We start from the raw sequence: 40,377 nt of genomic DNA, 5'->3' as shown, positions 1-40,377 counted from the left end.
AATAATTATATTTTTTCTCGAAAATGAATAAATAATTTACTTCTTTGAATTAAGCTTTTTCTAGCATTAATATCCCAATGAATGCACTTGTTCATTCAATTTGCCCAATGTTGGGTATTGTACACTATACTGGGTCTATACACACAAATAGATAACCGAGGCACCGTGAAATTCCGGACAGTTAATACTTTAATTGATAGCACATTAGACCTTTATGGCAAACTCCTCTATCTGTTCACAGTCTTGGGAGAATAATCAAAATAAGATGAGATGTTCCTTTATACACTTAGTACAAGCTACTTTACGAAAGTCACCTAAAAGATAAATAAAAGGTGGGCGCAATACGGACGAAATTTTCAGTTGTGATATATTACTTAGTGTCCTACCTTGGACGTACGATCGCCTTTTAAAGGCGAGCGTAGGCCTATCGTGTAGAGGCGAAGATTGTCTCTGCTTTGTTCTTTTGCTCTGGAGAATGGTGAACTTTCCATGCTAACTTATAAGGAACAGTTAGGTGTTATTCCGAGAGAGCCAACTACAATAAGAACTTCTATATATACCGAGTCAGGTATACGCAAAGGTACGAGCACCGACTTCGCGAGTGGCAAGGGTATGCTTCGCCTGCTCGACAAAAAATCTTCCTTTCTATCGAAAGTGTATTTTTTCCCGGCAGCCCTTGCCTCTGGCTAACGGTCTCGGGTAGACAAGGCATAACCTGGCCACGGCGGTTGCCGAGTAATGGTCGAGGTTCACTTAAATCTTATATACTTATGAAATCTAATTTCGAAGAACGTCGTCAAAATCGCAAGGATCGCTACGAAGAGCTCGCTGATAAAAACCGGCAGCAGTCCCAGGAACGGTATCAAACCGCTCGAAATATCGGTAAGCATATTCCCATGGGACAACCGATCCTGGTAGGACATCACTCTGAGCGTGGTCACCGGGCGGATATCAAGCGCATTGACAACAACATGCGAAAGTCAATAGAGCACGATGGCAAAGCTCGCTACTATGAGCAAAAAGCGCAAACCATTGAGAACGATCGTACTATCTACAGTGATGATCCGGAAGCTATTCAGAAACTGAGGTGTCGTCTTAAAGATTTAGAAGAATATCAATCGTCTTTGAAGGCCATTAATAAGCTTTGTCGATCTAAGAAATTGAAGGACGAGGAGATTACAAAGCAACTAGCAGACGAATATGGATTAAACGCTTCTACGATCCACCAATTACTGAATCCAACCTACAGCTACGAAAAGCGGGGATTTCAGAGCTGGCGGCTGTCTAATAATAACGCTAACATCCGGCGTATCCGCGAACGTATCGCTCAGCTGGAGAAAGCCGAAAGCGAAGAGACTACTGAACAGATAGTAGGTGATGTGAAAATCGTAGACAGTGTAGAGCACAACCGACTACAGATCTTCTTTCCGGACAAGCCTTCCGTTGAAGTAAGAGCCGAACTCAAACAGCATGGCTTTCGCTGGTCAAGGCAACAGGGATGCTGGCAGCGCCATCGGAGCAACACGGCGACCTATCAATCTGAAAGGATCATCCGTCTATACAACGAAGGGCTACAATAGCCTTAGGGAGCTTAGGCTCCCTTTTTTTTACTTAGCAACCTGTTAAAAACCCACCCTGTAGCGGAGAAACATGATAAGCTATTAAACAAATGTGCATGTTTAGTGACTAACCCACCCATGTAAATAAGCAATGATCCGCTGCTTGGTTGATGCAAATTTACGAAGATCGGCTGCGCGAGCAGCAAGGGTACGCTTCGCCTGCTCGGAAAAAAATCTTCCTTTCTACCGAAAGCGTATTTTTTTCCGGCAGCCCTTGCCACTGGCTAGCGATTTCGAGATGGGAAAGCATAACCCAGCTGCGGTAGCCGGGTGCCATCTAAATTTTATTATCATGTTTGGAAAAGAATTCTATCCCACCCCCCAGGAAGTTATTGAGAAAATGCTCGCACCATATCGTCCCTCCGATGAGCGTTTTGCCCGAGCAAGGTACAAGCGGTATACCGGGCTTCAGGGAAAGACGATCCTTGATCCCAGTGCAGGTAAGGGGGACTTACTGGACTTTATTACGGAAAACACAGATCGGTACGATGATGTAGAGTGCTTTTGCTGCGAAGTTCATCCGGAACTACAGAACATCCTCCGCCAGAAAGACTATCAACTAATCCAAGAGGACTTTCTAAGCTACCAAGGGGATTACTTCTTTGATCTTATTGTCATGAACCCTCCCTTCAGTAATGGCGATGAACATTTATTGAAGGCCTGGCAGATCCTCAAAGAGGGTGATATCGTATGCCTATTCAACAGTGAGACAATTAACAACCCATATACCCAGCGTCGTCAACATCTAAAAGAGATTATTGAGATGCACGGTGAAGTAGAAGACTTAGGGCAAGTATTTTTAGATGCTGAGCGGAAAACCGCTGTTCGGTGTAGCATCGTGCGGCTGCATAAGGACGCTGAAGAAAGTGTGTTTGATTTCAGTTTTGATACAGTAACTCGTAATCAAGATGTTCAATTCACCGAGGAAACAATGGAATCAACTGTGGCCACCCGCGACGTGGTAGAGAATATGGCTACGCAACAGAGAAAGCTTCAGGAAAGCTACCTGAATCTGCTAAGAGCCTATCAGCAGATGAAATTCTACAGTCAGGGAATTTTTAAAGGACGTAAAAGTGCAGAAGAAGTCGCTGAGAAAGCCAGAAAGAAGGGAGGCAGAAAAGGATACAACTACTTTCTAGCCGCAACCAAACAAGAAATGTGGCAGTGCGTGCTTAATGCGATCAACATGGATCAATTCATGACTCACCAAGTCAGACAAGATTTTGAAAGCTTCAGCCGTAATCAAGGCCATATGGATTTTACCAAGGAAAACGTAGCCTCCCTGGTGGCCATGCTCTTTGAGAATCGCTACACCATCCTGGACCGGGCCGTGGTGAATGTGTTTGACATTTTTACTTCGTATCATCAAGAAAACCGCCTTCATGTGGAAGGATGGAAAACGAACGATCGATGGAAAGTAAACCGTAAGATCATTCTACCCTACTGGATCAAATTTGGCGAATATGATAGTGCTGATCACTACCAACGATACGGAAGTACATTCAGCACCAGTTACTCCCATCACTCGGAGTACAGTGATGTTGACAAGGTGATGTGCTACCTGAAAGGGATACCTTACGAGCGATGCCAAAACGTGTACGACACCCTGGATAAAACATTCAAGCAGATCGGTAAAATTCGACCCGGTGATAAAGTTGATAACACCTGCGAGAGCGAATTCTTCCATATCAAATTCTTTAAAAAAGGGACTATTCACCTAGGGTTCAAAGATACTTGGCTTTGGGATGAATTCAACCTACGAGCTTGCGCAGGGAAGCAATGGCTACCGGAAGCAGAGAAACAATCAGCCCGACGTACCACTTGGAACGAAACCAAACAACAGGATCAATTATCCCTACCGTTAGCTGAGGAATTGAGTCTCGGAGAGCAATTAAGCTTACTATAGTAACTATTGCGGGTACATCGTGAGGTGTACCCGTATTTATACACTCCCAGCTCAGATGAAAGCTATCATTAGCGGATACCGAATAAGCCACGACTCCCTCCCTCCAGTGGTGGCAACGTAGCGTTGCTGGTGTTAACCCACCCTCCTAACCTAGTAGAGTGGCGACACAAGAAGGAGGAAAAGTCGGGTCGTACACCTGCTGAATAAACTCTTCTCAACTGGGAATGTGAGCAAAAATCGGTCAATTCTGAAAACCAAAATATACTTAAAAAAATAGTACTTTTTTGCCTATTTTATACTTGTTTTTGAGTACTTTTTTACCTATCTTCATAGAGTAATCAATTCATCATTCACCTAAATCTTTAATGTATGGACACCGCAATGAACCCTTTGCAAAACCCTACAACGACTCGTCCCGAAACAATTGTACAGGAACTCAACAAGAGTAAGTATATTCCAGGACAACCCCTTGATTATCGCTTCAACTGCAAGGATGGAACCATCTATCGCAATGGTAGGAACATCGGACAAAATGCTACGCTGCACATCCTTGCTTGCCGAGTGATGGAAGGTCAGTTGTTCGGTAAAGATAGCCTCTGGATAGAAGCATTCTTCAAAGACGATAGCGGGAATATTGGAAGCACGTTATTCAATAGTCACTCCGCCGAAGAATTTAAACGCTTCCTTTCGCAACTCTTTTACGAAGAGATTAAATTATCCCAAGCGGTCATTGACGTAAACTTTCAGCAAAAAACAGGTAGTAATGATGGAACGTCGTATACCTACCATATTCTGTCCTTCTCACTCAAAGAACGTCTGGATGCTTCCGTAGAAAAAGAGGTTGCCGAATTTACAAAAGAGAAACGTCACCTATACCGTAGCAGCACATTGGTCGATTCAGTAAAGGTGATCGCTTCGCTGAACTTCTATACCCCTGAGCCTAATTCAGAAAAAGCATCTTCCAAAACGGTTGTTACGCATCCTGCTTCTGAGAAGTCTACTGTCAATATTTCCACCGCAGTCTCTGCCTAGTGGCTCACTCATATTCATTATTCACATAAATCCTACTTAGATGAACACCAATTTTTTTACAGGTTGGCAGCAACTCGGCTGCTTACCTGCCACCACGCTAACCATCACCCTGACCGAAGTAAACGGTCAGGTAGTGGTGACCTTGCTGCCCAAGATGAAGGTAGACGATGCTACTAAAGACCAAATTGCCCCTATCTGCTTGAAAGGCACCTACGAAGAACTGAACGAAGGCTTTTTCACCGCACTCACCAAGCCCCTTGCTCAAGTGAGCGGACTGGCAGTAGAACTCGCTCAATTTGAAGCCTCCCAAAAGAAAGCACAAACCGATAACGCTAAAGCCAAGAAAGAAAAGGAAGCCAAAGAGAAGAACAAGAAAAAGGCGGATGAACTGCTCAAATCTGCCCAAGACCTCGCCGATCAAAAGAAAGGCAATGATGCCATTAGTACGTGTCAGCAAGCCGTTGATTTGGTACCAGATTACCCCAAAGCGAACAAGCTTTTAGATACCCTGAAAAAGCAGTTCGGCATCTATCCCCAAGCGGATTTGTTTTCTAAGAAGGAGCCTTCGGGAAACCCACCAAAGGCAGAGCAACCCCAGGATGATAGTGAGCAGCACCAGCAAGCGAACCCGAAGCCCACCGGGATGCCGGCCACCGAGGTGCCGATCATAGAGGAAAGTCCAGCACCAGCAGTAACGGTGCCTCCTATTGAGAACCCTCCAAGTGAACAGGAATCGGAGGAACAGGCATCAGAACCGTCCACCCAAAGTCCGCTGAACACCCCCAATAGTTATTTTCACTTTTAAGTACTGACGAATGGAAACCATACAAATCACCCGCGAATTTAAGTTCAACGGCATCGTCTTACCCGATATTTCGGAAGTCATGAGTCCTGAGCAGGTCATGGACTTTTATAGTAGCCAATACCCCGAACTTACGAATGCTCAGGTTCAACGCCTGGGCATTCAGGACGACAAGCAGAAGTTTGAGTTCAAAACCAAAGTGGGAATAAAAGGATGAATAAGCCTACCACCTCATTAACTTCTAAACAGTTATGGAAACGTTATCAATCCCTTTCCGAGATACTACTACGTCATGGTCAAAACCGTTGGTCGAGTACACAACGCTACCTGGCAAGGGCAGATTTAAGCACCCCCTCCACCGGGAGGAAATTACTTCCCTCCGAAGGACAGGACTTCATCGTTTGACCTTTCGCCCAATAGCCCTGGCAGCCATCACGGAGAAAATGGGCTACCGAGATACGGCGATAGCGGTGCTTGCCCCTGAAAACAAATCTAAAGCCAAGCATCAGGGGGTGAAGGAAATCATCGCATTGATTCAGCAGCAGTATCCGCAGTTTGATTTTACGCTGTACGCTGATCGGTTGGTATTAACCCATGATTACCCCATCCACTGCTTTTATTTCATTGAAGTGCCTTATCAAAAGTTGCGAAAGAGTTACCCCCAACTAACAAAACTATTGGTCACATTTCTGTCACTATCCCAAAAGATAGGGCTTTCCCTATGGGATGAGCACTACTATACTGGCAGTGCGGTGGACAGTCTGGATGAGCAGATTCAAGCGGGAGAATGGGAGGAAGAAGAGGAAGCCCCACTACAAGCGATGATTGATGATGCCAAAGCGTTATCCCAAGCCATCGGCAAGTGTTCCGTCAAACGAGTTAGCACCTTGAAACGGCACTTGCGAAATTTTGTGCCTACTCCCCAAGAGCAACCCATGATACAGGCACTGCAAACGTGGACAAGCCTGTTAGAAGAGTCTGATTCACTGACTAATTACGATGGTGAGTACGCCGAGTGTGGGGATGGAACCGAAGTGATTCCCCCTTCCCATCGGTTTGTTATCTCACCTGTACTAAGCCAAACCATTACGGACATCATCGACTGCTGCGTTCAGGAAGCCTATATGCCAGAAATTATGTTTTCCCAAGCGATTACGCACTTTTGTGAGGGGCTGGCAATACCCCTGTTTCCCTTTCGAGTCTGTCAGATGGTAATAGGGATTAACGAAGCCATTGAACAACTTAGCCCCACGACTCCCCATGATTAGTAATACCAATCAGCACTCCGTTTATCAGCCCGTTTCCTGCCTGATGGTCTATCAGTTAGTTCCTCAGCAGGAGGTTTGGGGCTATCCCTATACCGAAGATACACCTCAGTATTATCTGGAGCAGCATCAGCTTTACGAGCGTAAGGGGAAGTTTCATTTGCGAGAAGGCGTACCCATGCGCCCCGAAACCCTCAGCGAGATCGTGACGACACTAGCGCAGGAGCAGCAAACCGAAAGAACCTTTGCCGGACGGGTGCCCCAACGACTGATTTACTTCTCTCACTCTCCGGAAGTATTGGTCTGGCAAGTTCCTGCTAAATTTCGTTCTCTTGCCTTTCGAATGCACGGGGTAGGGGAGGGGCACTACCCTTGTCCACACCTTGTTTTTCGGGTAGTGAATAACGAGCAATTGCAGGTGTTTGCCACTAAAAGTAAGCAGGTAACCGAGCGAACCCCCTTATTTCAAGCCCCCTTTCCCAACATCAGTTCTAACGGACAGGTATGCCTCGGCTCAGCCCGTAGCTGGATAGAAGAGCCAGCCACCTACGAAGCGTTCATGCAACAGTGGGAGCGTATCTTTTTTGATTCGCTCTTTAATACCGATAGCTACCACAATCGGGCAAAAATCCCCTTAGCTGACCTGTGGAAACCGCTACGTGGAAATGATGGCGTATTTCCTAAGAAGCACTTATTACCCACGACCTACCGAGTCAATCAATTACGACCATGATACACTTTTTGCCCCAGTGCCTACAAGAAAACAGAGAGCCTATTTCCGTTGCCCTCATTGGGGCAGGAGGGACGGGTTCCCAACTACTTACCCACCTTGCCCGGATTCACCTGAGCCTCCAGGCATTGGGGCGACAGGGACTACGGGTGATTGTCTATGACCCGGATACAGTGACCGAAGCCAATATTGCACGGCAACTGTTCTCCTTTCAAGATGAGGGAGGGAATAAAGCCGTTACCTTAGTAAGCCGGATTAATCGTTTTTTTGGATCGGATTGGCTAGCTGTTCCGGCGAAATTCCATCGTGGGAATGCTGAACGGTGTAACGTGTATTTAACGTGCGTAGATTCGGTAAAAGCCCGTAAGCAGTGCTATTCAGTGATGAAAAAGCTGGTGACGAACTACGAGTCAAGCCACCAATCATTTTATTGGCTAGACACCGGAAATATGCGTGATTTTGGTCAGGTGGTGCTATCTTCATTGACGAAGATCACTCAGCCCGATTCTCAGTACGAAACCCTGAGTAGGTTACCGAATGTGTTGCAATTGTTTCCGGGGATGGTTGAAGAGGCTGACTTAGATAATGAGCCTTCCTGTTCGTTAGCGGAAGCCATTGGTAAGCAGGATTTGTTTATCAATACCGCGATTGCTATGCAAGCGGGGCAACTACTATGGCAGTTACTCAAAGAAGGCTATACAACCTCTCAGGGTAGCTTTGTAAACCTGAAAACGGGAAAAACCAATGCCCTTCCGCTCCGATCAGCGAAGCTCAGACCCACAAAGACACTGCTGGCAAAGGCTTCGTGACAATTCAAGGGGATAATAGAAGTCACCTTCCAGCAGACAAGCTTTCAAACGTTCGCTGCGGGGTAGCCCTTGCTTTTTTCCCCTTCTTGTGACCTTGAATAAGTAAACGTTCGCGCGTAAATTGTCTATCTTTACCCGAGTAGATGATGAATACCCATGACTGATATTAATACCATATCGAAGCTCACGGAGGAGGAATTATTGTATACGCTGGAACAAATCGTTCGTCAGTTGACCTACCGAAAGACCACGCAGGATAGTGCGTTAACCCAGGTAGATAATCTTTTTGAGCTGCTTGAGAAAAAGAATATCAAAACCAAAGATATTCTTCAGCACTGGTACGGGAATAAACGCTACGATGGATGGTATCGGATACGGAAGGAGTTAAAAAAACTAAGTGTGGAGCGGATTGCTATTCTAGCCCAGGTATTGGCTGTGACACCGGCGTATCTTTTTCAACTAATCTTAGATAGCTATCCCACCACGGAGGACGGCTATGATTTTTCAGCTTATCGGCCGCAGGTTCAGCGAAGTATGGAAAAAAATGTTGGTGATAGCAATAGTTAATGTGTGCTGGTAGGAGTCCTTTTTTACTACATCGCATACCTGAAGGTGGCGGCCGCTAAATCGGTCAATAGTTACTCCATAGAGTAGAGCCTTTCACAAGCCAATCTCAGCCTGATTGCTTTTGACTGGGGACTGGCTAGCTCGTTGTTTTAATATGCCCTGGTATCGATTAACATCTTCACTCGATAGCTGAGGGTAGTTTTTTTTTAAGCTATCCCTCGAAGTCTCCACTGCTGACTCAGTTTGTACCTGTTGATTGGGATTAGTGCGAAGATGGCTTACGCCTAGGGAATGAAGCTGTCGCTGATATGTTTTATATTGTTTCTCAGTCACAGGCTTCCATTGGGTCTTTTCTAGATCAATAGTAATATCATCCTTGAGCTGCTTGAATTCTAAGTTATGGGTAACATATCGGTTCTTTTTCGAGTCGGTACCGACGTATAGTTTCGTGAATTCGCCACTGATTTCGCCCTTAAACTTTTCAAACGAGGTAATTTGTACGGAGGCTTCCTTTCCCTTGTTTTGGTACTCATTTACCAGGTTTGTTACTTGATTCTGCTTCAGTACTTTCTGATCCTCACTGATCTTATCTACTAAGCGTTGATAGGTAGCAGGGAGTGGAACGGATGATCGGGTAGGGGGGGAGAGCTGTTCAGTGGATGAAAAAGCACGATCTAACCGTTTGTCTCGGGATGTGATGAACTGTTGTAACCCTTTTGGGTAGTCGACCGATTGATGGATTTTTTCTATCGTCTGTAATTGATTGTTTACTGATTCAAGATTCGACTTACTCAACTCGTAGTGGTCATTTTTTCCAACCACGAGTTCACGGTAATAATCTGGTTGCGTGGTGATGCTGACTTTTTTGGTAATGTGATCCGCAACTTTGTTCAAAGCCACTTCGTGATTCTCTCCTGCCTTGCGCTCCCGATAATACCCTTCCGTTAGTTCGTGAGGTTGTAGTTTGTGATAGTTCATGTTCTCTATACGCCCTTTCTTTTCGTGAAGCTCCCTCGTATCAAGTCCCGAGTAAGACGGCTTTAGGGTAGGATCTTGCTGTAAGTCTTTAAGCAGTGCCTGTATTTTTTCCGGAGCAACATAAGTACGCTCCCGCCACATGCGCTGGTAGGCCGATTCAATTACCTTCTCACGCTTTGAACGCTGGTCCTTTATTGGCAGTTGGTCAGGGTTATTCTCTGCCAACGCTGAGTAAACCTGTTCAATACGCTTAATATTGTGTGATGCAAAATTTCCATCTGGCATCTTGAATTCATTTCGTTCGTGGTAGGATAGGTGATATTGACGACCAGCCTCAGAAAGATTCGAGGTTTTTTGTACATACTGCTCATTCGCCTTTTTTTCATGATCCATAGCCTTTAAGTAATCCTGTTGCATAATGCGGTGCCCCTGACGAAGGGCTTGCGTCATAACTGGCTGAACCGGATTACTTATTTCATCAGTATGGAGGGCGAGTGGCTTAGTTAATTCCCGGTGAAGGGTTTGCTGAATTACCAGGGATTCTTTGGTTGGCTCCGAGAACCGGTTTCGGTTTCTTAAGTAGAGCTCAGTTTCATACGCTGCCTTTAATACCGGATGATTACTCTTACCAATGGATTGATATTGATTACTTGACTGCTGTTCATAAATCGATGAATGAGAAGGTAACTGCTTTCGAACCTGCTCATACTGCGTACTCGAGATGGCTGACCAAGATGTTTTCTCTGCATTTAGGTGCAATTCCTTGGTAGCATAATGCTGTCCCTGCACATCAGTAGCAATGAAGAGGGAAACCGGCTTATCGTCAGAAGTGCCCGAGCGTTGTTGAATAGTAGCAACTTTATTCATAAGACATAACAGTTATCAGGGTAATCATATTGGGGTGAGCGATGGTAACATTAAGACAATTATAAAACAATTATAAAAATATTTATTGTTGTTAGGAAATTATACACTATAAATTTATGTTTGTGATAACAGAAAAAGAGTACTTAGCAGATATGAAAAATTGGTCTAATGGATTAATGGTCAATATTTTTCGACTTACTACCGCATATATCCAAAAAAGAGGAAAAAATTTATATTGCTTTAAGGTTATCTATACGCTAACGCACATAAGTATCAACTGGCTAGTACCAGGATCGAGCGAAGGCTGCGGAACAAAGGGGTGAGTAGAGTTTCCGTGCGGCTGATAGACAGTGAGCTACTGACCAGTAGCTGTAGTCAGTAACAGTAAGTTTTAGGGTTGAAGTAGTTGAACGAATAACCCTCTTTGACTGAGAGAGGGTTATTTTTCCGGTACTCCGCCTACGATGTTTCCCTAGCTAATTTTCCAATTCACTCATAGACGTATCATCAACATGAAAAATTACTCATTGTCTTCGATTACCCTGCTAGGCTTCTACGCTGTTCTTTGTTGTGTTTTTGGCTGTGAAAGCGATCATGAAGATATTATTCAGCCGATTACCTCAGCAGTAACAGAACAGCTACCTACTGACAAAACACGCTCTCAGAATATTGCTGCGCGCACCGATGAAGAGTGCAGCGGCCGAGACTGCTACCAGCCTCCTGAGCCTAGATGTCAGGTTCGGTATTTACGTGGAAAGCCTCGGAAAAATACGGATCTACGTGATTTCAGTGTGTACATTCAAATCGGGAATCGCGGCCTGTTGACGGGAATACCCTGGTACACAAGGGTAGAACAAATCGGTAACCGCTACGAGATCTCTTATACTGACCTCACCTATACAAATACGCACGTCCGGGCGACCTTATCCGATGCTGGACACATTCTGGAGGCTCGAGTTACGATCTATCCCAGCAAAAAACGTGGTTCTTCTCAACAGGCATTAGGATTCCGAGCACCAGCAACGTATACCTTTAGTTGCCCGGTTTCCGGACAGCAGCGAAGCGATCTAATTGGCCATGTTTCTGCCCGAAACTCAATTCGGGAAGCGGCCAAGAAAAACACCAGCGACTATATCGTTATCAGTTTCAACTCTTCTCTTAACTTTTTCTCTATTTTTTGATCCTTCCTCAGAAAAAGCACCAAATCGTCCAGTTGAAGACTTACCGGATCATGCACAAACTTTGACGGAACTAGTGAAAGCAATCTCCCCATTAGCTGATTTTTTAGCGGTCTCCACCATAGTCATTGGAATCTGTGCACTACTTTTCCGGAGTGCTACCACTGGTGCATCAAATCGTAGGGGATATGTTTATATTGTGATGGGAATATTCGTATGGCTAATGGGCTTCGTGATGCGTTCTCTGTTGGGTTTTTAGGAAAAGTTACTCGCTATGAAAAGTAAGAACAACGGTTTTCGGGCAGCTGAGACTCTAACGGAGCTTTTACAAGCACCGTGGGTGATTATCTACGATGAGCTAAACCCTCAGAAGATCCGCAAGGAAGGTATTGGCAAAGAACTAAAACAAGCAGCGGTTCAACAATTGTTGAAAAAGCATTCTTATCAGCAGGCTGAACGGCGCGTAGAGCAACGATTAATATACCTGATTAGAAATCAATTAATTTGGATTAAAAGTCAAGCATAAGAAAATTGAGTATTGATCCTGCCTACCTTCATGTAATCGCTAGTGATTCTGCTGCATTTGAGTGGACATCAAGTTAAGCCTGAATCCTTAACTTAGCTGACATGAATACGAAAAAGTGCTTAGTAGTCGATGATATGCCTAGTCTGGTTAATCTGATAAAAGCCTATATAGAAAATCACCCTCAGCTGGAGGTCATCCTAGCAACAGTTAAGTCTGAAGAAGCGGTGAATTTTATTGAGCAGTATCCCGACAAGATTGATCTGATTTTCACGGATTTGGATATGCCGGGCTACTCGGGCTTAGATATTCTACAGAGAATAGAAGGCTCATCAATCAAAGCGTTCCTAATTACCGGATCAACTATCACTGAAGACGATATTACGTCTTCAGCTCTTATCCAACTAATATACAAGCCAATCTCACCTACGGCTTTTAACAAGGCGATAGACAATTATCTTACCTCTCATCCTAACTAGCTGTAGGTTACCTGCCTACCAGGCAAGGGCAATATTATTACAACGACAACCTGAAGCTCTCTGCACTTCCCACGAATGCTACGTTGTGATCCACCCATATACTACAAATAGCTCAATATTATTACATAATCTACTTATTATAAGTATATAATACTTGAAAAAAGAAAACAATTTGTTACTATTGCTCCTTTTACTTTCAAAAGTGCAATAAAGTAAACTATGCGTGTTCAGCCGATCATTTATCTCCCCAGAATTATCACTGAGTGCCCAGTACCCATGTACGGTGGTCAGATACCCGCAGGATTTCCTTCTCCAGCTGCGGATCATCAGGAACAGCCGATCGATCTAAACCGGGAATTGATCCCACATCCTGACAGCACATTTTTAGTCCGTGCGTCCGGCCATAGCATGACCGGGGCAGGGATCTTTGATGGGGATTTGCTCGTCGTCGATCGTAGTCTCACTGCTAAGGACGGGTACATTATCATTGCTTCAGTGTATGGCGAGCTAACTGTTAAGCGGTTAAGCATTCGAACGGAGCGAGGAAATAAGCAGTATGTGCTTTGCGCCGAACATCCGGATTATCCTGAAATATATATGCCTTTAGAAGATAGTGTCATCTGGGGAGTTGTTCGGCATACGGTACGCGACCTTCTAAACAGTAAATAGTATGATCGGTTTGCTAGATTCCAACAACTTTTACGTTTCCTGCGAGCGGGTCTTCAATCCGAAGCTTGAGCGACAACCAGTGGTTGTACTCTCTAATGGAGATGGCTGCGTAGTGGCTAGAAGTAATGAAGCTAAAGCCCTCGGAATTCCGATGGGGGTGCCGGTATTTCAAATTAAGCACTTGTTGAGGCATGAAAAAGTGAAAGTGTTTTCTTCAAATTATGCGCTTTATGGTGACCTTTCGGCTCGAATTACTAATGTCGTCCGACAGGATATTGCCGATGTGGAGGTTTACTCTATCGATGAACAGTTCCTAGATTTTTCCACAACCCGGCACCCTCAGTCGGCCGATCAGTTAGGGGTTAATATTCGGAAAAAGGTCAAACAGTGTACGGGCGTTCCTACGAGCCTAGGCATTGCCAAAACTAAAACATTAGCAAAAGTAGCTAACCACATTGCTAAAAAAAGCTTGGTGCACGAAGGGGTATACGTATTGGACCGAGAGCAGATCATTGAGGAATTTCTTTCCCTTACGCCGGTAGCAGACCTTTGGGGGATCGGACGCCGGTATGCCAAGAAGCTTAGCTCCTTTGGCATTCATACGGCGTTAGATCTCTATGATTGTAAAGAGGCTTTCGTAAAGAAGCATATGACCATTGTAGGCCTCCGATTATGGTACGAGCTGCACGGGGTATCCTGCTTGCCCCTGGAGATGGTCAGCAAACCCAAGAAAAACATTTGTACCAGTCGTACCTTCGGGAAGGCGCAGATGAACCTATCAGCGATCAAAGAAGCGGTAGCCAACCATGCTTCCTCATGTGCAGAAAAACTCCGAGGGGAAGGGAGTGTAGCCAATTACATTCAAGTATTTTTAGCCACCAGTAGGCATCGGCCAGGTGAGCAGTACAGTAATAGTTTCACTTGGACACTACCGGTGGCCAGCAGTGATAGCCGTGAACTTGTCCACTATGCTTCCCAGGCGCTGGATCGGATTTTCCGGAAGGGGTACCAGTACAGCAAGTGCGGGGTAATCGTCAGTGGGCTAGTCCCGAGGGATGCCCGCCAGCTAGGACTGTTTAGTGATGGCAATTCATCAGGTTATCATGATATTTCTCAACCTATTCGTAGTGGCCAGTCTGGCCAGGTCCAACGGGATTCATTGCAAGAGGACGTCAGACTTATGGAGGTAGTCGATATGATCAATCATCGGTACGGACGAGGAAAGATACAACTTGGGGCGTCAATGACAACCGTAGAGACGAGGGGGTGGCAGATGCAACAGAATCGTTTGTCACCTCGCTATACAACCTGTTTTAGCGAAATTCCTATTGCCAAGTGCTCGTGATAACTGTGGGTAAAGGAAGTACTGACAATGAGTTTCAGTATCGTAGAAAGAAGGTTCCGTATCAGAAAATAGAAGGTGGATCGCCACCCGAAAGAAATTAAATCTAAAAATGTATAATTTAACCATTCATGGCACAGAAACCATCTATAGAATGGACTGAGACTACCTGGAATCCTATTACGGGATGCACCAAATCAGTCCGGGTTGTCAAAATTGCTACGCCGAGCGCATCTCGGAACGGTTTAGGGATATTGAGGGTCATTCTTTTGAGTAGCTACGTATACATAGCTTAAAACAACCACTTGAATTTCCACCAAGGTGCTTTTTCCTTCTTGGATATTGACTCACTATCTTGCCCTGCTTTTGAGGTATAATAATCCTTTTTCCGAGTTCTATTGTTGGCTCTCCCAGCTTCAATTTCATCATCACTCCATTTAGTTGACCAACGAACTTCATTTTCAGTGACCCAATAGTGAGATTGGCACGGAAAACTCCAATTACCAATCGACGGATAAAGTGACACTGATTTACCGTTGAACGTCAATTTCCAATCTGTAGGTGATAGTGGGGTTACCGTTTTATTCCCACACCCGCAGGCACACTTATGTAGAACTGTCTTGAATCGAGTTGATATATACAATACTTCATCGTCTAACTCTTTTGGGATATATTCTACAAACCTATGTTCTAGTTTCATCGTTCAGGATTCTGTTGGCATTGATACGATAGAACATATTGTGCTCATCCGTTAAATCGTGATAAAAACCAAGTAATTTTTTCCACTTCATCACGGCAAAACCGGCGTTTAAGAGATTAAGCTCGGCAATCTGAATATTTTTATCATATTCGTTATCAGGATTTTCCGTATAAGAAATATAACGACTATCCCACAAATGATCGCTTTTTGCGTCCGAACTAGTCGTATTTCTTATCAGACCCGTTAGCGCGCCATTCTTAATTTCTACCCCGATACCTGAATCAACGAATGGTATTTTTTGTGACTGAAGAAATTTTACGATTTTTTTCTTGATTTCACCCTTATCAATATTGATGAAGACAAACGTTAATTGCTGAAGCTTATCAAGTTCTGTTTCAGTTAAATAATCTCCGTGAGTGATGATGTTTTTGTGCATCCTAGAATAGATCGATTGAAAGTATACCACCTTTTTCTCAGGAATCATCAAATCATCCATCGAAGCGGCTCCAGGAGATCGGAAAGCATTATTATTATAGTACCAGTCTCCATCAAACAAATGAATCTCAGCAACAGGTGTTTTGGTCACAAGATCGAGAATGTAGGACCCGGTACCCCCAACTCCAATGATGCCAATTTTTTGACCGTGGAATTTTTTTGTCAGCTCAATTAGCTCAGGCTTGTTAGAGTTGGTATCGGCGTAATTGAATACCGAATCCTCATTGGTTAAATCCATTTTTTTACCTCGCTCAGTAACCTTATCATCAATGGCTTTAGCCGGAGCAGAAAGCATATTGATATACGTCATCATCTTATGATAGTAATCCGTATATCCGTTTGGTTTCGGTTTACTTGAAAAGTATATATTAACCTGAAAGCCATCAGCAATAACCTGCTTATTGGTATTATTGATGATATTGAGGGGCTGACCATTTAGTTTGCAAGGAGTGTCTCCCGCAAAGTAAGCTGTATGTTCTGGATGTGGCTGGGTTCTAAGACCAGCTAATTGAAGCCTAGAAACTAGGGTGCCATACTTAATTTTTTTGGAAGAAGTCAAGTAGGGCACCCGGTGGATAAATAAAAAATTGTTTCTAATATCCATCACTAAGCCGTGATCCAAAAGCTTTTGAAGGTCCGCGCTATGATTTATCAGTTGCTGTGACATCGAATTGTGTTCCTTCTTTAATTTTTACTTCTTGACCTTCTGCAAGTGTTCCTTCCTTATTACCCTGCGCTTCAGCATAAACTACCTGATACTCAACATTGCTGTAAGGGGGCTTTGGAAAAGCAAGTTGCACTACTTCATTAAATGAAATCGTTTTGCTTTTCCATTCCTCGGGAGTACCGTTCACATAAATGGTAATTTCTTGTTTAAGGCGATAGGAATAGAACTTTTGCCCATTCCTGATACTTACTTTGTGATTAGGGTCGTTTCGATAGCCAATCTCGCGATCTTCAATCATTTGATTCAAGAAATAGCTTTCCGAGTTTTTACCGACCTTCTCCAATAGTTTTCTAGGAGTAGAAAAGCATTCTTCAATTTCTACAGGCTGATCATCTATCGATATGGTCAATTTTTTGTATGGCTTAGCTAAAAAACCTTCAACCCCTGCTTCTCTTAGATCAATCTGTTCATTGAGTTGCACTGGCTCAAACCCCTTTTCATTAAGTTTTATTAGCAGTTCGTAATCTGTCGGGGGTTCAAGCCCACCCCTTTTCAAGACCTCTTCACCAGATATTTTGTAGTGAGTGGTCTCAAACTTTTCTTGGTTCAGTCTAAAATGAAATGTTTCCATTTTTGTGGTTTTTTAAGATTCAACAATTATTAATAGGATATTAAATTTGCTGTGGTTTTCTTCCCTAAGACTATTTCTGCGCTCAGACAACAGTGAGATATTCACCTTAGAGGATATAATCGTTTACTGCATTTCTTTAAATTTTGAGTAATTTGAGCCATTATATTCTCTTAAATGATGTTCACTTAAATAATGATCGAAGCGTGACATCATGAAATGTCACACAATTGCGATTATTCAAATAGATGCAACCAAACCCACTCGAGCAAAGGCAACAGGAGTTTCCTATGAGGAATCTGTTTGCTGAAATGGCTCTTCGAGGAAAAGATGAGAAGAGGTCAACCAGGGCATTTAATCAGTTCTATAAACTGTTCAAAAACTATGTCTATACCGTATGTAAGGATTTTTTTACGGGCAGAGGTATTCAAGATGATGAACACTTAAAAAGCTTCTTCCATAACGTATTTGTAACCATTCATGAAAAATCTGATTCGCTAGAGATAGCGGACTCCGTTCCTGATGCCGAAGTAAGGTTTGTGATTTGTGCTATTATTGGAAAATTCATCCGGTATGAAGGCCTCCAATACCTACGCGAACTCAGTCCGGATAAATCGGTAGATATAGCATTTATTGATGCCTACCAGGAAGATATAAAAGCGGAAGAATTCACTATGGCCGAATCGATCCCGCTAATGAAACTCAACCAAGCTTTAGATACACTCAGTGAGGAACAGCGATTAATCCTACTGGAGTGTTTCCGCTACCATGATGAGAATAGCAACACTCCTTCTAAAGTGCTCAATGAACTTGAAATGTATTTTGGTAAGAATAGAGCCGCTTTACGAAAAATTAAATCAAGAGCGTTGAAACACGTTAAGGAAATTATTCTCCGTTCTTAGAGCACAAAAACACCTAACACTTGACAGCATGAACGAATTTGAAAAAAAGCTAGCCAAATCATTGGCCGAAAATGGATACTTAATTCCTGAAAACGTCAGAGAGGTTAAACAATATTTAAAAAATCGAGAATTAGAAGATGTGCCTCCTGAAATTGAGTTGGACTCAGCATCCGAGAAAAAAAGAGAATCTTACAAAGTTAAAAAGAAGGATAGCCCTGACTCTAAACTTGTTGTTATGACCAGCTCTTCCTCAGATGATTTGGCTTCTTTGAGTAAGCAGCAAATCTATTTCAGAAGAGTCGTATTAGCTGGGGAAATTGTTAAAAAGCTTTATTCTGAGAATACGTTCGGTCATGTGAAATTCCAGAAATTAATGTATTTGTCAGAAAAAATATGTCAATATAACCTTAGTATACGATACTCGAAACAGGCAGCAGGCCCGATGGATACTAGATTTATCCACTCTATTGATCGCGAGTTTAAAAAGCAAAATTGGTTTGATGTTAAGCAAGAAGGTCCGTATAAGAAATATGTATATACTCCTCTTCCTGGATTAAGTAAACAAGGACGGTACTACGAAAAATATTATGCTGAGTACGACGAAAAGATCCGGTGGCTTCTAGAGACATTCCGCTCATCTAAAACCGACCAAGTTGAATTGATTGCTACAATTTTTGCTGGCTGGGAGGAATTATTAAATGAACATGCAACCATTAGTGATGATGCTATTATTGAAAAAGTATACCGATGGTCGAAGGAAAAGAAGAAGTTCTCTCGGGACAGAATTATAGAAGGAATCAGATGGATGGAGGAAAATAACCTTTATCCAAACTGATTCCTTTGGATATGTTTCGCATGATTTGAGTGGATTGAAGGAAAAAGGTATCAGCAAAGTACAGTTGTAATTGTTCATTTAAAAGTGAAACAACCCTACCTCTGAGCCCTTCACCATCGTGTAGCCCATCTGACTAGCCGTAGCTAACTGCTGGGCGTAGCGAGCCTTTGCCTGCACTACTTGATCGTCTACCATATTGTCCCCCTTCACTTCAATCATCAGGTAACTGCTGTCTTCTTTTTGCACCAAAAAGTCTGGGTAGTATGAGCGCACAGTGGACGACTCAGGATCTACGTAGTGAATCCTAAAATCTGACTGGCCGTGGGTAAGCATACCCGTAAACCACACGTTGCGTACCTGCTGCTCGGAGAGAAGCCGCCAGAATAGATCATTTTCAGGACGGGAATCAAAACAGTAATGATCTAGGTGGAAAGATTTTGATGACCACGGTTGGGCTTCTTCTTGCTGCTGGCTTACCAGTAAGTCTGGATTCGCTCTCATTCTAAAGTACCCCGACGCTGGCTCATTTACGAGGGCTACTTCGTGCTCTTCGGGATGGTCAAACTCCATGATTTCAAAGTATGCATCAAATAGGCGAGGGATAACCCAATCATGAAGTAGTTCGTTATGTTCGTTGACTGCTTCTACTAAAGCTTCTATGCCAGGGGTAGAGGCTAGCACCGCTTGCTCAACTTCTAAACACTTCATATTGAGATAGCGGGCTACTTCGGCCACCAGTGAATACGATGAATAGTTTCGCCTCTTTTTAATATGGGTTACATCCTCTTGGGGCCCTAATCGCTGCGTAATGTTGGCTAAGTCCCGTTCCGAGCGAGTAATTCGGTACTGCTCTAGGGGGGCATCCCCCAGCCGGAAGTCCACGGATGCTGATGAAGGACGGCGCCGACGGTCATAGCGCTTTTCTAAGCGTTTCAGTTTGATTTTTACGGGGGGCGGAACCACGCGCACATCTACTTCTACTTTATTATCAGGCTGTCCTGCCGAAGTCAAATCAGCTAGGCTCATCCGGAAGTTGTCTTCTAGTTCCTTTTCTAGGATCGCCCGGGCATCCTGGGAAAGAAAAACCCTTGCCTGCTCCTGGTAATCCCCGATCGCCCGAAGGCAGCGCATGGTGGCTTGTAAGACAAAGACCTTACTTTTGGGAGTGCGGTGCAACGCAACACTAAATAAAGAGCGGCAATTCCAACCCTCCTTCCCTTTGTTAACCAGCAGGATAAACTGCTTATCTGACTGCGGGGTATCTAGGTTACGGAATTCCCGCAGATCGTCGTTGGTTGTAATCGATGAATCACCCACATTGATCAGCATACGATTGGTATCGATGTTTCTCTCAATCAAGGCCGCCTCGACCGCTGGGCGAAGCTCCTGCTGAAGTTCTTGCACCGTGGAAGCAAAGAAAGCCATCTTGGGTAGCATGCCCTCGTAGCGGTTTTCGCCGTATCGCTGCCAAAACTGCCCAACCGATTCGCCCACAAAGGCTTCCGTTTGTTCTTTGATGTTACTGTACCCCTCTAGGGTCACTTTCTTTAGGTAACCCGCGTCAATGGCGGGTTTTAACCCGAATGCGTAGACTACTTCCGGCAGCAGGCGCTTGCCCACGTAAGGGGTTCCCGTGAAGTTATAACAGCCCACCAGTTGGCTGCCCGATTCTTTTAAGTGCTCCGAAAGCTCGTTGATTGTAAGCCGCAGTGATGTGGCCGGCAATCCCTTACCGGATTTAGTGATACCCAGGTCTTTGGCTAAAGAATTTCCAAAGACATGATGGGCCTCATCTACGTACACTCCCAACCCAGTAAGGCGGGTGAGTTTGGCAAACCGTTGGTTGGTAATCAATTCCTGCTCGCTGTCAATAGCAAAGTTATACAGATCGTCAAAGTCCTTGTTGAGGGATTTGGCCTGATAAATTGCCGGGGAGTCTTTGAATAATTGCTCTGACGCGGTAGGGACACTTTTTTTCTTCAGAATGATTTTTTGCGTATTGGAAATAATGATGTTAAACCGGGAATTTTCAATGGCATTTAGGGAAATACCCGTGTCATCTAAGAAGTGAAACTTCAGGTAGGTATCAAGCTTTTGCGCGTAGGGGGGAGGAACAACCAGGCTTTTATCAAAGGTTTGAATTTCCTTCAGCGACTGGAGTACCGTTTTATCCGGGGCGAATACTAGCGCATTGTGACAATAACGCTCATCTTTGGGATACTTGTTAGAGAGTAGAAACTCGTAAAAGATGCAGGTAGCCATGAGCACGGTTTTTCCCAGTCCCATCGTGAGGGCAAAAATATAGTTGGGGTAGGTCTGCTGAAGCACTTTGATCTGGGCGTACACCTGCTCAAAAATTTCTGGGCTATCCGAATCAAACTCCTGCGTTCCAAACATCGTTGTTTGGCCTTTTTCGCTTACCCCGGTAGTAGAGCGGCCTTCAAAGCGGCCGCGCCGGTGGTACCAGTCGGCAAACACCTCGTAGAGTGGCTGATTATTCAGAAACTCTTTCAAAAACACATACATTTCCAACGCCTCAAACTGCGGGGTACGCAGGTAGGCCGTCATATTTTTGCCGCTGGGATCGTTGAAACGTAAGAATTTCCGGGTGAGTGTATCGTAGGCAGCGTAGATTGCTTTGCGCTCCTGCTCGTGGAAAATTCTCAAATAGGCATAGAAGGGAAACTCTACTTGGGCGTTGCTCTTTTTTTTCTTAGCCATTGAGTTCCTGTTCTAGTGATTCGGATAGCAGATCGGTAATTTTAACCCGGATGGTGCCGGCACTCTCGGGCACGGGATAGGTTCCTTTGACCAGCTCATCTTTGCCCGGTATGTCTACAATAGAGGGCTCGAACACCCCGCCGTCGTAGTTAAAATCCACCATGACGGATTCGGTCAGCTCTCGCCAATCTTCAACGTTCTCTTTCATTAGCGAGAGCTTTTGAAGCAAATTCATGGGGTAGAAGGCGCGGATCGTCAGTTGACCATCTTCTACGGTTATATCAGCCTCGGCATCCCGCTTGAACTCTAGGTTGGCTTTGTCACGCAAAATATCGACTACCTCGATGTCTAGCTTAAAGCCCACTTCTTTTTGAAGGTAGGCGGCCAGGTCCGGTTCGTGGCCCATACAAACCAGCAATAGGTGCTCTACTGCGCTACCGGGGCTTTGCTGTTCTTGCTTTTCCAATTTCCGGTAATTAAGTCCGGAAATAAGCGGATTCAGGTCCGCCCGCGTAGCAATCCGGTCAAAGGGCATGATCTTCACCATACGCCCGTCTTTCTCACCGTCGTAAATAGTATTACCCGGTAATGGCTGGATTTCTAAGGCTTGAATCAGGAGTTCTTTAGCCTCCAGCGGATTGCGGAACACATCGTAGTGATTGACATTATGCACCGAAAAACCCGTATAGAAGGTTGCGGGAGTATCTTCTTTGCCTTCGGTAGATAAATTGAGTTCTGGCGGTTTTTGCCGGATTTCCTGGGCTACATGAATCAAACGTTTCGTCGTCGTTTGAATGGCCCCCATGTTAATATCAGCCCCAATAAATCGACGGCCTAGCTTCATCGCTACCGCCTGCGTGGTACCCGAACCCATAAAGCAATCAAAAACTAGATCACCAGGGCTTGAACAAGTTCTAAGTACTCTATCAAGCAGTGCTTCTGGTTTTTGTGTTGGATAATCTAATCTTTCATTTGACGTTGGACTTACCCTGTTTAAGTCGTTCCACAACTCTGTAACTGGTGTTCCTTTGGCATCCTTAAGGTACCTTTTTCTATGAAGAGTTTTTCCAGTAGAGGATAATACGATTTCACCTTTATCGTATAATTCTTTCATTCTTTGTTGAGAGTAGCGAAAGAAATTCTTTACTCCTAAAAACTCATAATATGGATTTCCTTTTGCCGCACCACCAGGTCCGTCGACAGGCATGAGGCGATATCTCTCACCAGTTTCTTCTTCCACGTACTTATAGTCCCTGCTGATAATCTTATCAGAATATGGCTTGTATTGTGGATTAAACTCAAAGTCGGATGATTTTGCGTATATGTAAATTGAATCTAGTACTCGTCCGAAGTGCTTAGCCCCCTGTCCAGTATCGCCATGAGCATGGGACCTTTGCCAAACCAATGAGTTTATAAAGCTATTGGTGCCAAATATTTCATCTAAAATGCACCTTAGGTAATGACCCCGACTTGAATCGCAGTGAAAAAATATCACCCCATTGCTAGAAAGTAATTCTTTCAATAAGATGAGACGCTCGTAGATAAATTGAAGATAATCATCATTGCTCCATATATCCGTATATTGTTTCTCTTCAAACGCCCCTAAATCATTCGAAATACTACTTCCCCTAGATTTAATGACTTTCTTATAATCTGCCTTACTATCAAAAGGTGGATCAATGTAGATGAGGTCTACTTTTCCCCTAAACTCTTTCAATAGGTGGCTCATCACCTGAAGATTATCCCCCCAGTAAATACGGTTTATCCAGCCATCCACCTCTTCTCCGTGGCTTTCTTTATGCTGGGCGGGGTAATACTGGGTAGAAGTAAACGGACGTTTACCCTTCCAGCGGAGCATTGGATAGCCTTTGATCGGCTCAAACTCATAGGCCTCTACGGTAGCTAGTTTCTTAGCAGCTTGAACATTTAAGGAAGTTTGTTCGCTCATAGGGCTGAATTACGAATACTGTTTGGGATTGCAATGATAACGCATATCACAGCTTCCGCAAAGTTTTTCGCTCTTGGTAATATGTTTCATGGAGTAATCCTGGTGCTCTATCCGGCGTACCACCTCATCAAACGTAGTGATTGTTTGGTCAATCGTATCCTTCTGCTTGGCAAAGCTCACGTAGGGATTACCGCTCTCTTCTTTAGGATAGTACAAATGCATTCGGCTCACCCGATGGCCCGTGCGCTCTTCTACCAGGTGGGCGTAGATTTCTAGTTGCCTGCGGTACTGGTTCAATTGCTTACGGGTCAGCTCGTCGGTGGCATTCACATCCGGTTTATCACCCGATTTAAAATCTACAATTTCTACCGTATCATTTTCCCCCCGAATCAGATCAATTGCCCCCTTCAGGATATAGTTTTCTTTCACTAGCGAAACGTCCACTTCCGCTTCCACAATTTGGTCCCACCGGTGGGCGTTGCGGTCGCGGTAATTGAGTACTTGCCGTAGTAAAGCGATCTGCTGCCCTTGGTGTAAGTAGGTACGCTGCTGTTTTACCAAAAGCTGGTAGTTAGTGTTGTACCAGGAGGTAATCTTCTCATCCGTCAAGCTAGCTACTTCTCCCCGCAGTACCGCCTTGTGAATATCCTCAATGGTTTGGTGAAGCAATGTTCCCCCAAGTACTCCCCCGGTACGTACCTCAGTAAACTCTAGCTCTTTGTAGAACTTATACTGCAAAGGGCAATTCTCGTAGAGCAAAATGTGCGAAGTAAACGAGTACTCGTGCTTCAGATGAATCGGCTTAACCGAAGCTAGTTCAATTTGAGAAGGGTCAAAGCGCTCATCCCGCCAGGAGGGAAGTTTATCGTACTGAGGAAAGAAATACTTGGATGGGGCTCGAAAGGAGCCATTCTGATTGAATTGTTCGTGGGCTGTTAGCAGCAGAAGGTTTTGAGGCCGGGAGAAGGCCGTGTAGTAGAGCCGCCAAAAGTCAAACAGTTTGGTAGCGTCCAGTGGCTCAAAGGGCGGCTTATGGTAGTAGTGGTTTTGCAGTAGGGCATCCAGCGAAGTGTGCTGCTTTCGCGGGTACGAACCGAGCGAATCTACCACAACAACCGGAAACTCCAGGCCTTTAGACTGGTGGATTGTCATAAACGAAACACAACCCGAGGGGGCATACTCATCAAAGTCTTCGTATTCTTCAATACCCCCATCAATGATGAACCGAAGATAGCGGTTAAATAAGTTTTGCAGAATGGCTTCTAGGTTCTCAGGGGTGAAAACCGTTACATTATGCAGGTATTCAAATTTGTAGAGTAGTTTGGTCAATAGGGCAATATTGTACGATGCCCTTAGCTGGGTTTTATTGGCCGATAGCTCGGTAGAGAGCAACTCGCTGAACATCGGATACTCCAGTAGCTGATAGAGAAGGGCAGCAAAGGCGTAAGAAGTTTTTCCAGTCAGGGTTAGGTGCGCCCGGGCCCGCTGCTGCGCCCATGTTAGTAAGGCTTGGTGTTTTTCGGGATCAGCCCGGATTGCTTCGGCAAAACGTTGTTTACACTGCTGATAGTACTTCCAAACGTCCAATTGGGCTTCGTTTGACCACTTGAGCTGCTCAAAGAGGTTGGGAAAGATAAATACCAGCGCCCCCAATAGAAGCTGTATTTCATCACGCTCAAAAAAGAGCTTAGATCGGGGGGAAAAAACCGGAATACCCCGCTCCTCCAGGTAGTGGGAGAGGGAGATTACCTGCGGATGGCGAACCGAGCGGAACAGAAAAGCCAGTTGGTTAAAGTCCGTCAGCGTACCTTGCTGCTGTAAAGTTCGGATGAACTGATAGACCTCCTCAAAATAGTCTTCCTCGCTACTACGACTGGATAGTTTTAAAACCGTTGGCACCTTAGGAAAGGTATCATTTCGGGGAACAATCTGTTTAGGGTAGCGAAATGATTGGCTCCCTCGTTGCCAGTTAATTTGTTGCATCCACTCATTATAAAAGCGGATAATATCCGGGTGGGAGCGGTAATTAGTAGAAAGCGTTACCTGCTGGCAGGTGCCTTTTGGAAAGTTCTGTTTAAACTCCAAGATATTGCGAATGCTCGCCCCTCGAAAACGGTAGAGTCCCTGATCATCATCACCCACCACACACAGGTTTTGGGAAGCTGCCGAAAGCAGTAGTAAAATATTCTCCTGGATCGTATTGGTATCCTGGTACTCATCTACCATAAAGTAGCGCAGCCGCTCTTGAAGCTCAGAAAGCACCTTCGGTTGGTCTTCCAGTAAGCGCAGAATTTCAACTTGAATGAAAGAGAAGTCTAAGGCATTTTCTTCTTCTAGCTGCTGGCAGTAGCGCTGGTAGAATTGCGCTAAGATTCGCACCTCGAGATCCTCAGCCTGAAGTAAGCTCTCCACGGCCAAACACTCCTCACTAATCTTATTGATGAGCTGAATTACTTCCGCCGATTTGTACCAAGAAGAGCGTTGGTGCCCGCCCAGTAACTGATCCGCGCCCTCGATAGTCAAAAACTCATTGATGCGTTGGTAGACAAAGTAATGCTGGTCAAAAGCGTCCAGTAACCGATAACTGCGCTTCAACCGGGTATGCTCCCGATAGTCTTCTAGGATTCGTAAGAAGATGCTATGTAGGGTCCCGATGTACATCTCATTAAGATTGATCCGAACGTTAAGATCCCAAAGACGGCTGGAAACCCGTGTGATAAGTTCCTTGGCCGCTTTCTCAGTGAAAGTGGCTACGAGCATTTGTTCGGGGGTTACCCCCCGTGAAAGTAAGTGCACGATGCGCTCTACTAAGGTCTTGGTTTTGCCTGCCCCAGGACCTGCGATGATGAGTAGGGGGCCATCCGTATGGCTGATGGCTTTTTTCTTGGCCTGATCAACTTCCAGTTGGGTAATATCGTAGGGGAAGTGGGACATCTACCGAAAATTGCCAAAAAAGTATCAAAGAAAAAAATGAAAATATTGCTGAGACGAGAAGATGATTATAGGTTGATTATAATAGAACAGTCTCTAGCTGAACAATGTCATTTGTTCAGTTGAAGTAAAGAGACCTTTTAATTTAACGCTTAATCCTGCGGAGTTTGTCACCGTATGAAAGTTTTCGTAAGGGGAGGATTCTTGTTTGGCGATAAGTGTCTGAATTCCTTCGTACTGTGGTAAATACTGATTTTGTTCGAAGGGCTGAACGACAATGACGTGCTTACCCTGTTTCTTGGCAAAATTGACGGTATGCATAGTACCGGACTTAGCTCCGAGCTCGACAGGTATAACCAGCTCCGATAAAGCTGTCTGAAGCCGATTGCGTTCTACGAAGCTTTTCTTTCCTCGATTAATTTCTGGTGGCAGCTCGCTAATCAAGGCTCCTCCTTTCTCAAGAATTTCTACTGCCAAGGGAAAGTTTGACTTCGGATACACTGTATCAAGTGAGTTGGGCAGAATAGCTATGGTGTATACATCCTTATCTAAGGCCGCCCGGTGGGCTATTGTATCAATTCCCAGCGCCAATCCGCTTAAGATACCTAGACCGCTCTCCTGAACAACATCCACAATCTTACGCGTCATTTTATCAGCAAACTTAGAGGCCTGGCGAGTACCGACAATGGCCGCCATTCTTTGGTTAGACTTGTAGTTTCCTTTCACAAAAAGTAAGGGTGGTGGTTGTTTAATACCCTTCAACTGGTTGGGGTAATGATCTTCGTCCATATACGAAATGATATTTACTCGGTGATACCGTAGTTTGGCCAGCGCAATAGTGGTTTGTTGTAATGCTTTATCAATGTCGCTTGCTCTTTTATGATGGTCAGACGATTGTTGACTTTTTCCATTTCTCGAGGAGGGACTTTGTTGTAAGAATGCTTGGTAAAAATCGGTGAGGGTACTAGGGGAATGATCATTCACTGCCTGGTAGATGGCATTGATGTTATAATTGGTCAAATAACATAGGAACAACAACCCTTCTTTGGACGTAAATGAGTAATCAATCATGCGAGTAGGGGGCCAATAGCTTGACGGATATCGGTAGTAGCACCTTGATTAAAGATACCATTATTTCCAATTTCTTCATAATCACCAGTTCGGGCATACTCAAACTGACCGAATACATTCCCTTGAATCTGATAAGAGTATCGATAGTATTCCCTCCCGTATTTTCCCATGGTAACAAATATGATTTTTTCCGCTCCTGCTTCCGTTAGTAGAATACGAGTGGTCTCACAACTGGTTCCATATGTGGTAAAGTCATCAATGATGCATACCGTTTTTCCATTTACTTTAGCTTTTGCTTTCGGATTGACGATGATCGTTTCTAATTGGTTGTCGCAGCCAATTGCCACCCGAGTATCCTTCTTTTGCCGATGGCGGGGCAACGTGTCTGATTTCCTCAGTAAGATAGGTTGCTTAAAGCGGGACCCATAGTTGATACGGAAAAGCTCCTTAAACTGCTCTAGAATAGGATTGGGGCCAGTTGACGAAGAAGGGTATACTCCCCAAGCATCAACTCCGCGAAAGATATCAATGGTCTGTTCCGACTGCATACTCATCAATGCATAGACCATGAAAGTATTGTGATAGTCTTCAGCCCCTTCCTTCAAGCATTCACGAAAGGCTTCGTTAAGTTTCACTACATCGCTGCCTCTCCCGAAAGTATTTGCATTGGTAAGTGTATATAACGTAGCCTGTTCGTCTATCTCGATTTGATAATACCAGGGATCCGTAATCTGAAGAAAGTACCGGAAAAACTCCTCCACTTTTTCCGGCGAGCTAATTTTAATGCCGTAACCCGGAGAATGTATGCGACTATCAGTAGGAGCATAGGCAGCAGTTAGAAGCAGGACTCTACCGTTAAATGCAGTAACCATGTCAGCATCGTTAGCTCCTAAAATGAAAATATCTCGTTCTGATAAGTTAGGAAACTGCTTAAGTAAAGCATCAATTACTTTACCAGATCCTCTTACCTTACCAGGAAGTTGTACGGGGTTATATGTATCAGGAACATCTTTGAGTTTCTCGTTACTTCGAGATAAGACAATCACAAGGTTGTCCGGATTCTGGCTTTGAAAGAATTTAAGCGCTTGTTCCAGACCATCGTACCAACGATCCGTGCGAGGATCTATCAGCGCATCTGGAGACGTGATCAATACATGGGCCATTCGTGCTTACTAGGATTGAGCGTGATGGGTTAAAGTAGCGAGATTATGTAAAATTTACAACCGTTAGACCGATCGTAAAGCTAGCCTTCTAACGGGGTCCCATCTTCCGAGCATAGGGTATCTACTGGTACCCCTAAAGCCACAGCTAGCTTCCAGGCTACGTATAAACTGGGAGCATTTGTTCCGGCTTCTAAAGCCTGGATATATCGCTCGTCGGTATCCGCTTTAGCAGCTAGAACCGTTTGCGTTAGCTTCTGTACTTTTCGAAATTTTCGAAGGTTAGTAGCAAATACCCGTTTGAACTGTTCTTTTTCCACCTAACAAAGACCCACAAAAATTCTCAGACAAAACCCGCAGAGTACAGCGTGTTTTTTTTACTGTCTTAGCGTTATTCGTCGCGTAAGAGCTCGATGGTACCATCGCACTCTATATCGGGAGGCATAATTATAGGTGGCTAAATAATAGAAGATACCATGCGTACATTAGGTGATATTCAGAAGAAGTTATTTGAGATTGAGAAGAAGCTTACAGACTTAAGGGCTATTCAAACAGACTTATCACCACAAGACTATCGGTATCGGACGTTACTATATCAGGAACAAATTAAATTGCTAATATGGATGATGGAGAGTTAACACTGAAATGCCGAATTTATCCGGATACTGAAGACATAAGAGAAGGCGAAGCACGATGGTTGATACGGTCAAACGAACCTATCGTTAGTTCAAGATATTACCTGTTACAGAACCCAGCAGAGTTAGAAGAGTTACCATCAATTATGCAGACCCCACGGATATTGTACTTAGAAGCTGGTTTACTTCTATATAGGTAACTCCCATATTCGTGTGTTTTTTCACGCTAAGGATTTAATGACGATGCAACTGCTACGCCCTAATCCGATGCGGATCAATAATGTACTCACCGTAGAGAATAATATTCTCCCATCCAATTGGGCTGATATGTGTGATTAGTTCGTTATTTACTGTCAAACCGTCTTGCTGTTTAATGTCGATCAGAATACGGTTTATCTCTTTGGCCTGCCAGTAGATAATACTAGCCAATATGAGCGTCAAGCAGTTGGACGCGATACGCTGACCATCCCAGTCCCGGGGACCTAATCTACCGCGTTTGCCGTAGTTCACTTCCCGTGCCAGCGCGTGCATTTGCTCTCCCTTCAGTAGTCCCCGACGATTGCGTTGCCGAAGCACCGGATCGGATAGATAGTTGAGAATGTACTCCGTCTTAAAAATACGACCTAGTTCTCGGTTAGCGCGGTAAAAGTGGTTCTTGGGTGAAAAGCCTACTAAACGTTTCAACGCTGTAGATGCCGTTACATGTCCACTTTCCAGCGAAGCGTAGAACTGTCCCATCCGGTCCCATTCCTGAGCAACCCAGTCGGTATGAATCGCTCGATCGGATGGGCTGACTAACGGAGTAAGCTGCCGATAGTCTTTCTCTTTGCTAATCCGGTAGATATGTTGATCCTGAATATTGCGGATACGGGGGGCGAACTGTTTGCCCAGCATGGCAAAAGCAGCGAAATTAATCTCGGTATAGCCATGTGTATCCGTGTAGTGTTCCTCCAACGCCAGATCAGTTTCATTGTATAACAAGCCATCCAATACGTAGGCCGCATCTCGATCATTACACTCAATAGGCAAGCTGTAGAAGGGAGCGTAATTATCCGCTACAAAGGAATAGAACTCCAGGGCAAACTCATGAAAACGAGTACTGAAGGTTTGCTGAAGTACCTTTTTTGGCAAAGCAAAGCGTTGTCCGTCGCTACTGGAAGTACGCCCCTCCCCCCAGGCCTGGGTGACATCCAGTTGACTGATAGCCTGAACGATCTTAGCTAAACTACTACGCTGGGCTTCTTCGGTCAGTTGCCAATCGGTAACTTGTTTGATCTGCCGGTACGTGATGTCGTTGGTGAGCCGGGCCATAGTGGAAGGACCGATATTACAGCCGTGAGCCATGATCGTGGCCAGGAGAATACGCTTATCCTCTACTGTTTGAAAACTTTGACTCGGAGTACAGAAGTCGGTCAGGTGCTGCAAGTCGTTGTTCACATCGATGAGCAATTCCGGTAGTTTGATTACCAGCAGCCGTTTGGAAAGCGTCTTCTTCAGTTCGTCTAGCTGCTCCTGTTTTTTGGTGCCAAGTTTTTCTACTCAGTCTACCGGCTATGGAAAGCACTCACTTTTCCAAGCAAACCCTAGTTGAACAAGCGCAATTCTCCCGGGAGGACTTTGCACAGATTCGTAGTTGCCGTCGCTTGCACAATCAGTTGGGCTTCGCCTACCAATTGGCGTTTGTCAAACTGTTAAATCGTTTTCCGGAAACAAACCCCTTTGAGCAATACATTGATTCGCTGCTTACATATGTCTCATACCAAGTAAGTATCTCAGCTTCTCAGATCAATCGCTACCAAGACCGACTGCAAACGGTCTACGAACATCAGCAGCGGATTGGCGACTATCTCAACCTGACTCGGTGGAGTGAAGATCATACTGAGCAACTAGCTTCTTACCTGTTTGAACAATCCCTCCGAACCGATCAAACCACTGCCCTCAAAGCTTTGGCTCGAACCTTTCTGCACCAACAACGCATCTTGGAACCCGCAGACTATACGCTCACCCGGTTGACTCAGCGAGAACGGGAACGCGCCCGTCATCATATTTACGGCCGTATTGCCGAAATGCTCAGTGATACCGCCCGGCAGCACTTAGATACTCTGTTGGTTTCCGGCGATCAGTACTTCACTCCTTTTCAGTTTATTAAGCAACCACCTGGTCATCCTTCGGCTGCTTCAGTATTGAAGCTTACTCGGAAGATAGAAGTCATGGATCAGACCGGAGCGTTGGCCCTTGATCTTACTTGGCTCAACAATAATTATCAGCGTTCTTTAACCAAGTACGCCGAACGCTGCTCAGCGGACCGATTGCGCCAACTCCAACCGGCGCATCGCTACTCGGTGTTAGTTTGCTTTCTCCATCAGATGCATCGGGAAACCGTCGACTACTTGGTCGACATGCTTTATAAGATTGTTACCCGAGTTTACAATCGCGCACAACACGACGTGGAAGATCACGTGAAAAAGCAACGCAAGCTCCTGCGGCGAACGCTTTCTACCTTTCGTATGCTGGGACAAACAATTCTTAATGATGAGATCACCGATGTTGAATTGAGGAACAGTCTGTTCAATCAGGTAGATAGAGAGAAACTTCATGAACAAGTGGTGGAAGTTGATCTGTATCTGGACGGTAAGTACAGCAACACTTTCCAGCGGGTAGTGAGCCGCTATCACTACCTGCGTCAGTTCACGCCAACACTTTTACATCACATTGAAATAGAGGCAGCCAGTCCCCAGGCTACGGCAACCACCGAAGCACTGGACTTGCTGCAACACTTAAATGAAACCGGAAAACGCAAGCTTCCTGAAGATTCTCCGTTAGACTTCATTCCTAAAAAGCATCGTGCCAAAGCCCTTAAAGAAGGAAGTCCGGATCGTGCCGCTTGGGAATGCCTACTACTTACCCAATTACGCGATGACATCAAACAGGGCAATCTCTCGGTCAAAGGCAGTAAGCGCTTCAGTAAGTTGGAAAGCTTTTTCATTGCATCCAATATCTGGCAACCCGCACGAAAAGACTTCTTCCAACGAGCCGGACTACCCGTTCATCCGCAAGCGGCCGTCGAGTACCTGACCGAGCGACTCAATGCAGCCTATGATCGTTTCTTACAGACGTCCGACGATAATCACTACGCTCAGGTGACGCAGGGGCGGTGGCAACTGTCGGTAGACAAAGTAGAAAAACTTGGCACCAAAAAACAGGAGCAGCTAGACGAACTGAAGAAGACGCTTTCCAAACGGCTGCTGGTAATCAAACTACCGGAATTGCTCATCGATGTGAACAACGACTTGCAGCACCTGACCGACTTCTGTACTCCGAGTCAAAGTTTTCAAACAGTAGAGGATAAGCGTATTCTCCTGGCCACGATCATGGCTCACGGCTGTAATATCGGTCCTTCCACTATGGCCCGGCTCACCAACGACATCACGTACCGGCAGATCAAACAAGTTACCGATTGGCAACTGACCGAAGAAGCCCAGCGTAGTAGTTTAGCTAAGATCGTTCAGGCTATCAGTCAACTGGATGTCACCCAGGCCTGGGGGGAGGGGCGTACTTCCAGTAGCGACGGACAACGCTTTGCTTTGCCAAAAAAGGTACTTCAGCAAACCTTCAGTACTCGTTTTCATGAGTTTGCCCTGGAGTTCTATTCCTTTGTAGCGGATAATTACGCTCCCTTCTACAGCTTGCCTATTGAGTGTAATGATCGAGATGCGGCCTACGTATTGGATGGCTTGTTATACAATGAAACTGATCTGGCGTTGGAGGAACACTACACGGATACACATGGCTATACCGAGATTAATTTCGCTGCTTTTGCCATGCTGGGCAAACAGTTCGCCCCCCGTATCCGCAATATTCAGGATCAACATATCTACCGGATTAGCAAAGAGAAAGACTATCGGCAGCTTACTCCGTTAGTCAGCCCATCCGATCGAGCGATTCATACCGACTGGGTTGCTCAGGAATGGGACCGGATGGGACAGTTCTACGCTTCGCTGGAAAGTGGACATGTAACGGCATCTACAGCGTTGAAACGTTTAGTAGGCTTTTCACCCAAGAACCACTTTTACCGCGCTAACCGAGAACTAGGTCGTATTTTTAAGACGGAGTACATTCTCAACTATCTATCCGATCCGGTGCTTCGGCAACGCAATCGTCGGGGACTACTGAAGGGAGAGCAAATGCACGCGCTGGCACGGGAAGTGAACTACGGCAAACGCGGTAGATTAGGTCCCCGGGACTGGGATGGTCAGCGTATCGCGTCCAACTGCTTGACGCTCATATTGGCTAGTATTATCTACTGGCAGGCCAAAGAGATAAACCGTATTCTGATCGACATTAAACAGCAAGACGGTTTGACAGTAAATAACGAACTAATCACACATATCAGCCCAATTGGATGGGAGAATATTATTCTCTACGGTGAGTACATTATTGATCCGCATCGGATTAGGGCGTAGCAGTTGCATCGTCATTAAATCCTTAGCGTGAAAAAACACACGAATATGGGAGTTACCTATATGAAGTTTTTAGAGCAGTTCACAACCCAAACCGGACTCTCGGTTTTTTAAAAGTCAAACCAGACTCTGCGCGGAAGAGCCTTGTTCAAACATACTGATCGTCAATTAGGTACAGATCATTTCTTTTCAACAACTATACTTATCGCATTTAAATGGTTTTGGTACTTGCTGAATACTTTCCGCATCGCTAAAATGCGTTTCCTTTCCTGAGGATGGGTAAGAATATTGAATGCTATTTTTACTGTTCTGAAAAAACCTTCATCATCAATCATCCTTTGGGGTTCAAGCAGGTGCATGGGACTGGTTTCGGTTTTGATAACGTTGAAGCCTTCTTTTTCCAGAAGATTACGCCATTCGGTTACAGTCAACGGTCTAGCATTTACTTTAATTACTTGGGCCAATGCTCGCTGTATTTCCGCTTTCTTTTCTTCCGAAATATCATCAGGCTGTAGTCCTAGTTCGTGTACACCGTACAAACCTTCTGTTTTAAGAATTCGATAGGCTTCTTTAATAATCTCCGATTTCCTATGGTCAGCTTGCATGGTGAGCATCGCCTCGCCATATACTTTGTTGTACGTACTGTCGCTCAAGGTAGAATTTGCCGCATTGCCTATGATTATCTTTCGGTTTTTCCCCTTTATGGTCTTGCGAAGAATACTGGCGGCTTCTTCATTGAGTTCAATACCCGTATAGGTTTTAGGGTTGGACTCTAGGGCAATGGAAGCCGTAAATCCCAGCCCTGGGGCAAACTCTACAATGTCGTCTTCTGGATTTATTTTCAGGTTCTGAACGAGTTTTTGGGTAAGTTCTTTTCCTCCGGGACGCAGTACCTTTTTGCCCATCTTAGCCAGTATCCAATGTCCCTGTTTGGTATCAATTGTTTTGTTTCCCATTTTCTGGAATATTTAGCTCTCAGTAACTTGCTTTACCCGTTTAGCATTGTCGTACTTGGTCAAAGTAAGCCGAATAATACTGTTTTCAGTGGCTTGTAAATCGTGGGGTACGTTGCCTTCCAACGCAATTAGGTCTCCTTTTACTAAGTGTTTGGTCTGTTGCTGCATGCCAAAATCAATACTACCTTCCAGCACTTCTACCACTATGGGAAAAGAAGTTTTATGTTCTTTCATTACAGTTCCGTGTTGCATAGCAATTCGGATTTCCTTGGTAAAATCGGTTTCAAACAAGACAGAAGCAATAGGTTTGCTTTCGTCGTATCGGATGTCTTGATACAGGTTAGCTGTTTTCATTTTTCTTGATTTATATGTTCTAATTTACTCTGAAAGATATGAGCGATTGACCTTGCTCTTAATTTGGTTTGTTCCGCTACATCACCTGCAAAAAGCTCATCCATATTTTCTTCAAAAAGCTGCACCCAACGATCAAAATGCGTTTTGTCTACCAGCAGAGGCACGTGAGCCGCAAAGGGATTGCCTTTGTACGATTGTTTATTAAGAATTAGCGTATTCCAAAATCGGTACATCTTGGGTAGGTGCTTGTTCCAATCTACTTTTGAAAAATCATTGAATACAAAGGATAGTAGCTGATCATGGTTCACTTTGGCATAAAATGAATCCACCATCAGTTCAATATCCTTTTCGGTGCTTATGTCCTGTTTGCTATTTTGCATAGATTTTCAAGTCGGTTACCGGGTTATATGACCCTTTCAAGCGAATGGATTAGTTTGTAAACATTTGAACAGAACCTTTCACATTCAAACCACTTCAGTCGTGGTACTGCATTAGGGCTGGTACATGTTAGTCGATAGCCTCATGAGGGACATTATTTAGAATAATTCAAAATTACGGCTGTTAAGTTAATCAGAGGATGATAAATATCATCTTTTAATATTACTTTAATCAGCTTATTTCAACTACCGGACAAGAATACCTGAGTATCTAGGGACTTAATCTTTCTTGGAATAGTTTGCCTGGGCGGCCCTGCCCACCCCGTTAAAAAGGTGGAAGACGCCCGGTAAAATAAGGGCTAAGTAGTTGTCTATTAAAAGTCGGTCACTGCCTATGTTCTGTGAACTAAGCTTGCGTTACAGGACGATCCCGAAATCCATTTACTCATCTCCCTCGGCTAAAAACTTCTCTAGCTCCCTTATGAAGTCAAATGAGGCATATGCAAGATCGGCAAGGTTAATTGACAGATCGTTGATAAAGTAGGTTATAAAGTCGATCTTATTTCTTGCTACTAGACCCAATGGATTTACACCCGTGGTCAACATATCATCTTTTAATGAGCATGGTATCATGACATGTATTTGAATACGCTTACCTTCATCTAAAATTTTAGCCCAAGATATATGACCCAGAACAGGTAGATTGTTATTGTAAAGTGTATCTGTTTCATTATCTATATGCTGATGAAAATTTCGTATAGCCTCAACATCCGCTAGTTTTCTAACGAATTTTTGAACAAAAGGGGCTTTTTTCTTTATTCTAGGGGCTTTAGTAAGTAGCTTATAAAGACGATAATAGCTGTCAATTAAGCTCCATACTCTGCTCATTGCAACCTCGGATACATTCGGCGTATTAGAATCCAAAGCCTTCACCAATTCAAGATTAGTAAATTCAATAGTATTAAATACATGTGCGATTATTTCAAAGAAGTCCCTTTCTCTATCGGACAACCCTTGATTATTTAAATCATCGAAATAAGATCCTTCGGGTATAAGCTCCATATACTGTACAAAGAAGTAATTTACTAAAAAAAATAATTTCGGATTAATTTGTCTTTAATTATTCCTCTACTAAATTTGATGTGATATGTTTTCCCGAGCTGGTGAAATAGCGTTAAAAATTATGATCTATCTGGCGACCGATCAACAGCAGGGGCGCTGGATTGGACTCCGCGAGATCGTACAAGAAATTGATGGTCCGGAAGCATTTACTGCTAAGGTATTGCAGCGACTAACTCGCCAAGGGTTGATCCGGTCACTACGAGGCCCTAGCGGCGGATTTCAGCTACCTAACCACCGGGCTATTACCTTGCATGAAATCATCATTGCTATTGATGGTGAAGGAATTTTCACTAAATGCGTATTAGGATTAGCTGAGTGCTCGGAGAGCTGCCCCTGCCCCGTACACGATAAGTTTAAGGCGGTTCGTGATCACCTGGCGGGAGTGCTTATTTCAACCACGATTGATGAAGTGAAAGAGGGCTTATTGCTTGGGCACTACTATTTAAAAGTGTAAAATTTTAAGCAATTGAAGATATAAAGGTCTTTAAATCTTTAATTATGGAATCGCTATTGCAAACCAACGTAGGAGACATCGTTGCCAAAAACTACCGTACTGCTCAGGTGCTCACTGCGTATGGTATCGATTTCTGTTGCCGAGGGAGAGTTACCTTGGAAGAAGCTTGCCAAAGCCAGCAACTGGCTCCTGAAATATTGGTAAGCGAATTAGAAGAAGCCCTGCAATTGCCCAACGCTCATCAGGATCATCTGCTCGGACTGCCCCAGTTGATTGATACTATTGTGGATGAGCACCATGCTTACTTGCGAGCCACAGTACCCGCCCTAAAAGCCTACCTGGAAAAGTTGGTAAAGAGGCATGGACAGCAACACCCCGAGCTACACGAGATAAAGACCCTATTTTTTGAGGGCAGCGAGCATTTATTAGCGCATTTGAAGAAAGAGGAGCTTATTCTGTTCCCTTACATCCGGGCGATGGTGGAGTCACAAGAAAAAAACTACCCACTAGCCCGGCCGCACTTTGGAGAAATTGACAATCCAATCCGGATGATGGAAGCGGAGCATCAAACGGAAGGAGAACGATTCAGCAAGATTGCCCAGTTGAGCAATCATTATACTCCCCCGGAAGATGGTTGTCAGACCTACCAAGTGACGTTCGCACTATTGCAGGAATTTGAGGCTGATCTACACCGACATATTCATCTGGAAAATAATATTCTTTTCCCCCAAGCTCAGCGACTCTTTGCTGATTTCACCTTTAAATGATTAAGACCGTCCAACCATATCGCTCTACACCTACCCAGCCACGCTTTTCTGCTCGCTTTATACGCCACTGGATGGGATCAGCCGTCTTCTTTTTCTGGCTGGCTGCGATATTTGGAACCCTGATGCGCTACTACTTTGTCAATGAAGTACCGTTTTTGGAATACAAGCATCTGTTACACGCCCATTCGCACGTGGCATTATTGGGCTGGGCGTATCCACTAGTAAGCGGTGCTTTACTGTTTTTGCTACTCCAGCATTCCCGGTGGCTGACCAAGTATCGCTACTTGTTGGGGTTGAATATGATTTCGGCGGTTGGAATGGCCGTTTTCTTTCTTTACCAAGGCTATGGTCTCTACAGCATCTCCTTTTCAGCCGTTCATCTGCTATCGGCCTACGCATTTGCTTATTATTTTCTACAAGACTTAGCCGCTCAGCCTCCTGGAGTGCACAGGCGCTTTGTCCGGTGGAGTATCTACTGGCTGTTGGTATCCACGCTAGGACTCTGGGCTATTGGGCCAGTAAGTGCGCTACTGGGAAAACTGCATCCCCTGTACTTTGCTAGTATCCAGTTTTTTCTACATTTCCAGTTCAACGGTTGGCTTACTTACGCGATCGTAGGATTGTGGCTATTTCATATTAAACGGAGTGGTAAATCTGTGGCTGTTTCCACTACCGGGTTCTGGCTACTACAGGCCTCATTGTTATTAACATATGCCTTGAGTGTCACCTGGAGCACTCCACTCTCGGTTATTTTCTACCTAAATACGCTGGGAGTGTTACTTCAAGTAGTGGCTTTTTATCTGATTTTGCGACCCGTGTTTATCGCCGCTAATCCGTTCAAACGCCCCGACGACTGGACGGACATGCTATTCTTATTTGGAGTGCTCTGCCTGCTACTGAAAGTAACGGTACAAACTGCCGTGGCGCTACCGGCTGTGGCCGAGATTTCTTACACCATTCGTAATTATGTGATCGGTTTTATCCATCTAATCACACTAGGGGCTATTACCCTGACCGGAGTGAGCCTATTGCTTAAGAGCGGGTTACTACCCCAGAATACGCTGGCGCAAGCGGGTTGGCTATTGCTTCTGGCAGCGTTCATTTTATCTGAACTGGTATTATTTGGTCAAGGTACGCTGCTATGGCTACGGCAAGGGTTTGTAACCTACTACTACGAGATTCTGTTTGGCGTGACTGCCTTGTTTCCAGCTGCGTTAACCGTTATTCTAGTCGGTTTTGTCCGGTCAAATTTGCTCGACAGCTCGTGATGTAAATCATACTTAACACCAATGTCAATGTATGTCATTGATCACTCAACAATTTTAATTATCTATTCTTCAAAATCTAGTCTTATGAAACAATTACTTATCGCCCTGGGCGGGTTATCCTTTGTCTTTCTTATTTCCTGCGGAGGGGGGGGTGAAACAGCCTCACAATCACCGGCTGCGACTGCTCAAGAGGCTGAACCACCCAAAGCTGACCCTAAAGGAATTGGAGAGGTGAAAGAAGTGAATCTTACCGACCCGCTGGAAGAAAGCATGATTACCACAGGCAAAGCCATTTACGAAATGAAATGCTCAGCCTGTCATAAGCTCACCGACCAGCGGGTAGTAGGTCCCGGCTGGGCGGGTGTCACTAATAAGCGTCGCCCCGAGTGGATCATGAATATGATCACCAATGTAGATGTTATGCTGGCCGAAGACCCACAAGCCCAGAAATTATTAGAAGAATGTTTAACCCGAATGCCTAACCAGGGAGTCTCCATTGGCGATGCTCGCGCTCTGCTGGAGTTCATGCGTAAAAACGACGTAGAGACCGTAGGCGAAAAAGATCAAGCAGCAAACCAAATCTAATACTACCATGAAAACAAACACTATTTTCCTTACCTTATTTTTCCTTCTTGTACTGGGAGCTGTCTTTCTGACCGACTGCTCCCAACGAACGACCCAGACCATTGTAGAGGGCGATGCCGCCCAACAGGCCTACGTGCCGCCCGGTGAGTACGACGAGTTCTACGCCTTTATGTCGGGCGGCTTTAGCGGACAAGTGACGGCCTACGGGTTACCCTCAGGCCGTTTGCTCAAGGAAATTCCGGTATTTTCTAAGTATCCGGAGAACGGCTACGGCTACAGCGAAGAAACCAAAGCGATGTTCAATACATCTTATGGTGAAGTACCCTGGGACGATTCTCACCACATTGAACTCTCGCAAACCGATGGCGAGTTTGACGGACGCTGGCTGTTTGTCAATGGAAACAACACCCCCCGTATTGCCCGAGTAGACCTCACAACCTTTGAAACGGTAGAAATTCTGGAAATTCCGGATGTAGCCGGACTGCACTGCGCACCCTTTATTACTGAAAACTCGGAATATCTGGTTTCGGGTACTCGTTTTAGCGTGCCTATTCCTCAAGAAGATGTAGGCATTG

At 44.7% G+C, this 40,377-nt stretch carries 37 protein-coding genes and 1 pseudogene (1 of these 38 only partly in view); 23 read left to right on the top strand and 15 right to left on the bottom strand.

Annotated elements, in window-relative coordinates; genetic code table 11:
- Positions 1-770 precede the first annotated feature (770 nt).
- The 9 genes from P0M28_RS30875 to P0M28_RS30835 all read left to right on the top strand — a co-directional run bounded on the left by P0M28_RS30875 (position 771) and on the right by P0M28_RS30835 (position 8,730).
- A complete protein-coding gene (locus tag P0M28_RS30875) occupies positions 771-1,580 on the top strand; it encodes a DUF3560 domain-containing protein (protein ID WP_302211059.1) in 810 nt (269 codons plus the stop codon).
- A 130-nt stretch (positions 1,581-1,710) separates the two neighbouring features.
- A complete protein-coding gene (locus P0M28_RS30870; RefSeq protein WP_302211057.1) occupies positions 1,711-3,525 on the top strand; it encodes a DUF4942 domain-containing protein in 1,815 nt (604 codons plus the stop codon).
- Positions 3,526-3,894: 369 nt separating this feature from the next.
- Positions 3,895-4,557 (top strand): hypothetical protein, encoded by a 663-nt coding sequence (locus tag P0M28_RS30865; protein WP_302211056.1) that lies wholly within the window; start codon positions 3,895-3,897, stop codon positions 4,555-4,557.
- Between the two features lie 40 nt (positions 4,558-4,597).
- Positions 4,598-5,362, top strand: coding sequence for a PRTRC system protein E (locus P0M28_RS30860; protein ID WP_302211055.1), 765 nt, complete (start codon positions 4,598-4,600; stop codon positions 5,360-5,362).
- A gap of 10 nt (positions 5,363-5,372) precedes the next feature.
- Positions 5,373-5,576 carry a PRTRC system protein C gene (locus P0M28_RS30855; protein WP_302211054.1) on the top strand — a complete coding sequence of 68 codons (204 nt, stop codon included), beginning with the start codon at positions 5,373-5,375 and terminating at the stop codon, positions 5,574-5,576.
- Positions 5,577-5,610: 34 nt separating this feature from the next.
- Positions 5,611-6,627 (top strand): hypothetical protein, encoded by a 1,017-nt coding sequence (locus P0M28_RS30850; RefSeq protein ID WP_302211052.1) that lies wholly within the window; start codon positions 5,611-5,613, stop codon positions 6,625-6,627.
- Positions 6,620-7,357 carry a hypothetical protein gene (locus P0M28_RS30845; RefSeq protein WP_302211051.1) on the top strand — a complete coding sequence of 246 codons (738 nt, stop codon included), beginning with the start codon at positions 6,620-6,622 and terminating at the stop codon, positions 7,355-7,357. The genes P0M28_RS30850 and P0M28_RS30845 overlap by 8 nt, the downstream gene beginning before the upstream one ends.
- Complete coding sequence (locus P0M28_RS30840; RefSeq protein WP_302211050.1) at positions 7,354-8,163, top strand: PRTRC system ThiF family protein; 810 nt, start codon at positions 7,354-7,356, stop codon at positions 8,161-8,163. The genes P0M28_RS30845 and P0M28_RS30840 overlap by 4 nt, the downstream gene beginning before the upstream one ends.
- 156 nt (positions 8,164-8,319) lie before the next feature.
- Positions 8,320-8,730: a hypothetical protein gene (locus tag P0M28_RS30835; RefSeq protein ID WP_302211049.1), complete on the top strand. Its 411-nt coding sequence runs from the start codon at positions 8,320-8,322 to the stop codon at positions 8,728-8,730.
- A 93-nt stretch (positions 8,731-8,823) separates the two neighbouring features.
- On the opposite strand, the gene P0M28_RS30830 is transcribed toward P0M28_RS30835, so the two are convergent.
- A complete protein-coding gene (locus tag P0M28_RS30830; RefSeq protein WP_302211048.1) occupies positions 8,824-10,575 on the bottom strand; it encodes a hypothetical protein in 1,752 nt (583 codons plus the stop codon).
- Between the two features lie 512 nt (positions 10,576-11,087).
- Between P0M28_RS30830 and P0M28_RS30825 the strand changes: the two genes are divergently transcribed.
- The 6 genes and pseudogenes from P0M28_RS30825 to P0M28_RS30800 form a co-directional block, all read left to right on the top strand.
- Positions 11,088-11,756 (top strand): hypothetical protein, encoded by a 669-nt coding sequence (locus P0M28_RS30825; RefSeq protein ID WP_302211047.1) that lies wholly within the window; start codon positions 11,088-11,090, stop codon positions 11,754-11,756.
- Between the two features lie 271 nt (positions 11,757-12,027).
- On the top strand, positions 12,028-12,279 hold the full coding sequence (locus tag P0M28_RS30820; protein WP_302211045.1) for a hypothetical protein: 252 nt from the start codon (positions 12,028-12,030) through the stop codon (positions 12,277-12,279).
- 101 nt (positions 12,280-12,380) lie between these two features.
- The gene (locus P0M28_RS30815; protein ID WP_302211043.1) at positions 12,381-12,755 is read left to right on the top strand and encodes a response regulator; all 375 of its coding nucleotides are present in this window, start codon (positions 12,381-12,383) and stop codon (positions 12,753-12,755) included.
- A 219-nt stretch (positions 12,756-12,974) separates the two neighbouring features.
- Complete coding sequence (locus tag P0M28_RS30810; protein ID WP_302211042.1) at positions 12,975-13,424, top strand: LexA family protein; 450 nt, start codon at positions 12,975-12,977, stop codon at positions 13,422-13,424.
- 1 nt (position 13,425) lies between these two features.
- Entirely contained in the window at positions 13,426-14,769 is a 1,344-nt protein-coding gene (locus P0M28_RS30805; RefSeq protein WP_302211040.1) for a Y-family DNA polymerase, read from the top strand.
- A 128-nt stretch (positions 14,770-14,897) separates the two neighbouring features.
- Positions 14,898-15,013: pseudogene (locus tag P0M28_RS30800) on the top strand (DUF5131 family protein); the annotation flags it as partial.
- 45 nt (positions 15,014-15,058) lie between these two features.
- On the opposite strand, the gene P0M28_RS30795 reads toward P0M28_RS30800, so the two are convergent.
- From P0M28_RS30795 to P0M28_RS30785, 3 genes are read right to left on the bottom strand one after another with little or no spacing between them, the layout of a single operon-like run.
- Positions 15,059-15,466, bottom strand: a complete 408-nt coding sequence (locus P0M28_RS30795) for a ubiquitination-like system serine protease family protein (protein WP_302211039.1) — start codon at positions 15,464-15,466, stop codon at positions 15,059-15,061.
- Positions 15,450-16,628, bottom strand: a complete 1,179-nt coding sequence (locus tag P0M28_RS30790) for a ThiF family adenylyltransferase (RefSeq protein WP_302211038.1) — start codon at positions 16,626-16,628, stop codon at positions 15,450-15,452. The genes P0M28_RS30795 and P0M28_RS30790 overlap by 17 nt, the downstream gene beginning before the upstream one ends.
- The gene (locus P0M28_RS30785) at positions 16,603-17,259 is read right to left on the bottom strand and encodes a multiubiquitin domain-containing protein (RefSeq protein WP_302211036.1); all 657 of its coding nucleotides are present in this window, start codon (positions 17,257-17,259) and stop codon (positions 16,603-16,605) included. The genes P0M28_RS30790 and P0M28_RS30785 overlap by 26 nt, the downstream gene beginning before the upstream one ends.
- Positions 17,260-17,546: 287 nt before the next feature.
- Here P0M28_RS30785 and P0M28_RS30780 point away from each other — a divergent pair, with 287 nt between their 5' ends.
- Positions 17,547-18,158 carry a sigma-70 RNA polymerase sigma factor region 4 domain-containing protein gene (locus P0M28_RS30780; RefSeq protein ID WP_302211035.1) on the top strand — a complete coding sequence of 204 codons (612 nt, stop codon included), beginning with the start codon at positions 17,547-17,549 and terminating at the stop codon, positions 18,156-18,158.
- A gap of 28 nt (positions 18,159-18,186) precedes the next feature.
- Entirely contained in the window at positions 18,187-18,993 is an 807-nt protein-coding gene (locus P0M28_RS30775) for a hypothetical protein (protein WP_302211033.1), read from the top strand.
- A gap of 78 nt (positions 18,994-19,071) precedes the next feature.
- Here P0M28_RS30775 and P0M28_RS30770 read toward each other — a convergent pair whose 3' ends face one another.
- From P0M28_RS30770 to P0M28_RS30740, 7 genes are all read right to left on the bottom strand, one after another.
- Positions 19,072-21,714, bottom strand: coding sequence for a DEAD/DEAH box helicase (locus P0M28_RS30770; RefSeq protein WP_302211032.1), 2,643 nt, complete (start codon positions 21,712-21,714; stop codon positions 19,072-19,074).
- Positions 21,707-23,662, bottom strand: coding sequence for a site-specific DNA-methyltransferase (locus P0M28_RS30765; protein ID WP_302211031.1), 1,956 nt, complete (start codon positions 23,660-23,662; stop codon positions 21,707-21,709). The genes P0M28_RS30770 and P0M28_RS30765 overlap by 8 nt, the downstream gene beginning before the upstream one ends.
- A 9-nt stretch (positions 23,663-23,671) precedes the next feature.
- On the bottom strand, positions 23,672-26,596 hold the full coding sequence (locus tag P0M28_RS30760; protein WP_302211030.1) for an ATP-dependent helicase: 2,925 nt from the start codon (positions 26,594-26,596) through the stop codon (positions 23,672-23,674).
- Between the two features lie 93 nt (positions 26,597-26,689).
- Complete coding sequence (locus P0M28_RS30755) at positions 26,690-27,664, bottom strand: DNA-processing protein DprA (RefSeq protein WP_302211029.1); 975 nt, start codon at positions 27,662-27,664, stop codon at positions 26,690-26,692.
- On the bottom strand, positions 27,661-28,827 hold the full coding sequence (locus P0M28_RS30750) for a phosphoribosyltransferase (RefSeq protein ID WP_302211028.1): 1,167 nt from the start codon (positions 28,825-28,827) through the stop codon (positions 27,661-27,663). Before P0M28_RS30750 ends, P0M28_RS30755 begins: the two co-directional genes overlap by 4 nt.
- A gap of 80 nt (positions 28,828-28,907) precedes the next feature.
- The gene (locus P0M28_RS30745) at positions 28,908-29,144 is read right to left on the bottom strand and encodes a helix-turn-helix domain-containing protein (RefSeq protein WP_302211027.1); all 237 of its coding nucleotides are present in this window, start codon (positions 29,142-29,144) and stop codon (positions 28,908-28,910) included.
- Positions 29,145-29,711: 567 nt separating this feature from the next.
- Positions 29,712-30,908 carry a Tn3 family transposase gene (locus P0M28_RS30740; protein WP_302211025.1) on the bottom strand — a complete coding sequence of 399 codons (1,197 nt, stop codon included), beginning with the start codon at positions 30,906-30,908 and terminating at the stop codon, positions 29,712-29,714.
- Between the two features lie 104 nt (positions 30,909-31,012).
- On the opposite strand from P0M28_RS30740, the gene P0M28_RS30735 reads away from it, so the two are divergent.
- The gene (locus P0M28_RS30735) at positions 31,013-33,922 is read left to right on the top strand and encodes a Tn3 family transposase (protein WP_302211023.1); all 2,910 of its coding nucleotides are present in this window, start codon (positions 31,013-31,015) and stop codon (positions 33,920-33,922) included.
- Positions 33,923-34,098: 176 nt separating this feature from the next.
- On the opposite strand, the gene P0M28_RS30730 is transcribed toward P0M28_RS30735, so the two are convergent.
- The 4 genes from P0M28_RS30730 to P0M28_RS30715 form a co-directional block, all read right to left on the bottom strand.
- Positions 34,099-34,875 (bottom strand): class I SAM-dependent methyltransferase, encoded by a 777-nt coding sequence (locus P0M28_RS30730; RefSeq protein ID WP_302211022.1) that lies wholly within the window; start codon positions 34,873-34,875, stop codon positions 34,099-34,101.
- A 12-nt stretch (positions 34,876-34,887) separates the two neighbouring features.
- Positions 34,888-35,229 carry a cupin domain-containing protein gene (locus P0M28_RS30725; RefSeq protein ID WP_302211021.1) on the bottom strand — a complete coding sequence of 114 codons (342 nt, stop codon included), beginning with the start codon at positions 35,227-35,229 and terminating at the stop codon, positions 34,888-34,890.
- Positions 35,226-35,609: a group III truncated hemoglobin gene (locus P0M28_RS30720; RefSeq protein WP_302211020.1), complete on the bottom strand. Its 384-nt coding sequence runs from the start codon at positions 35,607-35,609 to the stop codon at positions 35,226-35,228. The genes P0M28_RS30725 and P0M28_RS30720 overlap by 4 nt, the downstream gene beginning before the upstream one ends.
- 438 nt (positions 35,610-36,047) lie before the next feature.
- Positions 36,048-36,668, bottom strand: coding sequence for a hypothetical protein (locus P0M28_RS30715; RefSeq protein ID WP_302211019.1), 621 nt, complete (start codon positions 36,666-36,668; stop codon positions 36,048-36,050).
- A gap of 85 nt (positions 36,669-36,753) precedes the next feature.
- Between P0M28_RS30715 and P0M28_RS30710 the strand changes: the two genes are divergently transcribed.
- The 5 genes from P0M28_RS30710 to nosZ form a co-directional block, all read left to right on the top strand.
- Positions 36,754-37,182 (top strand): RrF2 family transcriptional regulator, encoded by a 429-nt coding sequence (locus tag P0M28_RS30710; protein ID WP_302211018.1) that lies wholly within the window; start codon positions 36,754-36,756, stop codon positions 37,180-37,182.
- Positions 37,183-37,226: 44 nt separating this feature from the next.
- On the top strand, positions 37,227-37,949 hold the full coding sequence (gene ric / locus P0M28_RS30705) for an iron-sulfur cluster repair di-iron protein (RefSeq protein ID WP_302211017.1): 723 nt from the start codon (positions 37,227-37,229) through the stop codon (positions 37,947-37,949).
- The gene (locus tag P0M28_RS30700) at positions 37,946-39,217 is read left to right on the top strand and encodes a hypothetical protein (protein ID WP_302211016.1); all 1,272 of its coding nucleotides are present in this window, start codon (positions 37,946-37,948) and stop codon (positions 39,215-39,217) included. Before ric ends, P0M28_RS30700 begins: the two co-directional genes overlap by 4 nt.
- 84 nt (positions 39,218-39,301) lie before the next feature.
- Positions 39,302-39,802 (top strand): c-type cytochrome, encoded by a 501-nt coding sequence (locus P0M28_RS30695; RefSeq protein ID WP_302211015.1) that lies wholly within the window; start codon positions 39,302-39,304, stop codon positions 39,800-39,802.
- A gap of 7 nt (positions 39,803-39,809) precedes the next feature.
- Positions 39,810-40,377: the beginning of a Sec-dependent nitrous-oxide reductase gene (nosZ, locus tag P0M28_RS30690; protein ID WP_302211014.1), read on the top strand. It continues 1,457 nt past the right edge of the window; 568 of the gene's 2,025 nt are visible here — the first part of the coding sequence; the start codon lies at positions 39,810-39,812; its stop codon lies off the right edge, out of view.

The organism is Tunicatimonas pelagia, assembly GCF_030506325.1.
In the GTDB taxonomy this organism is placed as follows: Bacteria; Bacteroidota; Bacteroidia; order Cytophagales; family Cyclobacteriaceae; genus Tunicatimonas; species Tunicatimonas pelagia.
The sequence above is the reverse complement of the archived record's forward strand: the minus strand, read 5'-3'. Positions and strand labels throughout refer to the sequence as shown.

Bases quoted from the DNA above. Each gene is read 5' to 3' on its own strand.
- P0M28_RS30875 (WP_302211059.1), top strand. From the start codon at position 771: ATGAAATCTAATTTCGAAGAACGTCGTCAAAATCGCAAGGATCGCTAC.
- P0M28_RS30870 (WP_302211057.1), top strand. From the start codon at position 1,711: ATGATCCGCTGCTTGGTTGATGCAAATTTACGAAGATCGGCTGCGCGA.
- P0M28_RS30865 (WP_302211056.1), top strand. From the start codon at position 3,895: ATGGACACCGCAATGAACCCTTTGCAAAACCCTACAACGACTCGTCCC.
- P0M28_RS30860 (WP_302211055.1), top strand. From the start codon at position 4,598: ATGAACACCAATTTTTTTACAGGTTGGCAGCAACTCGGCTGCTTACCT.
- P0M28_RS30855 (WP_302211054.1), top strand. From the start codon at position 5,373: ATGGAAACCATACAAATCACCCGCGAATTTAAGTTCAACGGCATCGTC.
- P0M28_RS30850 (WP_302211052.1), top strand. From the start codon at position 5,611: ATGGAAACGTTATCAATCCCTTTCCGAGATACTACTACGTCATGGTCA.
- P0M28_RS30845 (WP_302211051.1), top strand. From the start codon at position 6,620: ATGATTAGTAATACCAATCAGCACTCCGTTTATCAGCCCGTTTCCTGC.
- P0M28_RS30840 (WP_302211050.1), top strand. From the start codon at position 7,354: ATGATACACTTTTTGCCCCAGTGCCTACAAGAAAACAGAGAGCCTATT.
- P0M28_RS30835 (WP_302211049.1), top strand. From the start codon at position 8,320: ATGACTGATATTAATACCATATCGAAGCTCACGGAGGAGGAATTATTG.
- P0M28_RS30830 (WP_302211048.1), bottom strand. From the start codon at position 10,575: ATGAATAAAGTTGCTACTATTCAACAACGCTCGGGCACTTCTGACGAT.
- P0M28_RS30825 (WP_302211047.1), top strand. From the start codon at position 11,088: ATGAAAAATTACTCATTGTCTTCGATTACCCTGCTAGGCTTCTACGCT.
- P0M28_RS30820 (WP_302211045.1), top strand. From the start codon at position 12,028: ATGAAAAGTAAGAACAACGGTTTTCGGGCAGCTGAGACTCTAACGGAG.
- P0M28_RS30815 (WP_302211043.1), top strand. From the start codon at position 12,381: ATGAATACGAAAAAGTGCTTAGTAGTCGATGATATGCCTAGTCTGGTT.
- P0M28_RS30810 (WP_302211042.1), top strand. From the start codon at position 12,975: ATGCGTGTTCAGCCGATCATTTATCTCCCCAGAATTATCACTGAGTGC.
- P0M28_RS30805 (WP_302211040.1), top strand. From the start codon at position 13,426: ATGATCGGTTTGCTAGATTCCAACAACTTTTACGTTTCCTGCGAGCGG.
- P0M28_RS30795 (WP_302211039.1), bottom strand. From the start codon at position 15,466: ATGAAACTAGAACATAGGTTTGTAGAATATATCCCAAAAGAGTTAGAC.
- P0M28_RS30790 (WP_302211038.1), bottom strand. From the start codon at position 16,628: ATGTCACAGCAACTGATAAATCATAGCGCGGACCTTCAAAAGCTTTTG.
- P0M28_RS30785 (WP_302211036.1), bottom strand. From the start codon at position 17,259: ATGGAAACATTTCATTTTAGACTGAACCAAGAAAAGTTTGAGACCACT.
- P0M28_RS30780 (WP_302211035.1), top strand. From the start codon at position 17,547: ATGAGGAATCTGTTTGCTGAAATGGCTCTTCGAGGAAAAGATGAGAAG.
- P0M28_RS30775 (WP_302211033.1), top strand. From the start codon at position 18,187: ATGAACGAATTTGAAAAAAAGCTAGCCAAATCATTGGCCGAAAATGGA.
- P0M28_RS30770 (WP_302211032.1), bottom strand. From the start codon at position 21,714: ATGGCTAAGAAAAAAAAGAGCAACGCCCAAGTAGAGTTTCCCTTCTAT.
- P0M28_RS30765 (WP_302211031.1), bottom strand. From the start codon at position 23,662: ATGAGCGAACAAACTTCCTTAAATGTTCAAGCTGCTAAGAAACTAGCT.
- P0M28_RS30760 (WP_302211030.1), bottom strand. From the start codon at position 26,596: ATGTCCCACTTCCCCTACGATATTACCCAACTGGAAGTTGATCAGGCC.
- P0M28_RS30755 (WP_302211029.1), bottom strand. From the start codon at position 27,664: ATGATTGATTACTCATTTACGTCCAAAGAAGGGTTGTTGTTCCTATGT.
- P0M28_RS30750 (WP_302211028.1), bottom strand. From the start codon at position 28,827: ATGGCCCATGTATTGATCACGTCTCCAGATGCGCTGATAGATCCTCGC.
- P0M28_RS30735 (WP_302211023.1), top strand. From the start codon at position 31,013: ATGGAAAGCACTCACTTTTCCAAGCAAACCCTAGTTGAACAAGCGCAA.
- P0M28_RS30730 (WP_302211022.1), bottom strand. From the start codon at position 34,875: ATGGGAAACAAAACAATTGATACCAAACAGGGACATTGGATACTGGCT.
- P0M28_RS30725 (WP_302211021.1), bottom strand. From the start codon at position 35,229: ATGAAAACAGCTAACCTGTATCAAGACATCCGATACGACGAAAGCAAA.
- P0M28_RS30720 (WP_302211020.1), bottom strand. From the start codon at position 35,609: ATGCAAAATAGCAAACAGGACATAAGCACCGAAAAGGATATTGAACTG.
- P0M28_RS30715 (WP_302211019.1), bottom strand. From the start codon at position 36,668: ATGGAGCTTATACCCGAAGGATCTTATTTCGATGATTTAAATAATCAA.
- P0M28_RS30710 (WP_302211018.1), top strand. From the start codon at position 36,754: ATGTTTTCCCGAGCTGGTGAAATAGCGTTAAAAATTATGATCTATCTG.
- ric (WP_302211017.1), top strand. From the start codon at position 37,227: ATGGAATCGCTATTGCAAACCAACGTAGGAGACATCGTTGCCAAAAAC.
- P0M28_RS30700 (WP_302211016.1), top strand. From the start codon at position 37,946: ATGATTAAGACCGTCCAACCATATCGCTCTACACCTACCCAGCCACGC.
- P0M28_RS30695 (WP_302211015.1), top strand. From the start codon at position 39,302: ATGAAACAATTACTTATCGCCCTGGGCGGGTTATCCTTTGTCTTTCTT.